Origin of the sequence: Snuella sedimenti, assembly GCF_016428595.1 — a bacterium.
GTDB lineage: Bacteria > Bacteroidota > Bacteroidia > Flavobacteriales > Flavobacteriaceae > Snuella > Snuella sedimenti.
Genome location: NZ_JAELVQ010000013.1, coordinates 57,672 through 115,342 on the forward strand (window position 1 = coordinate 57,672; position 57,671 = coordinate 115,342).

32 protein-coding genes and 2 pseudogenes (1 of these 34 only partly in view) are annotated in these 57,671 nt (G+C 35.6%); 4 read left to right on the forward strand and 30 right to left on the reverse strand.

From position 1 onward, the window contains the following. The 6 genes from JF259_RS10955 to JF259_RS10980 all read right to left on the reverse strand — a co-directional run. A protein-coding gene (locus tag JF259_RS10955) for a sugar porter family MFS transporter (RefSeq protein ID WP_199115371.1) crosses the window boundary here: on the reverse strand, positions 1 to 148 show its start. Its footprint begins 1,184 nt before the window's first position; 148 of the gene's 1,332 nt are visible here — the first part of the coding sequence; its start codon is at positions 146 to 148; its stop codon lies off the left edge, out of view. A 96-nt stretch (positions 149 to 244) separates the two neighbouring features. Further along, entirely contained in the window at positions 245 to 1,003 is a 759-nt protein-coding gene (locus JF259_RS10960) for a creatininase family protein (protein WP_199115372.1), read from the reverse strand. A 14-nt stretch (positions 1,004 to 1,017) separates the two neighbouring features. After that, positions 1,018 to 1,893: a Rid family hydrolase gene (locus JF259_RS10965; RefSeq protein ID WP_199115373.1), complete on the reverse strand. Its 876-nt coding sequence runs from the start codon at positions 1,891 to 1,893 to the stop codon at positions 1,018 to 1,020. Then, positions 1,890 to 3,023 carry a mandelate racemase/muconate lactonizing enzyme family protein gene (locus JF259_RS10970; protein WP_199115374.1) on the reverse strand — a complete coding sequence of 378 codons (1,134 nt, stop codon included), beginning with the start codon at positions 3,021 to 3,023 and terminating at the stop codon, positions 1,890 to 1,892. The genes JF259_RS10965 and JF259_RS10970 overlap by 4 nt, the downstream gene beginning before the upstream one ends. 3 nt (positions 3,024 to 3,026) lie before the next feature. After that, positions 3,027 to 3,818 carry an SDR family NAD(P)-dependent oxidoreductase gene (locus JF259_RS10975; protein ID WP_199115375.1) on the reverse strand — a complete coding sequence of 264 codons (792 nt, stop codon included), beginning with the start codon at positions 3,816 to 3,818 and terminating at the stop codon, positions 3,027 to 3,029. Positions 3,819 to 3,828: 10 nt separating this feature from the next. Further along, the gene (locus JF259_RS10980) at positions 3,829 to 4,530 is read right to left on the reverse strand and encodes an RraA family protein (RefSeq protein WP_199115376.1); all 702 of its coding nucleotides are present in this window, start codon (positions 4,528 to 4,530) and stop codon (positions 3,829 to 3,831) included. Between the two features lie 133 nt (positions 4,531 to 4,663). Here JF259_RS10980 and JF259_RS10985 point away from each other — a divergent pair, with 133 nt between their 5' ends. Next, complete coding sequence (locus JF259_RS10985) at positions 4,664 to 5,536, forward strand: AraC family transcriptional regulator (protein WP_199115377.1); 873 nt, start codon at positions 4,664 to 4,666, stop codon at positions 5,534 to 5,536. A 122-nt stretch (positions 5,537 to 5,658) separates the two neighbouring features. Here the strand turns inward: JF259_RS10985 and JF259_RS10990 are convergent, their stop codons facing one another. From JF259_RS10990 to JF259_RS11050, 13 genes are all read right to left on the reverse strand, one after another. Then, positions 5,659 to 7,749: an alpha-L-fucosidase gene (locus JF259_RS10990; protein WP_199115378.1), complete on the reverse strand. Its 2,091-nt coding sequence runs from the start codon at positions 7,747 to 7,749 to the stop codon at positions 5,659 to 5,661. Positions 7,750 to 7,762: 13 nt separating this feature from the next. Then, on the reverse strand, positions 7,763 to 9,016 hold the full coding sequence (gene fucP, locus JF259_RS10995; protein ID WP_199115379.1) for an L-fucose:H+ symporter permease: 1,254 nt from the start codon (positions 9,014 to 9,016) through the stop codon (positions 7,763 to 7,765). Between the two features lie 18 nt (positions 9,017 to 9,034). Further along, positions 9,035 to 10,273: a UxaA family hydrolase gene (locus tag JF259_RS11000; RefSeq protein ID WP_199115380.1), complete on the reverse strand. Its 1,239-nt coding sequence runs from the start codon at positions 10,271 to 10,273 to the stop codon at positions 9,035 to 9,037. Beyond that, complete coding sequence (locus JF259_RS11005; protein ID WP_199115381.1) at positions 10,248 to 10,538, reverse strand: UxaA family hydrolase; 291 nt, start codon at positions 10,536 to 10,538, stop codon at positions 10,248 to 10,250. Before JF259_RS11005 ends, JF259_RS11000 begins: the two co-directional genes overlap by 26 nt. After that, positions 10,525 to 11,181, reverse strand: coding sequence for an RraA family protein (locus JF259_RS11010; protein WP_199115382.1), 657 nt, complete (start codon positions 11,179 to 11,181; stop codon positions 10,525 to 10,527). Before JF259_RS11010 ends, JF259_RS11005 begins: the two co-directional genes overlap by 14 nt. 14 nt (positions 11,182 to 11,195) lie before the next feature. Then, the gene (locus JF259_RS11015) at positions 11,196 to 12,848 is read right to left on the reverse strand and encodes a beta-N-acetylhexosaminidase (protein WP_199115383.1); all 1,653 of its coding nucleotides are present in this window, start codon (positions 12,846 to 12,848) and stop codon (positions 11,196 to 11,198) included. 40 nt (positions 12,849 to 12,888) lie between these two features. After that, positions 12,889 to 15,354 (reverse strand): hypothetical protein, encoded by a 2,466-nt coding sequence (locus JF259_RS11020; protein WP_199115384.1) that lies wholly within the window; start codon positions 15,352 to 15,354, stop codon positions 12,889 to 12,891. Between the two features lie 10 nt (positions 15,355 to 15,364). Then, a complete protein-coding gene (locus JF259_RS11025) occupies positions 15,365 to 17,665 on the reverse strand; it encodes a glycosyl hydrolase family 95 catalytic domain-containing protein (RefSeq protein ID WP_199115385.1) in 2,301 nt (766 codons plus the stop codon). Between the two features lie 201 nt (positions 17,666 to 17,866). Next, on the reverse strand, positions 17,867 to 21,187 hold the full coding sequence (locus JF259_RS11030) for a VCBS repeat-containing protein (RefSeq protein WP_233164226.1): 3,321 nt from the start codon (positions 21,185 to 21,187) through the stop codon (positions 17,867 to 17,869). A 12-nt stretch (positions 21,188 to 21,199) separates the two neighbouring features. Then, positions 21,200 to 24,607, reverse strand: a complete 3,408-nt coding sequence (locus tag JF259_RS11035) for a VCBS repeat-containing protein (protein WP_199115386.1) — start codon at positions 24,605 to 24,607, stop codon at positions 21,200 to 21,202. Positions 24,608 to 24,688: 81 nt separating this feature from the next. Beyond that, positions 24,689 to 26,407 carry a RagB/SusD family nutrient uptake outer membrane protein gene (locus tag JF259_RS11040; RefSeq protein WP_199115387.1) on the reverse strand — a complete coding sequence of 573 codons (1,719 nt, stop codon included), beginning with the start codon at positions 26,405 to 26,407 and terminating at the stop codon, positions 24,689 to 24,691. A 12-nt stretch (positions 26,408 to 26,419) separates the two neighbouring features. Next, a complete protein-coding gene (locus JF259_RS11045; RefSeq protein ID WP_199115388.1) occupies positions 26,420 to 29,770 on the reverse strand; it encodes a TonB-dependent receptor in 3,351 nt (1,116 codons plus the stop codon). A gap of 126 nt (positions 29,771 to 29,896) precedes the next feature. Beyond that, positions 29,897 to 31,063 carry a FecR family protein gene (locus tag JF259_RS11050; RefSeq protein ID WP_199115389.1) on the reverse strand — a complete coding sequence of 389 codons (1,167 nt, stop codon included), beginning with the start codon at positions 31,061 to 31,063 and terminating at the stop codon, positions 29,897 to 29,899. A gap of 314 nt (positions 31,064 to 31,377) precedes the next feature. On the opposite strand from JF259_RS11050, the gene JF259_RS11055 reads away from it, so the two are divergent. Beyond that, positions 31,378 to 31,908 carry a sigma-70 family RNA polymerase sigma factor gene (locus tag JF259_RS11055; RefSeq protein WP_199115390.1) on the forward strand — a complete coding sequence of 177 codons (531 nt, stop codon included), beginning with the start codon at positions 31,378 to 31,380 and terminating at the stop codon, positions 31,906 to 31,908. 52 nt (positions 31,909 to 31,960) lie between these two features. Here the strand turns inward: JF259_RS11055 and JF259_RS11060 are convergent, their stop codons facing one another. The 9 genes from JF259_RS11060 to JF259_RS11100 all read right to left on the reverse strand — a co-directional run bounded on the left by JF259_RS11060 (position 31,961) and on the right by JF259_RS11100 (position 48,530). Further along, complete coding sequence (locus JF259_RS11060; RefSeq protein ID WP_199115391.1) at positions 31,961 to 32,734, reverse strand: IclR family transcriptional regulator; 774 nt, start codon at positions 32,732 to 32,734, stop codon at positions 31,961 to 31,963. A 652-nt stretch (positions 32,735 to 33,386) separates the two neighbouring features. Further along, positions 33,387 to 34,454, reverse strand: coding sequence for a mannonate dehydratase (locus tag JF259_RS11065; RefSeq protein ID WP_199115392.1), 1,068 nt, complete (start codon positions 34,452 to 34,454; stop codon positions 33,387 to 33,389). Between the two features lie 13 nt (positions 34,455 to 34,467). Next, the gene (locus JF259_RS11070) at positions 34,468 to 35,715 is read right to left on the reverse strand and encodes an Nramp family divalent metal transporter (protein ID WP_199115393.1); all 1,248 of its coding nucleotides are present in this window, start codon (positions 35,713 to 35,715) and stop codon (positions 34,468 to 34,470) included. A 23-nt stretch (positions 35,716 to 35,738) separates the two neighbouring features. Next, a complete protein-coding gene (locus JF259_RS11075; protein WP_199115394.1) occupies positions 35,739 to 36,506 on the reverse strand; it encodes an SDR family NAD(P)-dependent oxidoreductase in 768 nt (255 codons plus the stop codon). Between the two features lie 19 nt (positions 36,507 to 36,525). Continuing rightward, a complete protein-coding gene (gene uxaC, locus JF259_RS11080; RefSeq protein WP_199115395.1) occupies positions 36,526 to 37,932 on the reverse strand; it encodes a glucuronate isomerase in 1,407 nt (468 codons plus the stop codon). A gap of 88 nt (positions 37,933 to 38,020) precedes the next feature. Further along, positions 38,021 to 40,375: an alpha-amylase family protein gene (locus JF259_RS11085; RefSeq protein ID WP_199115396.1), complete on the reverse strand. Its 2,355-nt coding sequence runs from the start codon at positions 40,373 to 40,375 to the stop codon at positions 38,021 to 38,023. 1 nt (position 40,376) lies between these two features. Further along, the gene (locus tag JF259_RS11090) at positions 40,377 to 43,520 is read right to left on the reverse strand and encodes a glycoside hydrolase family 2 TIM barrel-domain containing protein (RefSeq protein WP_199115397.1); all 3,144 of its coding nucleotides are present in this window, start codon (positions 43,518 to 43,520) and stop codon (positions 40,377 to 40,379) included. A 212-nt stretch (positions 43,521 to 43,732) separates the two neighbouring features. Next, the gene (locus JF259_RS11095; protein WP_199115398.1) at positions 43,733 to 45,361 is read right to left on the reverse strand and encodes a RagB/SusD family nutrient uptake outer membrane protein; all 1,629 of its coding nucleotides are present in this window, start codon (positions 45,359 to 45,361) and stop codon (positions 43,733 to 43,735) included. Between the two features lie 79 nt (positions 45,362 to 45,440). After that, positions 45,441 to 48,530, reverse strand: a complete 3,090-nt coding sequence (locus JF259_RS11100) for a SusC/RagA family TonB-linked outer membrane protein (RefSeq protein ID WP_199115399.1) — start codon at positions 48,528 to 48,530, stop codon at positions 45,441 to 45,443. 201 nt (positions 48,531 to 48,731) lie between these two features. Between JF259_RS11100 and JF259_RS11105 the strand changes: the two genes are divergently transcribed. Next, the gene (locus tag JF259_RS11105; protein ID WP_199115400.1) at positions 48,732 to 52,730 is read left to right on the forward strand and encodes a hybrid sensor histidine kinase/response regulator transcription factor; all 3,999 of its coding nucleotides are present in this window, start codon (positions 48,732 to 48,734) and stop codon (positions 52,728 to 52,730) included. A gap of 10 nt (positions 52,731 to 52,740) precedes the next feature. Next, entirely contained in the window at positions 52,741 to 56,295 is a 3,555-nt protein-coding gene (locus JF259_RS11110) for an alpha-L-fucosidase (RefSeq protein ID WP_199115401.1), read from the forward strand. An 82-nt stretch (positions 56,296 to 56,377) separates the two neighbouring features. Here the strand turns inward: JF259_RS11110 and JF259_RS17620 are convergent. After that, positions 56,378 to 56,518, reverse strand: a pseudogene (locus JF259_RS17620) (IS3-like element ISLbl1 family transposase); the annotation flags it as partial. A gap of 744 nt (positions 56,519 to 57,262) precedes the next feature. Next, a pseudogene (locus tag JF259_RS11115) lies at positions 57,263 to 57,658 on the reverse strand (DUF4138 domain-containing protein); the annotation flags it as partial. Positions 57,659 to 57,671: the final 13 nt, after the last annotated feature.

Sequence of the window (57,671 nt, forward strand, 5' to 3'; positions counted from 1 at the left end):
AACTTACTGCCCAACCCGTCATGACGTCGCTTAATTGGAAAAACGATTTAAAAAAAGGCAGAGCTCCGTTAATAACGGCGGTATCAAACCCGTATAAAAGGCCTCCAATTGCTGCGACCAAGGTGTATAAAATAAGTTTTCCTTTCATCTGATTGTATTTATTGTTTTTTAGTTGCCATATCTAACGTTCTCTTATGGTATATTTAAGTTTTAGTTATACCTATTTATGTATTAATATTTATACTTATTCCGTTGTTAACAGGTCATTAATGATATTTTTTAAATCATCTATAACCAATTTGGAGATTTGTTTTCCTTTTTCTAAAGTTCCATATTCCGGATCTCCAAAAACACCATTAGTGGTCATTTCTTTAGTTGACCTGTAATAGGATGCCTTGGGGCCGCGTAACATATCTCCTTCGGACCAAGAAAACGTTTTTGTGTGCATTCCTTTTTCAATCTTATCAAGATGTACTAAATGAGGCGCTATTAATAACATGAGAGACGTTTCAAATTCACAAGCATGTCCAACCCCTCCTTTACCACTTTCATTTAAGGAGAATAAAGCCTCTGATGCTAGTTTCCACCATGTCACCATAACGATATTTATTGTAGGGTTTTCATAGCCTAACTTTTCTACCAATAATTGACCAACGGCTTGATTGCCACCATGACTATTTAAAAGAATAATATTGGTAAATCCATGCTGTATGACCGATTTTACAATATCTTCCACTTGCCTAACAAATGTATCATGACTAATGGTAAGTGTTCCCGAAAAATCCATATGGTGTGAAGAGCAACCTATACTAACGGTTGGCAGGACCAACACCTTATCGGGGATGGCTATATGCAGCTCATTAACAAAATGTTCTCCAATTAGCCTATCGGTTGCCAGCGGCAAATGCTTTCCATGTTGTTCTGTAGCTGCCATGGTAAGAATAACCGGAATGTTTTTCGGTATCCTGCCTATTTGCTCAGTTGTTAATTGATCCCAAATCATAACTGTATGTTTTCTTATTTTTTAGCAGCCCACATTTCAATTTCGACAACCAAATTCATTAACAATCCTGTTTGCACTGCCGTACGAACGGGCTTAGGGTCTTTAAAGTAATTTTTATAAACAGCATTGAATCTTGGCCAATCGGCCAGGTCTTTTATAAATACATTTACTTTGAATACATCGTTTAGAGTACATCCTGCTGACGCTAATTGTATACTGCAATTATCCATCATGTAAACCGTTTGTTCCTCTATAGTATCTCCAATAACGTTTCCTTGTTTATCTATGGCCGCTTGCCCGGAAATAACAACCAGTTTAGTAGGGTTCACTTCTAAAACCGGTGAATAAGGCCCCGCTGTAATATGTTGACTTGCATTTGCAGGCATCTGTTTTGCCGCTTGTAGATTTGAATTGGAATTGATATTAAAAAATGGTAAATACCCTGTAAACCCAACCATTTTCCAGTGACCGTTTATTTTTCTACATCTATAAAGTGTTTGCCAATTTGTTTCTACATGACTTCCATCTGCTTTTTTTATATCCCCAACAAACTTTTTATGTAGTAATGCTGCGTCTCCTATAATTTCTATGTCCTGCAATATGGTTACTCGATGTAATGCTTCGGTTACATCTTCTCCCCATGCGGTTTCATGAAACTCTTTAGCTTGCTGAAGCCATGAGGTTTTATAACTTTCTAAATTTGGAAAGCTTAATTTCCATTGATCAATATTTTGGGATTTTCCTCCATCAATTCCCATGAAGCCATCTTCATGAAAATCATTTTCAACCATTTTCCAGTCTTGGTTTACAAAAGCCTCAATATCTCTTTTGACCACCATGTCCCAAATGTCTTCTTTGTTTTTATCTATACCAGTAAATGGGTTGTTCATAATGTATATGCTTTTTGTTTTGTTTGGTAATGTTTAACAGCGTCCATATCTACCTCAATACCTAAGCCCAATCCTTCTGGTAAATGGGCATAGGGCGCCTCTATTTTTAGCGGTGATTTTAATAGGTCGTGCTCACGGATTAATCGTCCAAAAATATCGCTTGGCCAATTGCAGGAAGCCGCAGCTGCCGCTGAATGCATGTACATGGCTTCTAAAATACCAAGGTCTATTTCGGAGCCGTGCCAACAGTTTAATTCTGCAGCCGACGCTATATGGTCCAGTCTCTGAAAATCTGCTAATCCGCAATTAAAATTAAAGCCATCCACTGCACTTAGCTGAATAGCCTGAATACTATCTTTTATCCTTTGTCCATGAATGATATAAGGCAACGATACATGAAGTACTATGGGTACGGATGCGTAGTTTCTTAATTGGTGGTACTCGTTTAATTGCCAACGTGGAAGCGGGTCTTCGAGACATAAAATATTGCCTATTTCCTGTAAACCATCAATGCGCTTTTTTGCCTCAAAAGCATGTAACCAACGCTCATTGGGGTCTAAGATAACCTGCATTTCCGGTGCGGTTTCAGCAATTGTTCTACACCATCCTACAACATCGTCTTCTAAATCGCTTTTGAATTTCATACAGGTATAGCCCATATTTTGAAATTTTAAAGCCAAATCTGCGATATCTTCTTGACTGCGATGACTGGACCATGCGCCTACTTTCACCTTGTCTTTTACAGACCCACCTAATAAGTCTACTACGCGCATGCCTTTTAGTTTTGCATAAGCATCCCAAATGGCGCACTCAAAACCATCGTACTCCCTTGAAAAGGCAAAAGGTAATTTTTGTAAAGTTAACGATTCAATATCTTGCCCAATCAATAATTCGCATATCGCGTCTACTGTTGACCAATTGTGGCTTCTATATAGTTCTCCCCATCCAATGATACCATTCTTCAATTCTAATTGGACTAGTAGTTTTGGCACTTCATCAAATTGCACACTCCAACCTGCTTTAGCTCCTAAAGGCAATTTATGCAGCCCTTTATTGAACCCTTTACTTTCAATAGCTCCGGGGTGTGCCGGAACTATAACTTCAAAACAAGTAATCCTACTAATTTTCATGTGCTATTTTTCTATAAATGAATTGTTATACAGCATAGAGGTGGTTCCGTTATCTACATAAATCACCTGACCGGTAATGGCCCTACTAAATTCGGAAGCTAAAAAGCCAACGACATTTCCACAATCTTCGGCTTGTATTTCAAATGGTAAACTTTGATAGTCTTTGGTATGATGTTCTACCCAAAGTTCGGGGTCATCGGCAAATGTTTTAATCAGCTCAAAATTCTGTTCTGCATGTACATAACCAGGCGCTACTGCATTTACCCTTATATGGTGTTTTCCCAATTCTACCGCCATCCCCCTGGTTAAACCTTCCACTGCACTTTTTGCACTGGCATAAACGGCGTACTTAGCAATGGTTGCTGAAGCATGTACGGAAGAAATGTTGATGATACTGCCTACTGTATTACTTTTGATAAGCTGATTAGCAAATAATTTAGATAGTTTCCATACTGCTCTTACATCTATATTGTATAGATTGTCAAACTCCTGATCGGTTACTTTATGTGCTTCTTTACTTAATCCGATGCCCGCATTATTTACTAAACCATGTATGACGCCTACTTGTTTAGCCAAGGTTTCAAACATGGCATCTACCTCAGTTTCATTTGTTATATCAGCAGCTACGGCGATAGCATTATTAGAAAGTTTACTGGCTGCTTGCTGAGCTTCATCTAATTTTCTTGCATTCACTATAACTCGAGCTCCCATTTTTGATAACGCAGTAGCAACACCATGACCAACACCAAAACCTGCGGCTCCAGTAACTAAAATATTTTTATTTGATAAATCCATCCTTAAATAATTACATGATTCCAAATTTTTCAAAAGCATCCACGGTACTCATCCCTTCCTCCAAGGCCTTTTGTACCAGTTTTTCACCTCTAGCTTTTTCAATAGCGCCCGTAAAGGCTTCTTTTTCTATTTCTTGGGGAATTATCAGTACGCCATCTCTATCGCCATAAACTATATCTCCCGGATTTATACGAACGCCATTAAATTCAATAGGCACACGGTAATCGATAACTTTTCCTCTAGGCCCCTGGTCTTGGGCATAGGTTCCCAATGAAAATGTTGGAAAATTTAACTTCTCAATTTCATTGGTATCTCTTGAATACCCATCAACAATGGCTCCTGCAGCTTTTAATTTTAAAGCCCTTGTACTCATTAAACCGCCCCATAAAGCGTATCTGGGTGATGCCCCCGAACATATATAAACTTCATTCTCCTTTAAACTATCCAACGCTTCAAACATAATTCCGAAAGGCTTCTTCATTAGGGGATTGTTTGTTTGCTTCGGAGATTCTTCAAAAGTATCGGCTTCCAGCACAGGCATAGCCCTTCCTATGGTAACCATATCTTTTCTTAGTGGTTTTATATTTGGTGAAAGAAATTGATGCAAGTACCCCATTTTATCCAATACGTCTCCAACTAAGGCAACAAACAATTCCTCTTTAGCTATTTTGAAAAGTTCTTGGTCATTTTCCCACGTTATCCCTTTGTTCATAGTAGTGTCTTCTTTTAAAATTTAATGATCTCTATTATCGACCGCATTTCTTTGTCTTTGTCTCTAAATAACCAAAGGAAACTAAAAGTTTAAAAAATATTATTAATTTTAGTACGATAATACTATTTCAAAGATGCAAGAACTTGATAAAGTCTCTACGGAAGAGCGCCAAATAATTGATTTGGAAGGTTTAGGATTTGACTGCATAAAGGTTTTGGGTTCCTACAACTACCGGCAAATGAACAAAAGTCTGGAAATGCATGTGCATGAGAACATGATAGAAATATGCTTTCTTGAAAAGGGTACACAGTATTATCATATCCAGGGAGAGGATTACAGAATCAATGGAGGCGACCTTTTGTTGACTTTTCCAGGGGAGGAGCATGGTACCAAAAGTTTTCCTGAGGAGCGCGGGCGTTTATTTTGGCTTATTATGGAAGTGCCCGATAAAAATAGACGTCTTTTAAATTTAACAAAAAAAGAGACAAAATTATTTATAGAGAGTTTTATGAGCCTAAAATCAAATAGGAAATTTAAAGGTTCTGATAGATTAAAACATGATCTTAATGCCATTTACCAAATTTGCAAGCATCCTATAAAAGGATTGGATAAGATTAAAATAACCAATCTATTACTGCACTTCCTATTAAACGTTCTAGAATTTGGCAATAAACATTCTAATCAAACCATAAGTAAGGACATATCCGAAACATGTGCTTTTATTAATGATAACCTTAACGAGTCACTTCCTTTAGAACATTTAGCACAATTAAGCAACTTATCACTATCCCATTTTAAGTACAAGTTTAAAAAGGAAATGGGATACTCTCCAACAGATTATATTTTGAGGCAAAAAATTGAAAAATCCAAGGAACAATTACTCATTAAAACGAATAGTATACAGGATGTGGCCTATAATTTAGCTTTTAGTTCGTCATCATACTTTGCAACTGTCTTTAAACGCTATACAGGCATAACTCCTACACAACATATTCTTCTATCTTAAAATTATTTACAATACCGATACTTTTTGCTGAATGGATTTACTTAATAAATCTTTAATTTATTTCATATCTAAATTTACTATGAAGCCCACATAATACATAATCTTTTTATTAAAGTGTTAAATTAATCAACTATAACCCCTAACTCAGCTAATCTTGCATAATTAGCTTCATAGACCTTAACGGCTTTAAACTTTATAAACTTCGCCTTTTCAATTGCATCTAAACTCACAAATTGTTCTATCGGGTTATTTACAATATTTGAGAATTCCCCAGCTTTTGCCAATTTCCATTTTTCACTATCTAAACTCGTATAAAACTCATAATGTGTTATGATACCATTCTTTATTTCGCTTTGCCGTGGTAAAACACTAAAGCCTTTTATATTTAAAATCTCTCCAAAATCAATTACTATGTCCCTTTTTTTATCCCTGTCATCAGATTGCCAAAAAGTTCGTTCATTATCATCGATAAGCTTAGTAGCCTCTCTGTTTTTTACTGAAGAACTAGCCTCAATAATATTCCATAGGTGTTTACTATGAGTAAATGTAGAAGTTGCTATTTCGCTGCTTTTATCTTTATAAAAAACCTTAGATTTTATAGTTCCTCCTTTTTCAAAAGGTATTTCATTCTCATAAATAGCTGATTGTTCGGTTGGATCGCTACCGTCTAATGTGTATCTAATAAATCCGTTACTTGTAATTTTAATGTTTCCCGTTTCTGTTCTCTGTATTATAGGAGGAGCTAATTGTACGGGTTCTAAATGCACCGATATTTCTGTTAATGCTGGACAAACAGGAGCTTCAGTAATTCTAATTCTTATTTTATTGGTGATTTGCAAGGCTCCTTTCCATAGCCTTCTATTCCCAATTGATTCTCCTTTAGCAAATTCTTTCCAAGAATTATCTTCCCATTTATCTATAGCCCAACCCCATATACGCTGACCCAATGGAATGTATTCACGCAAATTAATCACGTTAAATTCTGTTTCCTTGGGAAATTCCACAACTAGATTTGATTCCGTAATATCATTATCTGTAGTCCAATATGTTTGTTGGCTATCATCTAGCAGATTATCCGCACTGTATTGAGGTGAATTTCCACGAACATTACTTGCACTAATAACAGCTCCTTCTGCCAAATTTGTTGAAAAAGTAGCATCAATTATTTCTTTAAACTTGGTCAAAGAAGCAATATCATTTTCATGTATTAAGCCTCTTCTGTCTGGAGGTAAATTCAATATTAAATTGGTACCATGTCCTAAACTTTCATAATATAATTTTACCAATCGTTCTGGCGATTTTACCTTATCATCTTCATGTTCATGGTAAAACCACCCAGGACGAATCGACGTATTTGTCTCAGCAGGTATCCAAAAATCACCTTCCCTATGTCCATTTAATGCTTCTAAATACATGGTTTCACCTATTCCAGGTTTATTACCATTTCTTCCATGGGGTGTATAACGATGCCAGCATGGGTCTCCTGAATATCCCGCTTCGGTACCAACCCATCTTGCTCCTGGTCCTAAATCAGAAAAAATCACCGCATTAGGTTGTAATTCATAAATAAGGTTAAAGGTGTTCTCCCAATCGTAATACGATAACCTGTCTATTTTACGTTCCTCGTTAGCTCCTCCGTAATATCCAGAACCTCCATTAGCCCCATCAAACCACACTTCAAAAACATCACCATAGTTTGTTAATAATTCCGTTAATTGCGCTCTAAACATTGTTATATACTCCTGAGTTCCATAGGTTGCTGTATTTCTATCCCAAGGTGATAAATACATGCCTACTTGTAACCCATGTTTTCTACATGCATCAACAATTTCCTTAACAATATCCCCTTTTCCATCCTTATAAGGTGACTTTGATATATTATGCTCCGTAGTTTTGGTAGGCCACAGGCAAAATCCATCATGATGCTTTGCGGTTAAAACCAAACCTTTCATACCTGCATTTTTACATGAAAGCACTATTTGCTCTGCATCGAACGCCGTAGGATTAAATAATTGTGGAGACTCATCCCCAAAGCCCCATTCCTTATCTGTAAAAGTATTAATGGTTAAATGTATAAAAGCATAAAACTCTATATCGTGCCATGCTAATTGACTCTTGGTGGGTAGTGGTCCAAAAGGAACTGGAGGTTCAACTACTTCTGTTTTGCAACTAAGTAGCATAACTACTATTATAAAAAATCCTTTAATTTTCATGACTTTAAATATTTTAATTTTCGACTTTTTTGGAAACAATTAATCCATAAAATAGAATTACCCCAAACGAGAATAATGGAATAAAATAAGAATAGCTGATACTTTGCAATCCATCTGAAACCAGACCCTGAAGCGGTGTTAAAACAGCCCCTCCCACTATGGCCATAACCAAACCAGAACTTGCTATTTTGGTATCGTCCTTTAAGCCTTTAATCGCTAAACCAAAAATGGTTGGATACATTAACGACATACATGCCGAAATTAAAACCAATGAATATACGCCTATGGCTCCCTTAATAAAAATAACACTTGTTGTAGCAAGCATAGCTATAAATGCCAAAACAACCAATAGCTTTTTTGGCTGAATAAATTGCATTAACCAGGTACAAATAAACCGTGAAAACATAAATAAAACTATAGATGCCAAGTAGTAATTAGAAGCTTCTTGCTCGTTTAAATTAAACTCTTGCATAACATACCTAATGGTAAAAGACCAAACTCCAATTTGTGCTCCACAATAAAAAAACTGTGCGACGATTCCCATTAAGTAATTATTATTTTTTAGTAATCTTTTTACTTTAGGAAATACATTAAAATCCTGAGCGTCATCTGATGCTACTGGCATCTTTACAAAGTAAATAATACCCCATAGGGTAACTAAAAGCAAAGCCACTATTACGTAAGGTCCCATGACCGCATTTAACTCTTCAAATTGTATAGCATCCAAACTAGCCTTGTCCATTTGTCCTCGTTCTTCTGCAGTAGCCATATTTAAATGGGACAGAATAAATAGTTTCCCTATGATTATACCTAGTATTGACCCAATGGGATTAAAGGATTGGGCCAAATTCAAACGCCTTGTAGCTGTTTCTTCTGGTCCCATGGCAATAATATACGGATTGGCCGTAGTTTCTAAAATGGCCAATCCACCAGCTAGAACAAATAATGCGATTAAAAAATGTGCGTACTTCATGCTTATACTTGCTGGGTAAAACAGCATGGCTCCTCCTATAAACAAGCCTAAACCCAACAAAACGCCAGACTTATAGGTAAATCTTTTTATATATAATGCCGCTGGAATTGCCAAACAAAAATACGAGCCATAGAAAGCTGTTTGTATCCATGAGGTTTGAAAATCCGTCATGCTCATAATGCGCTTAAAAGCCGCCAAAAGCGTATCGGTCATGTTATTGAACAAACCCCATACTAGGAATAAACTCGTTATTAAAACAAAGGGCAATCTGGAAAATTTTCTGGATTTACTCATACACTTAATACATCTATTTTAACCGACCAAACAGTTAGGCCCGATGGGTTCGAACGTTTTATAGGTGATTACAGATTCTTGATGCCCCAAACGTTCTGAAGCTGTTGGTATTCCTGAAGCTGTTTCTATTACTTTAACATAAATTTCCTCTGCTACTTCTTCCAATGTGGCAGTGGAAGAAATAATCTTTCCTGCATTAACATCCATGTCATCAGACATGCGTTCATAGGTGTCCGGGTTACCACATATTTTTACTACTGGTGAAATAGCAGACCCCACAACAGAGCCTCTCCCAGTTGTAAATAGAATGATATGACACCCCGAAGCAATGAGTTCGGTAATTTCTGAATTATCATTTATATTCGGAAAACCAAATCTAGGTTCACCATCAGGAACAATATCCATCAAAAAAAGCCCAGGCTTATTTGGCAAGTCACCAGGTTTTATCAATCCAGAAATTAGAGCACTTCCACATTTGGCATAGGCTCCCAATGACTTCTCTTCTATGGTAGTCAAACCTCCATCGGCATTCCCCGGTGCAAAACTGCCATAACCCATTATAGTATAATACCTAGCTGCTTTGTCTAACGCTTTTTGAAGTTCTTTTGCCAATAATGGAGTTTCTGCACGTTTTATAATATCCTCAAAACAGCCTATCATTTCACCTGTCTCTTCAAAAATAACTGTGCTATTGTTTTTTACCAGTTTATCAAAAGTCAAACCTACCGATGGATTTGCAGTAATACCACTTGTTGCATCCGATCCACCACATATTGTTCCTATCATTAGATCTTTGACCGATATATTTACCGATATTGTTTTCTTAAATGCTTCAAGTGTATTCTTAATCCATTCCCTGCCTTTTTCAATGGTTTTGGATGTCCCTCCACAATTTTGAATAACCAGTGTTTCAACAGGTCTTCCTGATTCCTTTATCGCATCGGAAAGCTTGTTTCTGTTAAAACTTTCGCAACCCAAAGACACCAACAGCACCCCACCAACATTAGGGTGCGCACACAACTGTTTCATTATTTTAGCAGCATATTCGTTTGGATAACACCCTCCAAAACCTATTACTTGCACGTTATCATCTCTAAAAGGCCTTGCTATTTCAGAAGCTACATGATGGGCACATTCTACCAGATACGCTACCAATATAACGTTTCGTATGCCCTTTCTCCCATCCTTTCGTTGGTATCCTTTCAATTCCATTTCTTTACTGTTATTATCATCAACTTTCCCTAGTATGCGTATCAATAAAATCACTTTTCATATTATGAAGATGAATATGCTCTCCTATTTTAATATCTCTGGTAGCACTCCCAATAGACATATTGAATTTTATTATTTTTTCACCTTCATTAATACTTTTCGCAGCTATTTTATGTCCTAAAGCAATTGCTTCTGCTACTTTATAATCCGTTCCGGCATAAGTAAAAACATCGCCTACGTTTAAATCTACTGTAAGCACCAATACATTGTCGTTATTGGAAAGCTTAATTAACTGCTTAGAATTTTCCATATTTTAAATAGGCTTCTTGTGGATCTACGCCTTCCATAATTGCTTTCCTCACTAAACTTTCTGTCTTAAGGACTTCCTCTGTTTTAAGAACAACCTCTTCTACCATATCTCGGGGTATAACTACTACGCCATCCCTATCGGCCATAACATAATCACCTGAATGAATTTGTACACCTCCAATACTGATAGGTTCACCATAACCATATGCCATCCATCTACCCACAACATCTACAGGTGTATAATATTTACAGAATACCTTAAATCCAATATCTTTAATAAACGCTGAATCCCTACATCCTCCATCAACAATATAACCTCTTATCCCTCTAAGCTGTAATGTTTCTGATGATAATTCTCCCATGTGTGAAAGCGTATCATCATTGGGTTGGCATATCACCACACTGCCCTTAGGTGCTTTGGAAAGCAATCCAGTCCAATTTAATAAGGTTTCATGTGGATCGAAACTAGCATCATATTTACCACTAACTGTATAAACGGGGCCTGCCAATTTTTTATCTACATCCAAGGGGCGGATATTATTTGGTAATGTTTGGTTGGGGCAACCCATCGCTCTCAAAACATCGTAAACTGCACCGGAATAGCATTTTTCCAGCCTGTTCGATAAATCATCATTTATGCTCATAAGTTGTTTTAATATTAATTGTTTAAATAAAATTCGTCGTTTGCCAACTCTTTTGGCTCTCTATAATTAATGCCTTTTCTTTCCAATATTTGTAGATTGTTCTTAAGCCTGGATTTAAAATCATCCCAGCCTCTATTATCCATTTGGGTCCAACCTGCTTCAACTAAGGCCATCGCCCTTGGGAAGGTCATATAGAATGCTCTGTCAATGTCTTTAACATATTCTCCCCAAATAGTAGCCTCTACACCAATAATGTGAGCTTGCTGATCTTCTGGTAATCCATATCCGGGATCGAGTTTGTATACTTGCTCTAAAGGTAAGTAAGCCATCCAATCGCATGTTTCTTCCCCTTTGGCTTGCGGATAATCGAAATAGGCATGTTCTCCCGGTGAGCAAATAAGCTTATACCCCATCTCCCTGGATTTCTCTATAGTTTTTGGGGTTAAACCACCACGCCATGTATACATGGTACTGGTTTCTGGATAAAATGGTACATCTAACTCATACCATATTTGAGGAGTCTTGCCATGTTTTGCCAAGGTATCACTTATCCGTTCAAAAAAATAGCTCATAAGATGCTGAGGACTTTCTAAATTATTATCCTTAATCCTCTTTTGGCATTTAGGACATTCTTTCCAGTGATCCAAAGGCGCTTCATCTCCACCTATATGAAACTTTTCTGCTGTAAAAATGGGAGCTAATTCTTTATATACATTACCATAAAACTCAAATACTTTTTCATTACCAGCACATAGCAAATTTTTAGAAACCCCTGGTGTAGTTCTAACTTCAAAATCATCAGGAAAACAAGTTAACTCGGGATAGGCTACAAGCATTGCCTGACTATGTCCAGGAACATCCAATTCAGGAATAACTTCAATAAATCGTTCTTTGGCATAAGCTACTATATCTTTTAGTTCCTCTTGTGTATAATACCCTCCATGTGGAATACCATCGGCATCAGTCTCTTTTCTTACAGTAGCCAATTCCATAAGTTTAGGATATTTTTTAATCTCTATACGCCAGCCTTGATCATCGGAAAGATGCAAGTGTAGGGTGTTAAATTTATACATAGCAATGGCGTCAATATATTTTTTTATATCCTGAGCTGGAAGAAAATGTCTTGCAGGATCAAGCATCATCCCTCTATAAGGTAATCGAGGCGTATCTTTAATGTCTAAACACGTAACTTCTACAGTTTTATTATTATTTTCAAGTGGTAAAAGCTGCCTAAATGTTTGTATCCCATAAAATAGACCTTTAATTGTTGTAGCAGAAAGTAAAACATTTTGACTTGTTATTTCTAATTGGTAGGACTCATCGGTCGGAAAAGATTCATTTCCTTTGGACTTAGTAAGAATAATTCCTCCTTCTGGAATTTTAAAATATCCCTCTAATGACAGTTTCAAGCCTGTGTGTTCAAAAACAATTTCTTTTACTATATCTGCTTGTTTTTTTAATTCTTGATTCGATTCAGGATAATAAACAACCGTATTCTCATTTATAACAAATTTTTCGATGTATGTCTTTACGAAATTTGGTTGAGGTATTAAATTGAGCTTTACTTCAGCACTAGTAAGGTTTGGCTGTTTATCTTTACAGGCAAACAAAACACAGACAGCAATTAACAAAATGCTTCTCTTAAAAAATCTTTTTAGGGTATTCATTCTTTTAAATTATCTTTTTTTATTAAAAATTTCATCCTTGTTATTTTACAACTTCAAACCATCTTTTTACTTTCATACACTCACCAGAAACACTATAGTGATAATTTCCATTTGAAGCTGTATCATCTTTATGAATCATAAATGTTTTAACCTTTCCAGTTACTTTATTAGTGACCTCAAACCCCGGTACTTCTAAAAGAATGTTTTCGAAATCGTTACTTGTTTTTTCATGATTCCATGGTGCAAAAAGTGAAACTTCAATTTCCATTGTATCATTTCCACCACCAAACTCATTTTTCTGACGAATAATGGGCAAGGGTTTACAATTAGGAAAAGGAAAAAGCACAGCTGAAACCGCCGATTTTAAATTAATATAAACCTCTCCATTAACTCTTTCAATTATTACTTCACGCATCTCTAAAGTTTCTACATTAAATTCGTATGCGCTACTAATTGCCTTGGGTAATTCTGGTAATTTTATCCTTACTTCAGAGGTAGGTAAGGGCGTAGCATCAATATGTCCTCCTGTTAACACCCAATAATCTTTAGATTTCCATACATGACCCATCCATCTGGGGTCATTTTCGGCAATGGGATCCCATTCAGTCACATCACCATAAGTTACTGCTTCAGAAAATGTTGGATGCAATTCGTGCCATTTTAAATCTACTACAAAATTTTCGTCATAATCGTCTGGTTTTTCAACCCCTACATTTCCCCATGCCCAATTGTTTCTTCTACTTTCAGTTTTACTCATTATTGCCCCTGTAATAGCTGCTTCAGACGAACTTGCATGATAGGATAACGGCACATAGTTAGGCATGGCCACTTTCATAGCATCAATTTCATTTCCGGGACAATCCATGATTAGTGCACCATTAGCACTTTCATTGAAATAATCCATGTAAAATTCTGTTGAAAGAAAAAGTTCGGGGTTAATCTTGTCCGTAGCTTCGCGAATACGCTTTAAACAATCACGCATCCATTTATTAGCATTAAAAGGACTTTTGTGATTATGTGCTTCATTATAACATGGGCGAAACGGAAATCCAAATTCATCTAACCTAATTTCATCAACTCCAGCATCTGCCAACATAGAACAAACTCTAATTAAATTATCCTGCCATGGTTTATATCCAGGACAATTAAATGCACCATATACCTCTTTACCTTTTCTATAATCCATCACTGGCTTACCATTTCTGTTCTTAATGGCATACTTTTCCCAATCTCCTTCAAAAATAGGACTTGCTGTTCTTGCCCCATAGGCTGCAACATACATTCCTACTCGTCTTCCATACGTATGGCATATTTCAACACCTTTTTTAAAAGCTTCTTTACCACCTAAATCTTCCCTATAGTCAATAAATCCTGAAGACATCCATGGACCATAAGTTTCTGGCCATTTATTAACCCCTTCATTCCACATGGCTATTTCCATACAGTCGTTTATATTGTTTCCAAAAATCGGACTACTAAACAAACTATGTAGTTGTTGAAACGATGTAAACGCATTTGATACTGAATCTTGTTTATTTTCTTCAATAGCTTCTTTAGTTGGAAACCATGTGCTAGAACGCGTTGAAACCTCCTCTTTATACCATTCTGGAATTTTTCGGGTCTGCACATTGTTTTCAAACCAATTGTTATAAGCTTTTGCTTCGGTTCTCCAATTTCCATTATAAACCAAAAACCTTGCAGATGGCCACTCCCTTGTTTTGCTTGGCTCAATCACCTTTTTATCAAAATACAAAGATGACATTCCACCTTCTGGAAATGTAGATAAGACCTTATTGCTAAAATCTTTATCCATAGTTATAAAAGCAAGACCTTGCTTTCCTTCAGTTTCATAAACCGTTTGCCATTGCATCGATACATTTTTCCCGTAGACGCCTCCTAAAGGTCTTTCCCATGCTTTAGCCCCTGGATATCCCCTATCCCACATATTAACTACCAAATTAGTACTCTTGTCTTCACCTAAACATACTCCAGTTAGATAAGGAAACGCAAGGTAGCCTGTGAATGCTTCTTTACCTGTATTTGTTATTGCTATACTAGCATCAAAATTATCTTTATGATTATGAAGCTCTATGTGTAGTTTAATTTGAATATTTAGTTTTTCATATACATAATTTAAAACGAGTTCATTAGATTCATCCTTTTTAATTACCTTAAAAGTATCAAGTTTACAACTACTAGGGTCTAATATGAGCCCTCCATAATCACTATTTTGCGCACCTGATCTCAGCCTAGGCATTGATGCCGTATTGACAAAAAACCTGAAAATATTACCTCCATTTGGTGTTTTGATATAGTTATCGTTTGTGTTTTTATTAATCATGGATACCAACTGTCCACTTTGTTTATTAAAAACTACAGACAATGATTTATTCTGTAAGCCTATTAAATTATCATCATCAATAACTTCTTCATTTGCGTACAAATTAGAACAAGCCATTAAAGAAAAAACTATTAACTGTAAGGTGAAGATTTTTGCTTTGTCCATTGTCAAACTACTATTTATCAAGCACTAAACTTATTTTTTGGTTCTCTGACGTGTTTATTTTAATAATGTCATCTTCAAGTACATATTCTGCGTCAATAATAATCTTTGAATCTCCAAATGGATTTTTTAATTTTAAAACTCCGCCTTTTTCAGAAACTATGTGTACCTGTGAAACTTGGCCATTTTCTTTTTTGGCAGAAACTAAAAATGCACCTTCTGTTCGTAATGTATCAAAACTAAGGTTCTTCCAATCATTAGGAATGGCAGGAAACAGTTGTACAACGCCTGTATGACTTTGAATTAACATCTCTTGAACTGCTGAGGCAAAGGCAAAATTTCCTTCTAAAGTAAATGGACGGTACTTGAATTTAGAATAGCCTCTATTGTGCTGTTCTCCATTTACATGAAAGGAGTTTGGGAGGCAAAAATTTTCGGCAAAAACCCTTAGGGTATTGGCTGCTGCTTCTCCATCAAAAGCACGAGCCTGCAAATTTGCCAACCAACTAAAGGAATATCCTGTAAAATAATCTGAGCCCGTTTCGGTTAGATGGTTAATAGTATTGTCTACTATGGTTTTATGATCTTCGCCTTTAGAATAATCAATAAGTCCGTAGGGATGGAATGCCATTAAATGCGAAAAATGACGATGGGATTCTTCATAGCGATGGCCTGGTGCCAACATTAAGCCCTCGGTTTCATGAATCGCGAAGGAAGGCCATTCTTGCAATAAATCGTTCCACCTTTTGGCATCTTCTTTTTTTCCCAGTTCCAAAGCCAATTCCGCTGCCTTTTCATAAGTCCAACGTATGGCTGCCAGATCAAAATTAGTCGTTTCTCCAAACCAAGCTTCTTTAGAATTATTATGTATCTCTGGACTGGCACTAATGGGCAGTTTTCGCAAACCATTCTCGCCTTCAACAGAAATATCTTCAAAGAATAGTGCCACTTCCCTTATCCATGGATAGGCCTTGTTCTTCAAAAAATCCCTGTCCATACTGTAACGCCAATGTAAGTAAAAGTGTTGGCCTAACCATCCTGAAACTGTAGGTCCGAAAGCATATTGAATCCAGCCTCCCATGGGTTCTCCCGTTAAGGTTGTTACACCTGGAACAGCCAAACCTTCAGCCTCATAATAATCTTTTGTATATGTTTTAAAGTTGTCTAGGTATTTAAGTAACCATTCTAAATACCCTATCTCTAAATCGAGATGGTTTCCAGAGTACGCAGGCCAATAACTTAGTTGGGTGTTTAAATCATGGTGATAGTCCCCTTTCCATGGTGGTAGTTTACCATTATCGGCTGTCCAAACCGCTTGCAATGAAATTGGAGGCGCCCCATTACGTGCTGCCGACCCAAATTTATATTGTTCTAAATACCATTGTTTTGCTATGATTGGATCTGGAATATCGATACTTGATTTCTTCCAAAAATCGGTCCACCATTTTTTATGGGTACTTAAGTCTCCTTGGTAGCCTCTTTGCCATGCCTTTTGGACAATTTCTTGAGATGTTTCTCCTTGTTCTGTTTCAGGAAAATGGGCCGATATGCTCCAACAGCCTTCTAGGCCAACTCCTTGACGTTGCCATTTTACACTAACGTTATAGCTAAAGCCTCCCCAGCCTTCTTGGGTATAATTTATTTCGTTCTCCGTTTCAACTATTTTACCTTCAGGATATTCCAATCTGCGTAAGTCTTGTCCTGTAACAGGAGAATCTTCTTTACTTTCTCCTTCAATATTATAAGCAGGTGGTATAAGTATTGGTTTAAATCCTTCCGGAACATTCTTAAATTTAAACCAACCAATTTTTTCGGAAGCATGTACAAATGTCTGAAATTCTGTTCCATTACTCCAATTAACTTTGCAAACAGCATCTTTTACAGACAGACGAGTTGAATCTACTTTTCCTAGTCCATCAATATTAAATTCAAGTCCCGCACCAGGAATTTTAGAAGGTGCTGGAGATCTATCGTAAGGTGCATCAAATTTATCCTGTACGGCCTTGTAATTATCATTTTTCCACTGTTCATAAACCCATGAAAATTTATACTCTGGGGTGTTTAAGTTTTCCATTGGGCGTAAATCCCATAGGTTTACATTGTCTAAGGACATTCTTAAACGTCCTTCTTTTTCCCATACTAAGCTTCCTATAACAGCATTACCTAATGGCATACCCTCGTCCCAACTCTTTGCTAAGGTTTTGTAAACCAAATCATGGTCTCCATAGGTAATGGTTAAATCTTTTTTAGTTTGAGCGCATGATGTAAATAAAAAAAGTGACAATACTATTTTTACAACTTGATTTAATTTCATAGGGTTTATATTAATTGTATAATAAGTGAGATTAAAGACAACTTAACCTCTTATTTTAAAACGTTTTTTCAAGTATTAACTCTGTTAATGTTCGGAGGGCAATTTACAAAATATTCATATATAAATCATTTATTTAAAAATAAAACACTCGATAGGTTATATATTTCATTTTAATTCATAAACTTTAAAAATCTTGTACATTTACGGTATCATTTTTAATTCAACCAATTGGATATGATCATTATTTTTGGCGATTAACATTGCTTTTTTTCCTCCTTTGAGCCTAATTTCTTTCATCTTTTTCACCTCTCCTTTTATCATTAATCCACTTTCATAGGGCATAAAAGATTTAAATTTTCCTTTTCCATCACCTTGCATATAGAGTCCGTATGAGGCATCGTTTCTCGGTGTTTCAACTTCCGATCCATACAGATTGCCAGCAAATACTAAATCTAAATGTCCATCTTGATTTATGTCATCTTTAAAAATGGCGTTTACGGAACTTATTTGCAACCGTTTTTCAAACGGTTTGAACATAAAACTTCCACCTGTATTTTCAAGGTAACTGGTAGAAAAATTTATTGCTTTTAGCTTAAGGGATTCTTCAAGGGCTTTGGTAGAATACACATCTGCCAAAGAAGCCTTACCAAAAGAGTTGTAATCTTTAAACTTAATCGCAATTGCAGGAATTTGTTGAGAAGAGCACGATCTTCCCCTTAAAGGGTATTCTGTACCTTGCTGTATGTAACTTAATACAATATCGCTTTTATTATTTCCATCATAATCATTCATGTAAATGTTAAACGGTTCCTTTTTAGATGCTTTGTATTTATAATTATTTCCAAGATTACCAGCTACTAAATCTATATCTCCATCATTATCAAAATCAGCTGCTTGTATTGTGTTCCACCAGCCTGTATTTTCGCTTAACCCAAATTCATTGGTTTTGTTTGTGAGAAATGCACCTTTATTGTTAACTAAAATTGTTATGGGCATCCATTCCCCCGTAACAACCAAATCGGCATAATCATCTTTGTTTATATCAGTCCAGACCGCATCAGTAACCATTCCTATGTTTCCTTCTTCTTGACCCAACTTATTGGTTATATCAATAAACCTAATGGAATTACTATCACTAACATTTTCCAACAACACCGATTTACCTGATAAGGGATAATTTCTTGGTGAGAGTCTTGTGCCTATGAACAGATCTTGATCACCATCTCCATCTATGTCGGCATTTCTTACTACAGATCCGCTTTCAAATATTAGGGGAAGAGCTCCTTCTGATTTAATAAAATTTCCATCTCCAGAATTTATGTACAATCTATCTTGATACAATGGGTCTTGTGCTTTAAATTCATTTCCCCCGCTAACTACATATAAATCTATATAATAGTCATTATTGGCATGAAAAAATATAGCATCTACATCTTCATAGCCTTTTTCCTTATTAAATAACTCCAAATTCGACTTGTTAAAAGTTCCTCTTTCGGTTTGCAAAAACAACGCTGCACTATATCCTTTTGCTCCTCCTATATAAAAATCTTCCATTCCATCATTATTAACATCCCCAACGGCCAATGCGGGTCCAAACTGGGACATTTTATGAGGAAGGAGTACTTGATGCCTAAAGTCATCAAAAACATTTTCGGTGTGCTTGACATTTAATGAAACTTGAGAAGTGATGTCTTTAAAAATTTTATCGCTTTCTACTTGGTTATATTCTGGTTGTTCAACTGCATCAGAATAATTGGCCACCAACGTTTGATTGGGTTCTATATTGTGAAAAGTTTGTGTCCTGCCATCTGGCCAAGCAACTTCTACTTTATCTATATTTATATTGCTCTTACCTAAACCAAAATGTAACAAAGGCTCTACGGAAGATTGAAATCCTCTTGTTAAGGTAAATTCTTGATATTGTATGTTTTTATCTTGGGTTATTGTAATTTTTGAACCCAGACCAAATAAATTTCCGTTTTTGCCATTTAACTTTACTTTTAAATAATTTGTTTTTTCCTGTTCTCTGGAGTTATTTCTGTATATAGAGCATAAATCGTCAATATTACTGACCACTAAATCTAAGTCCCCGTCATTATCCAAATCACCATAGGAGGCGCCGTTAGACCAACCTAAAAAGTTAATTCCCCATTCTTTAGCAATAGCTTTAAAATTCAAATTCCCTTCATTTTTTAAAGCATAGTTTTCTATTTTTTCCTCTGGCATTTTTTTTACCCAATCGTAATAATGCTTTACCTGATCCTTATCTTTATTCATTTCCTTAAAAAAATCTTTATTATTAATTTCTCTTCGGGAACCATTTGTAATAAAGAAATCTTTTAGTCCATCATTATCAAAATCAGCTATCAATGGAGCCCAACTCCAATCGGTTAATGCCGCATCTGCCAAATAGGAAACATCTCCGAATTGGGGTAGGCCTTTTTCATCTTGTCCCTGATTCAATTGCAGCACGTTTTTCATATACTGATAGTACATACCATTATTCACCATAGCCCAAAAAGCATCAACTTCCATACTTCCCATATTGGCCTTGGATCTAAAGTTGTCTTCTGGGGTCATATCTACTTGGAAAATATCGAGCAAACCATCATTGTTTATATCTGCTGCATCTACCCCCATACCATAAAACGCTGTATGGTTAGTAACTTTTTCTATTTTATTACTGAATGTACCATCTCCATTGTTAAAGAAGAAATAATCTGGTGTTGCAAAATCGTTAGAGACATATAAATCCGGATAACCATCTTTATTAAAATCGCTTACAACTACACCAAGTGATAAACCAAAGCGCATAATTCCGGATTCTACCGTCTTATCCACAAATTTACCATCAATATTTTCATAAAAATGATCACTACGCTCTGGTGTAATAAACCGCATTAATTCTCTATAGTTTAAAATACCATTTCTAGTATCGGTAATTGGATAATTAAGAACGTATAAGTCTAAATCACCATCTAAATCGTAGTCAAAAAAAACAGATTGGGTACTGTTCCCTTCATCTGCTATTCCATACTCTTCGGCAGATTCTGTAAATGAAACCTTCCCTCCTTGGGCACCATTATTAATATAAAGTAAATTTTTTGTTATAGTCCAATAACCTGCTACTGACACATATATATCCAACCATCCATCATTATTAACATCGGCCATGGTTACACCTGTAACCCATCGGTCGTCACCTGTAACATTAGCAGATTCGGATATATCCTCAAATTTAAAATCGCCTTTATTCAAATACAACTTATTATCTACCATATTACCTGTAAAATAAATATCCTGTAAACCATCATTATTAACATCTCCTATGGCAACCCCACCCCCCATATAAAGATATTTATATAAAAAGTAGTTGATGGAATCTGACTCTGTTAAATTATTGGAAAAATGGACACCCGAATGCTCAGGCTTTATTAGGGTAAATAACTTTTCTTTGCCTTTCGGTCCACAGGAAACCATTAAAAACAAGCTTATTATACCTAAAAGGACTATTTTCTTCATCACTTACTTATATTAATTTTTAGTTACAAATTTTAACGCATCATCATTCAGTGCAAAAAGTAACATGGGTTTTGACTTCCCATTAATGTTTATCTTAGTTATTTTTCTAATTTCTCCTGAAATATTTAAGCCAGATTTATACATAGGCACAGGCAAAAAACCACCATGACCGTCACCTTTCATAAACAGTCCATAACTGGCATCGTTCCTAGGTGTTTCTACTTCAGCATTATATAAGTTACCACCTATAATAACATCAAGGTTATCATCTTTATCAAAATCATCTATTAAAATATCGTTAATAGATGATATTTGAGCATGCTTGGGTAATGGATGAAATTTAAAATGACCTTTTCCAGTATTTTCAAAATAAGCAGATTCGAATGTGTTGGCTTCGTAACTTACAGCTTTATTTAAATTTTCAGCACCATACACATCAATCAGAGAAGCTTTACCAAAGGCATCGTAAGTTTCAAATTTCTTTTTAATAAATGGCATTTGTTGAGAAGAACATGAACGTCCTCTTAGAGGAAACAAATTGTTGCCTTCGTAGTAACTTAAAACTATATCTAAGGTTCCTGTTTTATCAAAATCACTAGCATATATCTTAAATGGTTTTTCAGGAATTGCTTTGTATTTATAATTAGAACCTAAATTACCTACTATTAAATCTAAGTCCCCGTCGTTATCAAAATCAGCTGCCTTAATTGTATTCCACCATCCGTTGCTCAAATTTAATCCAGCTCGATTTGTAATATCTTTAAACCCTTGGTCTGTATTTAGAAAAGCTTTTACAGGCATCCATTCTCCGACTATGAGCAAATCCTGCTTACCATCTTCATTCAAATCGATTGGTAATGCATCTGTAACCATACCAATACTTTCTAGATCCTGAAATAGCTCTTTGGATACATCCTTAAAGGCAATGGTTTTTCCATCACTTTCATTTTTTAACAGGTAGCTATTTGTTGGTAAAGGGTATTTTCCGGGGGTTTGTCTGCCTCCCAAGAACAAATCCAAATCACCATCATTATCAAAATCAAAAGCCCTAACACAAGAGCCACTTGAATTTATTGCTGGTATACTTTTATTACTTTGAACAAGAACTCCATTATTGTTTAAATAGAAATTATCTTGGTAGTAGCTAGAGGACATGTCTTTTTCATTTCCTCCACTAACTACATATAAATCTAGGTCTCCATCATTATCGGCATCGAAAAAAACAGCATCGGTATCTTCTCTATTTTTTTGGTTGTTAAATACAAGATCTTGTTCTATTTTAAAAGAACCATCTGGGTTTTGAAGATAAAGATGAGAGGTTTGCCCAAGAGCACCTCCTAAATAAATATCGTCCAATCCATCTCCATTAATATCTCCTATAGCAATTGCTGGACCTTGTTGGGACATTTTATGGGGCAATAGGATTTCTCTCTTAAAATCGTTATACTCATTTTGCTGATGTTTCCAATAAATTGGCGATTCTTCCTTACTTAGTGTTTTAAACTGCAAACTAGTATTTAATTTATTAGGTGTATTATTTTTAGCTTCGCTATAATTTAAAACTATATCCTGATTTGCCTTTATATTGATTAATTGTTGGTGTTTTCCATCTGGCCAATTAACAATTAGTGTATCGATGCTGTCTATATCTCCTATACCAAAATGTAAAACATTCCCTATTGCTGATTGAAATCCTCTGGTAGTATAGTTTTCCTTTGTTTGATTGCTTTCTTTAGTTTTTACTGTTACTCGGGCACCTACGCCTTTAGTGTTTTTATTATTCCCTTTAAAATGCAGCTTCAAAAAATTTCCTCTGTCTTGTTCTCGAGCATTGTTTTTGTAAATTAATGATACATCATCGGCATTATTAACTACAATATCCAAATCGCCATCATTATCCAAATCTGCATATGCTGCCCCATTGGAACTAGTGGGTAAACTAGAAACCCAAGATGTGCTCATATCAGAAAAAGTAAGGTCACCATTATTCTTAAAAAAATAGTTTTGTTTTTTCCGAGTGGGCATTTCATCTAAAATATTATTTATATAGGTATCTCTGTTTTGGTTATTTATTTTTTCTTTTCGGTTTCTTTGTTTAATAATAAAGTCATTATTTCTAAAGTCTTTTTTTATACCATTTGAAACAAAAATATCCTGTTGCCCGTCGTTATCCATATCAAAAATTAATGGTCCCCAGCTCCAATCTGTACTTGCCACTCCAGCTAATTGTGCCACATCTGAAAAGACAGGTGTACTATTTTCTCCAATAGTTCCATTATTAATTTGTAATGCATTATACATATATTGGTAGTGAAGCCCTTTTTTTACAACATCTCCAAACTTATCGGGTTCCATTGCACTCATACTTGTTTTTATTGTATAATTATCGGCTGCCATCATATCTAAAGAGATAAAGTCCATCCATCCGTCGTTATTTATATCTCCGATATCTGTTCCCATGGAATAGAAAGACACATGTTTAATAGATTGATTGGCTACATCTGTAAACTTGCCATTTTTATTGTTTAAATAAAGAAAATCTTTTCCTTCATAATCATTGGCTACATATATATCTGGCCAGCCATCATTGTTTAAATCACCTATTGAAACTCCCAGTCCATAACTTAATCTGTTAATGTTTGTTATTCCAGCCTTTTTGGTTACATCATAAAACTTTCCATTATTATTCTGGTAAAGTCTATCTCCTGTAACAACGCCTTCTTTTTTAATAAGTTTATTAACATCTTTGTAATCAAAAGGAGATGTGTAATGATTTATAAGGAACATATCTAAATCTCCATCTAGATCATAGTCAAAAAAAGCGGCCTGAGTAGAACACATATCAATATCTAAGTTATATAGTTCGGCCTGCTCTTTAAATGTTGGTATACCATGTTGGTTTGGGCCATGGTTCACCCATAATTCATTTTTCCGTTTTGTAGGATCATCATATTTTCCTGATTTAGAAATATAAAAATCCATAAGTCCATCATTGTTGATGTCTACGTTAGTTACTCCTGTCCTATAACCTGAGGAATACACCAAGCCCGATTCTTGCGTTATGTCTTTAAATTTCAAATTTCCATTATTCAGGTACAATTGGTTTTTTCTTAAACTTGAAATAAAAAGAATATCTTGAAGTCCATCATTGTTAACATCTGTTACAGATACCCCTGCTCCGTTATAGTAGTACTCATAGAAAAAGCCATTCATGTCTGGTGTTTCTGTTAAGGCATTAATAAACCTTATACCCGACTCCAAAGGATTTAGCATTGTATACAGAACTTGTTCATCCTCATTGACAGATTTCTTGTCAAACTTATTAGGGTATTGTTTACCATTATTATGTTCTTCATTCTTTTTACATGTACAAACCAATGTTAAACATAATGTTAAACCTAAGATCTCCTTAATTCTCATAAAATAATATTGAATTAAATAAGGTAGGGCATAAAAGCCCTACCATTAAATAAAATAACTCAAAAAACTAACTCAAAAGTTTTAATATCCAGGGTTTTGCTCCATAGCGTTGTTAGTTGCTTTTATCTCACTATCTGGTATAGGCAATAGTAACAGCTTATCGTCCCAAGCTCTTATGGCTGATTCTGGGACAAGTTTTGTACCATAACTATATACCAATGTTCCATCACTATGTTTCTCTATATCTACACCATATTGTGGTTTACCCATTACTTCTGAACCAATTTTCCAACGACGAATGTCATTAAAACGGTGACCTTCCATAAACAGTTCTACCGCACGCTCTCTCTGATACGCTTTAAGTAAATCACTACCCGTTACCGTATTTGGGATAGGAGGCATATTAACTCCGTTTCTAGCCCGAACCGTATTAATAGCCGCCCGTGCTTCATCTTCATTCCCCAAGAAAATTTGAGTTTCAGCATAATTTAAATAAAACTCCGTTTTTCTAAATTTAATATCAGGCGTATATTCCGTAGGTATCTCAACAGTGGCTCCTTGAGATGGGTCGGTGTTTTTAGATATTGCATAATTTGTCTTAGAAGGCTCATGGGCGTTTACTACACCATGATGCGTATCTAAACCTCCTCCGGTTTGCTCTCGAGAACCTGGCACACCATTACCATCATCAGTATACTCGATAAAATACTCAACCTCTCTTCCTTTCCATACTTTTCCATTATATATGATAGACGCATGAAAACGTGGATCTCTATTCTCATAAGGGTTTTGTGGATCGAAAATTGAATTTGGATTAGGTGTTACACCATCTGCTAGCATAGGCAATTCACCATCTGTTGTTTCATACATGTTAATAAACTCTTGCGTAGGTGCTATTAAAGCCCATCCTGCATATCCATTTGGCCACAACATGGTATTGATCCCAGACCAACCACCTTGGTTCACTTCTTGATTATACTCCCTTGTAAAAATAATTTCATCATCTAATGGTGAATTTTTTTCAAAAATAGCAGCATAATCATCACCCATAGGGTAAGAACTTAAATCCATCACAGCTTTATTAGCAGTAGCAGCAGCATTCCATTTTGACTGATCGTTAGAAGGGTTAAACAACGGACTTGCCGCATATAATAATGTTCTACCCTTTAAGGCCATCGCTGCAGCTTTGCTTGCCCTAGCTTTTGGTGCATCATCTTTTAAATTAGGTATAGCGGTGTCCAATTCAGAAACGATAAAAGCCACAACTTCGTCTACTGAATTCCTCGGAATATCAAAATTCTCTTCAGATATTTCCATCCTCCTATCCATGATAGGAACACCTCCATACCAGGATAACAATTCAAAATGATAATAGGCTCTTAAAAAATGCATTTGAGCAGTGAACTCTTCTGTCTCTGAGACTGGCAAACTAGAATTTTCAATTTTAGCAAAATAGGTATTTGCATGCCTTAAACCATCATAATATCTATTCCAAGTTCCTCGAGTTGTACCTTCTCCATTGGTTGCCTCAATTCTATTTTCTACATATTCGGCAACACCATGTCCATTTGGTAATTTCCAACTAACCAAATCTGTCAATACTTCAGTTCCTATTCTGTTTTCTCTATTTATGTTAGGTAACCATGCATATCCTGCATTAACATAGGCTGTTAACAGGTTAACATCATTAAAAACATTTGTTTCTGAAATGGCATCAAGTGGTTGGAGATCTAAAGCATCTTCATTACAGCTTGTAACAAAGAAACCAATTGTTAATAATATTAAATAAACTTTTTTCATATTACACTTTTTTTAGAATGTTACATTTAAGCCAAGATTAAACGTCTGGGTATTTGGAAAATCCCATGTAAGATCATTTGTCGACTCCGGATCTGAAAACCCAAGGTTCGCATTTTTGTCAATTGTAATCAAGTTGTAACCACTTATATATATTCTTGCATTATTAATCCCGATGGATTTAATGGCCGATTCTGGTAAGGTATAGCCCAATTCTAAGGTTTTTAAACGCAGGTAATTGGTTCTAAAAAGAAAAAAGTCTGTATCTCCATTTATTCCTTCAGTAGGCGCCGGCCAAGGTGCATCTATATTATTAGGATCCCATGTATTATTTGCATAAGAAGCGAAACCATTATTTCCTCTACTAAAAATAGTTCTATAAGGCTTATAACCTCCTGTTGCTCCCTGCCACAACATGTTCATGTCGAAATTCTTATAATTTAGTTGTCCCGTAATACCATAAAAGAAATTAGGGTTTTGCACCGACCTAATGCGTTGTCTGTCTGCTCCAGTAATTTCACCATCACCATTCGTATCTTCCACCATAATACTACCCAAGCGGTCCCCTGGACGTGTAGGGTTATTATCTAAATCGGCTTGGGTTCTAAATATTCCTATAGCATGATAGCGAAGGGTAGACCCAAAAGGTTTTCCTGTTAAATTTTGGTACTCTTCATCAAAAGGCGGTTCATCGAAATTAGTGATCTTATTTTCAGAGTATGCCACATTTCCTCCAATTGAAAACTCTAACTCCCCAATATTACTTCTGTAATTAAGCTCCAACTCATACCCCTTATTTTCCATAGTTCCAATATTTAGATTTGGAGGGTCGATTCCAGTAAAATTAGGCAATGTAAGGTTAGGTTGTGCCAAAATATCCCTAGTATTCATTTTAAACACAGCTGCTTCCAAAAAAAGCTTGTTATTAAATAAAGAGGCTTCGACTCCAAAATTAGTTGTAGCGGTTACTTCCCAAGTAACATCTGGATTAACAGATCCACTCTCTCTTATACCTGGCACCGTTACTCCATTAACGACAGTACTGTTACCGCTTCCGAATGTGGCTAGATAATTAAAAGCGGATATCCTATCATTTCCTAATTCTGCCCAAGATGCTTTTAATTTCAAACTACTTATAGTTTTACTGTTCTTTAAAAAAGCCTCTTCAGAAACCATCCATGCCCCAGAAACTCCTGGGAAAAATCCAAAACGTTGACCATCTGCAAAATTTTGAGACCCCTCATATCTAAACACAAATTCTGCAAAATATTTATCCTTAAAACCATACTTTGCTCTACCTGAATATCCAATTCGCGCAGATTCCGAAGCTTGTCCAGCAGCATAGGAAGCTGTTCTTGAAGGCCCTCCAGAACTTAAATACGGTGACGCTGCCGATAAATAATCGTCATTCCCTGCAGAAAACCAATCGGTTCTACCTGTTATATGCTCAACCTGTGCCAAAAGATCAATATTATGATGCTCTGCAATGGTTCTGGCATAATTTGTACTAAAATTAACTGTATACAACTTATTTCTATTGTATCTTTGATCTAATCTCAAAAAACCTTGAGTCACTTTAATTGGCTCACCAGTAGAATCCGGGTTTTCTTGATACCATTCCCATGGTTGCACCCAACTTTTTGCTAAATCTGTAGCAACAACTGCCGATCCAAAACCAGCTATGGATAAACCTTCCACTCCGGGTATTTTATAATTAAATTTAATTCTAGCACTTAAATTTCTACGCTCATTATCATTGAATGACCCACCTTTTAATGTGGCAATGGTACTCTGCCCCAATCTACCTCCTGCTGGATACCTCGGGTCATCATTTATATAAAAAGGGAAAAATGGCTCCGTTAATCCAGCGGTTTGAATGGCTCCAGAAAAACCATACCAGTTTTGACGCACATCTTGCTGCCTCATAGATAAGTCTACACCAAAATCCAATCTATCACTTGCTTTAATATCTAGGTTAGATCTCAAATTATACTGCTTATTTTCTCCAATATCGTCATTTCTGTAAGCGGAACCCTGTTGGAAATACCTTGCAGAAACAAAATATTTTACATTTTCGGTACCTCCTCTTACAGATAAGTTATTATCAGTTTGACTGGCAAAATCCTTATAAGCCACATCTGCCCAATCGTATTGTTTCATTGCACCACTTGTAATATCCGCGATTTCGGCATCCGAGAATTCCCTAGTATAGTTTGGATCCCATCCAGAATTACGCCAGTTTAATCTATTTAAATAGGTCGCATACTGTAAGCCGTCTGCAAAATTAGGCACACCTATTGGTCTTGCGAACCCTAGATTAGTAGAAAAATTAAATTGAGGTTTACCTGTAGTTCCCCGTTTAGTTGTTACTAAGATTACACCATTTGCAGACCGAGCTCCATAAATTGCCGCCGATGCATCTTTAAGTATAGATACACTCTCAATTTCATTAGGATTCAATCTATCTAACCCATCGGCATCTGCCACACCGTCAATTACAATTAACGCTGCATTACTACCAAAAGTTGCATTACCTCGAATAAGAATTTCAGAACTTTCTCGGCCTGGTTCTGCCGAACGTTGGTTGATTACCAGACCTGGCACTCGTCCAGTAAGGGTATTTGTTAACGTTGAAATAGGGGCTTGAGTTAGGTCTTCTCCATCTACTTGGGAAACCGAAGTTGATAATTCCCTTTTTCGTTGTGTACCGTAACCTACAACTACAACTTCGTCAAGTCCAGTTGTATCTTCCTGAAGAACAACAGATATGTTTGTTTCTCCACTAACTGAAACCTCTTGGGTTGCAAAACCAATATAGGATATTACCAAAGTTGCATCACTGTTTGAAACTTCAATAGCAAACTTACCGTCAAAATCTGATTGGGTTCCATTATTGGTTCCTTTCTCAAGTATGGTCGCTCCTGGTAAAGGAACACCTCCTACATCTGTAACAGTTCCAGTTATCTGATATTGAATTACATTTTCCTTAGACTCGACATTATTAACTACTTTTTTTGTTAATAAAATCAATCTATCATATAGCTCATAATTAATATCTGTATCCTTAAATAAGGAACCTAAAATATGAGCTATTTTTTTATTTTTAAAGTTTAATGTGACCAAGCGATCCAAGTCTACCGAATTCGACTCATACACAAAACGAAATTCAGAAACAGATTCTATTTCTTTAAAGACGTTTTCTAAACTTACATTTTCAAGTTCTACTGATATCTTAGTAACTTGAGAGTAGGTATTTGCTTCAACTTTAAATAGTGAAATTATCAAAAGTAAAGTCGTTAATTTCATTTTTAAATCAATTTTGGGGAGCAAACGCATACATCCCCTAGTTATGAGTTTTTTTTTCATAATTTTGTTTTGGATTGAATAATTAGTCAGTTGTTTAATTCACTTTATAAAAACGGAAAGTGCTGAATCCACTTTTCGTTTTTTCTTGCTTTTAATGTACTTTTTTTTAATTCATAGGCGTATATTTTAATTAATTACAATTTTGTTATCTACTTTTTCCAGCGAAAAAGGGTATATCTTACTTATTGCAGATAGTATTACCTCAATACTTTCTAACTCTACATTGAAAGATGCATTAAAGCGTTTATCTTTTAGCAGCTCATTATTTACCTCTATTGAAACATTATATCGTCTTTCTAATTTTTTCACCATATTTATAAATGGTGTATCCCTAAAAATCAGGTCGCCCTTAATCCATGATGTATATATATCTACATCTACGGAACTTTTAGTAGCCAGACCTTCCTGTTTATTCCATGAACCTTTGTAACCTGGGGTCAAGGTAAAGCTTTTGCTTTCAGTATTTTTATAAGATAATTGAACTTTACCTTCAACCAGAACAGTATGTTCTTCATCATCTTCAGGGTAAGAAGACATATTAAATTCGGTTCCCAAGACCTGAACTTCCATATTATTGGAAGAAACCACAAAGGGATGCTCTTTATCTTTAGCTACTTTAAAAAAAGCCTCTCCTTCCAAAATTTGAACTTCCCGCTTATGGCCTGATAAAAACCTTACGGGGTATTTCAACCTTGTCCCTGCATTCAAATAAATTAGTGTGCCATCAGACAATTCCAAATTAAAAATCTTGTTACCAAAAGGAACATACAATTCATTATAAACCAATCCATTGATTTCAGAATTGACGTTATAACTTAACTTATTTTTCTCTTGTACACTCAAAACGCTTCCCTGAGAAGAAATGAACTCCTTATTTTCTTCTTGATCAATAACACTTACACCTTGAGATGAAATCAGTTTAACCGAATTATTGTCAACCGGCTCAAAAACTATTTCTTGAATATGGGGTTCTTCTTGTATTTCATTTGAAAAATTATCGGAAAGGAAATAAACAGACAAAAACAATCCAACAAAAACGACCGCATACTTCAACGATACCTTAATGATATCTCTATTCTTCTTCTTTAAGATAATTTTGCTTCTAAATTTATCCCATTCTTCTTCCTTATCTATCGAGTTCAAACAATCTAGAGCATCTTTTACCAAATGTTCCTGAACAAGGGCATTTATTAAGCTTTGCTCTTCGACAGACAAACTTTGGAATAACTCGCGATTAATTTTCTTCGTATTATTATACGACTCCAACAAGACTTTAATTACATCAATATGCATTGGTTCAACTTTCTGTAATCCTAAATCTTTTACTTTGCCATTAAGTATTTAGATCTTCAGATCGATTTAACGTTTATACATATATAGTTGTAATTTTTTAAAAAAAGGGTGACAGGTTTAATGTTTTTTTTTACAATAATGTTAAAGAACATTCTAGACATTTTATTTATATGAAAGCATCAACCTGCTATTATATTTAAATTTTTATTTTATATTTGAAAATTCCTAAAGGGATTTTCTTTACCTACTTATTTGAAAAAAATTAATAATTATGTTATTACAAAATGACGCTTAAATAATTTCTATAAAATAAGATGTCCGATTCCAATAAATATTTGATGATAGAACGCTACTTTAAGGAGAACCACACTTACCTTACAGTTCTGTCCTTTAAAATTGTTAAGGACAAGGATATCGCAAAAGATATAGTGCAAGAGTTCTTTTTACATCTATGGAACCGAAAAGACTTGTTTGTTTTAAACACCTCTTTTAAAGCTTATTCTACAAAAGCCATAAAAAACCTAAGCGTAACTCATCTTGAGAAATCTAAAAAAGAAAAACTTATAATAGAACAACTGAAGGTAGCCAAAGTAAAAAGGCATGAAGATTTTCAGATTCCAAGTTTTAATTCCAAAATTCTTGACCTTCTTGATAAACTCCCTGAAAAGAGACGGAAAATTCTTATTTCATCTATTATCCATGGACAAAAATATTCTGATATAGCTGAAGACAACTCAATATCAATAAACACAGTGAAGACCCAAATAAAAAGGGCATATACATTTTTTAAAGAAAATTATAATTACTCCAAAGCTCTTTTTATATTAGCGCTTTACAACTTATAACTCCTCGATGGCAAGTAATAATTAATTGTTGTTCCGTTATTAATCTTAAAACTTACTCTTTTTGTAGATTGTTAATCCCTAAATTTTTATAAATATTTGCTACAGCTTCAAATAATTTATTAATGATTTTATCTGAATCAAGAAGTTCTAGTAATTGCCCTGAAAGTATTGTTACAGCTAACACAGCATTAACATTTATTTCGGGAATATAGATTGGCACTCCAATATCGATAACCCCTTTAGCATTTTGACTTTCATTTATAAGATAGCCTTTTTCTTTAATTAAATCTATTTCTTCAAAGTAAAGGGATTTCTCTTTTTCTGTTAAATCAACAAATCTTGAATCCCTTTTTAAATATTGCAATTGTTCTTCCTTACTTAATTGAGATAATATAATATATCCTGAAGTCGATCCATATAAAGGAAATTTACTACCTACTTCAACAGAAAGTGAAACTGGACCAGGGCCAGAACATTGTGAAATGATCAAAAATTCACCGTGGTTTAGAATAGATATATGGCATGATTGCCTTGTAAAAGCCGCCAATTTCTGCATTGGATATAATGCCGCAATTCTTAACGAATATAAAGGAGGGTGTCTATGTGCCAAATAATACAATTTTAACGACAGTTTGTATTTCCCGGAAACTTGATTTTTTACTATATATCCTCTTTCCTCCAAACACACCAACATTCGATAAATTTCGTTCTGTTTCTTATTAACTCCTAAAGCTATTTCGGTTTGCGATTGGTCTATAGCCTGTTCAGAAAGATATTCGATGATATCTAACCCCTTGTCTAAAGCTGGAGAATTATATTTGGTCATTATGAATAATTAAAAATTAAGGGACAATTAGAAAACAATATTTTTAATAAAAACTTTAAAATTAAGAAGATTTTATTCAGAATATATCAAAAATATAAAAATGTAATAAATTAAAGTTTTTAACAAATTCTAGCTATGAAATTAACGATCAATTGTCAATGTAATTAAAACACTTTTATTAACCAAGAATAAACAAATTTAATTTTAAAACATCGCTATTTGGATAAGGTTACAAAACCACAGACAATATTTTCCAATCATTTAAAAATTGCCTATAAAGAGGATAAACAAATAACTTTGTCTGCGGAGAAAATAAGCTTTCTGATAATGAAAAAGAGAAACTGTTTTCATTAAATGACAATATACTTTATCATCCCAGTGCTCTATATGTTTATTTAAATGTGTAATGTACTGTTTTTATTGGTGCTTAGCATTATTATTTTAGAGGACGCATTGAATTTGAAGCATTAATGCTGATTAAAAATGAACTAAATTTTTCTGAATAATACTGAAGATTTATTGAGCAAACAACCAACAAAATCATCCTTAAAATAAATGTATAGGACATAGTAATCAAGTAGAAAAAAAGTAGCTACACCACTAAAACTGCGATTAAATAAATTTAGTACTCAGTTGAAATAGTAGTCAAATATTAATTTACGATGACCAGGGCTGCTTTCATATATCCCATTGCATAAGCCATACCAGCATACCAAGAACCGTCACAAGACATCTGTGGCGTATGATCGGGAATCAGTACACCTTTAAAATTGTTCTTTTTAAGAATTCTTATAATTTGCACCATATCAATATCACCTTCATCTACAAATACTTCTTTATAGTTAGGCACCTTACCTACAACGTTTCTAAAGTGGATATAGGCTATTTTATTTTGACTGCTATACTTTTCGGTAGCTTCGTATACATCGCCATCAGTCATTTCTGCAATGGAACCTAAACAAAACTCAAGTTGGTTGCTTTTGCTTGATTCCATATCAATAAGCTTCTGATATAGTTGGGGCTGATAAACCAATCTAGGTGTATTTCTAACATATGGCATTGGAGGATCGTCTGGATGGGCTGCCATTTTAACCCCAGCTTCTTCTGCTACTGGAATAATATTTTTTAAAAAGTATTGTAAACGACTCCATAACTCTTCATGAGTAATTTTTGGAACTATGCCTTCTATGGCATTTTCATCATATACCATGTTCCAAACCATTCCTTTTGGTATTGGGGTTTCATCAACTTTTCCTTCCATTCCAACAGAAATAGCGCCGCCTCTTGCATAAGCCCCTACAGTTCTACTTGAAACTCCTGCTAACGAAAAATTATATCCAAAAACTGGAATCCCAGCTTGTCCAACAATTCTAATTTGTTCTTTTATAAGCTCTATTTGAGCTTCTTTTTTAGGACCATCTAATAAAACATCATACCACATGGCAGGATCAAAATTTTCAATCCCTTCCAATTCTAAACCATAACTATTAATTTCTCTTTTTATTTTCAATAAATACTCTAAACTCCATAGTTTTCCATCACCTGCCTTACCCCATCCTTCTTTTTCACCAATGGGTTGATTTGCATTTTCTTTATTGTTTTTTTCATGACCAAAATAATCTACAAGATGTATAATTATATGTGTTGCCCCACATTGTCTAGCAAAACGGTAATGGGTATCATTAAGCATGTGCTTATATAATCCAAATCCTAATTTCATTTATTACTAACTTTTATATTGTTGACAAATCTGTAATTAATCCTTTAATTCCCAATGTACTTACATAAACTGAGAACAATAAAATTATGCTCAATAAAACATAGTCATAAATGCGATTTACATGGTTACCCATCAATACTTTTTTAGAGGTGAGATAAAATATACAGGCTATGGTAATTGGAAGTATTATTACAATACATGCCTGAGACAATATTAGCACAAACACAGGCTTAAAGCCAAAAACAACACCAAAAACACTTATAACGGATAAGAAAAACAAAATAATTCTGTATTTTTTTGTTTGTGTCTTTCTTTCTTCATTTTTATAATCTATAATTAACCACGGAATTACCAATAAATTTGGCAAATGAGATGATAAACCTGCAGCAACAATACCTATAACAAACACACTCAATGCTTCTTTCCCTGCAATGGGTTCCAGTAAAGGTACCATTTCTGCTACATTGTTCATAGTTAATCCTTGTACGTGTAATGTTGTAGCTGCCGTTATCATGACTGCTGCACTTATAAAAAACATCATGGAGGCGCTCACCAAGGCATCCCGCTTCTGTATTTTGTCATCTTCTATTTTCCAACCTACTTCTTTTACTATTTGTGAACGGATAATAAATGCAAATACCGAAACTGTCGTTCCTACCATTCCCGATATAATAATTAAAGGACTGTTTTCGCTTCCTTCAGCGGTTTCTGGGAGTGAGGGCATTAAACCTTTAGCCAATTCTTCCACAGACGGGAAATTGATGAACATTGTAGCTATGAATGCCGTACCCATAATGGCTACGAATACCGCCAGTACTTTTTCAAAAAAAACATAGTCCCCTATCCACAGTAGTATATAAATGCTTATAGCTATAATTATTGCCCACACTAAAGGTGTTATACCAATATCCAATATACCAGTAGACCAAACCGTCAACACATCTGCCAAAACACCAACCAAACCCATTAAAGCACTAAATATAATTATGGATAGTGCTGCTATTAAAATGATGGTTATGCCAGGGTGAATGTGTGTTTTTATTCCTTGAATAATGGTTTCTCCCGTAACCATAGTATATTTACTAAACAACACAATAAGGTAATAGGTTATTAAACAACTAATAAGCACGGTCCATAAGAGGTCTAAGCCAAAATTAGCTCCTGCCTTGGACATAGAGGTAACACTTCCTGTACCTACATTGTATCCAATCAGGAAAATCCCAGGTAATATACTGGCTATCAGTTTTTTTAATTTTGACATTGCTTACCTTTTAAAATAATTTATTAAAACCCAATCGAGTTTCCACCATCTACTGGCAAGCATATACCAGTTATAAATTCTGAAGCATCGGAAGCGAGAAACGCTGCAGCTTTTGCAATATCTGAAGGCGAACCAAAACGTTGGGCGGGAGTTCTGGAAAGGATTTTCCTTTCACGCTCTGGATCTTGTGCCATGGCATTACGAAACATTTTTGATTCTATAAAACCGGGTGCTATGGCATTGAACCGCACCCCTGTATGCGAATACTCTGAAGCCAATGTTCTAGTCATTCCAAGAAGGGCCGTTTTAGAACTACTGTAAGCAACAACTAATGGAATCCCATAAAGTGCGGTCATGGAACTTATGTTGATTACAGAACCTTTTTTTCTGGTAATCATATACTTAAGCACCGTTCTTGTAAGGACAAAAACACTATTTACATTGGTATCCATTATTTCTTGAAATTCCCCATCGGTAGCTTCCAAAGATGGTTTTTTGGAGTGGCGCCCCGCATTGTTTACCAGAATTTGGATAGCGCCAATTTTTTCCTCTATGGACTGTACCAGATTTTCATGTTCTTCCTTTTTGGTAACGTCGTTAGTAAAGTAAAAACAATTTGCCCCCAATATTGTCTTTGCCTCCTCTAATTTCTTTTGGTCACGTCCGGTGATAACGACCTTAGCTCCTAGGGCTATAAACTGTTTTGCAATTCCAAGACCTATGCCTGAACCACCTCCGGTTATCAAGGCAACCCTATCAGTTAAATCGACTATGTTTTCTATTTTATTCATTATAGTTTAAATTGTATTGCTAAAAATCGAAATATTCATTGGCATTATTATAAGAAATATCCTGAACCATACGCCCCAGAAATTCAATATCGTTTGGAAGTTCACCGTTTTTAACATCATTGCCTATTATATTACATAATATTCTTCTAAAATAGTCGTGTCTTGAGTAAGACAAAAAACTGCGGGAATCTGTAAGCATACCAACAAACCGACTTAATAGCCCCTGATTGGATAGGGTATTTATATGCTTCTCAATTCCATCTTTTTGGTCCAAGAACCACCATCCAGCTCCATACTGCATCTTACCTGGCACCGATCCGTCCTGAAAATTACCCATCATAGTAGCCACCATTTCGTTATCCTTAGGATTGAGATTATAAACAATTGTTTTGGTCAACTTTTCTTTTTCTTCCAATCGGTTGAAAAACTCTCCCATAGAAACGGCATAAGGAAAATCTGAAATGGAGTCGTAACCACATCCTTGTCCTACATTGCTTACCCCTCTTTTGTTTACATCTCGAAAGGCTCCTATATGGTATTGTTGTACCCATCCTTTTTCATAATTCCAAATGGCAAATTCATACAAGAGGGCACTCATAAATTTTTTCTGATCTTCGGATGTCAATTCTTTCCCCAATCGGATTTTTAAAAATATTGTTGAAAGCTCTTTTTCGGTATAGGCTTCAATTGGAAAGGGAAATTCCAATCCATGATCTGCAAGCCTGCAACCTCTTTCATGAAAATAATTATGTCGAGACTTAAGTGCCTCTAAATAATCGGGATACGAACTAATAGAATTTGAACTAATTTCTTCTAAACGTTCTATATAGCTGTTAAACTCTTTTGGTTCTCTTACATCCATTGCTTTGTCTGGACGCCACGCCATAGATACTTGCAATTCCATTTTGCTCTGTACAATGTGCTGATGCCACTTTAATGAATCTATTGGATCATTTGTTGTGCAAACCTTTTGAACATTAAAACTTTTCAAAATATTTTCAACAGACAGCTCTCCGCTACTTAGTTTTTGAGATGCAGTATTATAAATACCCTCAGCCGTATTTTTATTTAGAATGTCGTCAATTCCAAATGGCTTTTTCAGTTCTAAATGTGTCCAATGGTACAAAGGATTTCGCATAGTATAGGGAACAGTTTCTGCCCATTTTTGGAATTTTTCCCAGTCTGTTGCCTTTCCAGTAATGTATTCTTCTGAAATGCCATTTGCACGCATGGCTCGCCATTTGTAGTGATCGCCTTCTAACCATATTTGAGTGAGATTTTCAAAAATTCTGTTTTCAGCAATTTCTTGAGCTTCTATGTGGCAGTGATAATCAATAACAGGCATTTTGGATGCATACTCATGGTATAGATTTTGTGCCGTTTTGGTTTGCAACAGGAAATTCTCATGTACAATTGGATTTTTCATTTATCTATACTTTATTCCAAATTTCTTGAAAGGATCTGGTCCTTACCAACACCTTGTGCTTAAATTCTTTATAAATAATTACTTTTCATTATTCCATTAAATAGCCCTCCAAAATGCGTACTTCAAAGGGCTCTAATTCAATTTCTTTGGTTTCATTGGTATTTATAATGATACTTTCTTTTTCCTTGTCTTCATTCCAAAGGCTTTTAAACTCAAAATTGGAATGTGCTTCTTTTGGAAGTTCAAAGACTTCTGCTAGGTTTAATGTGAATTTTACTTTTTTATCACTGGGGTTTCTAAGGGAAATAATCCCTTTTTCCTGAGTCCATGAAGCAAAGCCATATGTTTCTAAATTAATGGGACTTCCACCAATCCAATGCGTGTCTTCCAAAATGGTTTCGTTGGCTTTTGCCCATTTAGCCCCCTCTGCGACTACGGCCCAAAACTCAGGTTTCATTTTATTGTAACTTATATATAATTCCTGCAAGCTAGATCCGGCTGCAAAGGAGGAATATACCATATCCTTAAAATCGTCCAGGTTATCATTAACATATCTTGAGGGGTGTCCTAAATTGGCGTAGGCTATACCAACTGTCATTATTGAATTGAGAGGATAAAGAGGCGCCCTGTTTACAATATTATTATGTAGTGTCCCATCTCTATAGGTCATCATTTTTTGCGTGGTACTGCCCACGCCGGCTTGATGTAAGTCACCCGCTCCCCGCCATATACAATCGGCATATTTGAGCCAAAAGGGCGAAGGCCATGTGCCTACGGTAATATTGACATAGACATCTGGATTTGTTTTTCTTAAATTGGAAATGAGTTTTACCCCAGCTTCCATATCTGGAAGGTATTTTGGTTCTGAACCTCCAAAGCCATCAAATTTAAAGTAGTTGACTTTGTAATTGGCCAACATATCGGTTGCCCGTTCCAAAAAACGATTGTAATAATTTTTACCGGCAAGGCTTAAACCTTTATCATTTGTTTCCAGGCCTTCCCTTTTTGCAGATGCCACCCTTCTGTCCTTGTTTTCTAAATAGCCTCCAAATGGCGACATCCAAACCCCAATTCCCGAATTGTATTCTTTGCAAAGCTTGGCCTGACTCTCAAATCCGTTTGGAAACTTTATAGGGTCGAAATACCATACGTTGTCCAAATCGTCCCAACCATCATCAAAAACAAATGCATCCAGTTTTATGTTAAAGGGTTTTATAAATTTTTCGTTCCAGGCATGCATGCGTTCCGTAAGCTGCTCCGAAGTAAAACTGGACGCGCCATCATCGGTAATGTCCCACCAACAGTTATAATGCAAGAACTGTTTGTAGGGTCTGGCCCTTTCCTTTTTTATATAGTCACTAAAAAATCTCCTTTTTTGATTTTCAGGAAATATGCCAATTACAGCCCATTCAGAAATATTTTCAGAAGGCTTTAACTCGTCTTCCCGATTTACATAAAAGTTTAAAATATTTGGGATCTTCTTATAGATATGAAAGGTGCCTGAAGCATTTTCTGGTTGATCTATACTGGCCTTCATCTCATATTTGGCATCTTTTGTATAGGATTGCAACTCCAATTTATAAAGGCTGCTTCCTCCAATGCCATTTAATATATGCTTGTCCTCGGTTACTATTTCACCGTTTTCAAGAAGGGCTATAGAATTGATATTGAACTGGTCTGGACCACCTGCATGTTCATAGGAAACCACATAGGCTCCAGCACCATCTATTATATTAGATATATCGACTTGAGGCACACCAACATCGCCTATGGTTCTAACCAACAAGGCTTTGCTTTGGGCTATGGGGTGTTCCATTCCAAAATAGAAGTTCTTATATATTATGGGCGATCCCAAAACCGACCCATCATACCATGCGCCCTGGAGTGTGCCGTCAAAGAAAGTTATTTTCTTAATCTTTACCGCCGTATGGATTGCTTCTATCTTTATATTTTGCTTGATGTAATTGGCTCCTTCCCTTAATTGGGCAGCCCATTGGATTGCAATATTGTCGTCCCTCGAAATGAGATTTCCCGAAATTTCCTTTCCTGAAAAAGACAAGGCCTTGTTTGGTAAACTATCTGTAGGTTTCAAGGTTATTAAACTCAAAGGTTCTTGAAGTTTAAAATCTTTATTACTGAAATTTTCACCATTTTCCAATTCAATATTAAAAAGGGTAATATTTTTTAAATTGACTTCGGTACCATCATAGTTATTGGCTACTTTTTCAAGTTCTATAGTACTGTTTGCCTTGCTCCAAACAGCTTCGATAGCTTTATTCTTTAGAATGATTTTGTCCCCATCAATTTCAGAATGGACAATTCCAGGGGAATTAGTTTCTAAAACCGCAGATGCTGGGTTGGTTTCCTTTTTGCAAGTGAATAGAAGCAACACAGATACCATACCTATTATCCTTATAATGGAATATTTTTTTTTAGCACCCATACTATTGTTTTAATAATCTTTCCACAAAAGTTTTAGCCACAGGGTTAGTACTTAGCCTATGGTTTAACTGTAATTGGCAAACTGTAAATGTCCCTTTACCGTAATTCATTTCGGCAACGGCAAATGCTCCTCCTTTATCTCCTATCCAATTCGTATTACCACTTAAAAGAATGGGGTTCCAATCTTTATTTAAAAGCATTATGGTACTTAGAAATGGCGATACTAAATCTTTGGATTCGTCATACCAAAATTTAAAATCATTGGGTTTATTGTCCTTAACCATAGGATGGTCTGTTTGGGGCGACACGAAATAATAGCTTCCCATTGCCGTGTTTTCTATTTTTATATGGCTTTTTGCTATGGAATAATCGCCTTGTTCCAGCTCCATAAAAACGACTTTCTTACCATTATGCACCAAATCATCGATTTCGTCCTTATGCTGTAGGTACCAACCAAAATGATCTATAATAATCGTATTGGCACTGGTGTAATCTTTTTTAGGATTTACTTTTAATTCGTCCAATAATGGCAATGCTATGTTTTGTTCTGCTTTGGTGGCATAAACGCTTGCAGGCCATGTTACCTGATTTGGAAATACTTCTAAATCTACCGTAGATTCACTAATTCCTTTACCGTTTTCATCAAACAATGCTAGTCTTAACAAAAAGGAAGTCCTCTTGTTTACTTCTGGTAGTTTCCTATTTATATATCCTTGAAACTGTGAGGCATTTTCAGCAAATTTTGCATTTATTTTATTTGAAAATACAATGCGCTTTCCTTTTTCCAGTTGGTACTTTAAGGTATAATTTTCTGGAATTTTATTTAAATCATTACACAACCAAGCCTCAACTTTTAATGCTTCACCTGAATAAAAATGATACCTGTCCGTTCTTAAGCTTGCCATTAAAGGTTTTAGAGCATCTCTATAGGTGAAAAATGCCTTTTTGGGCTGTCTGTCTACATCCATTATAGTTTTCATCCAGCCTGCCGGCCAAGCGTCTATAAATAAATGAATGGCAAATGAAACCATATCTGAATTACGCCTAAACGATTCGGTGGTTAGTTTTGTTGCCCATGCTTGGTGTGTTTGGCTGGCTTCTATCCAATCCTTTACATTGTCCTGCGTATTGAACCACATGTAGTGAAAACGATGGGTCTGTGCTTTTGAAATCCAATTGGCGTTCCACGTTTTTTCTTCGGCTTTGCTTTGTGGAAGCCATGATGCTGGATAGTATTTTTCCATGACACTGTAATTATCCAGTCCCTCTGCGCCAAACTCGCCACAACCATAAAACCAACCGGTTTTTATGTATTGCCAATAGCCTTTGTGCAGTTCGCCCAGACCCAATCCGTGTCCATTGTACCAACCATTGTAACAATGGCTATCGGGCAGTCCTGGCGACGGTGGATCGTAATCGCCATCACTTGATTTAATTACCCTATCGGGGTTTGCCATTAGTACGGCCTGATCGCAGGCTTTGTATAGTTTCATATAGCCTTCGGCATCTCCTATTTGGCGTTGGGGAAATCCTTCTCCGTTTGGAAAACGCTCGTTCATATAGGTTATCATAATATTGCTTGGGTGATTGCGTACCAACCGTTCCATTTCTCCTGCCTGCTTCACTATCTCTGCCCATTTGTTGGGACGTACACCTCCAAATAGAGGAAGGTCTGTTTGGGTCATCAAGCCCAGTTTATCGCAATACTCATAAATTTCGGGTTGTACCGGGCGCTGTGTTAAACGTAAAAAATTCATGTTACAAATCTTTGCCAGTAAAATATCGTCTATTAACTGGTTCCAATCTTTATTTTTTACATCGACTTGCAAAAACCCCATGGTATTTGCCCCCCGTAAACGGATTTTATTTCCATTTAAGTACATGGTACCTTTTGGGACACTTATGGTATCCATAGTAAATGAACGCATACCAAATTGTTGCTTTTTGGTATCTGTTAATTGCTTATCTCCATCGAATAGTTTTACCTGTAATTGATACAGCCAAGGGGTTTGGTTGTTCCAAATTTTAGGATCTTTGATATCTACCGTTAATTTTAAATAATTTTTTCCATAGCCCATTTTTAGAAACTTTTGCTTACCATCGTTAGGTTTATCTAAGTCTCCAATGCCTTGAATGAATTTTGTGCTAGGTTTGTATTCGAACTCGGGTACAACGGTTGCTTTAAAATTTTGTCCAAAAACGGCTATTTTGGCTGTTATTTCTTTGTAAACTTCATAAAAATTATTGACCTCCAACCAAATTTCGGCCTGTTGCTTTTCCAATAGGGGACGAACAAATGTATCGTTTATGTGTAGGTTTTCCCGAGCTTCAATGTAACAGTCTTGATATATGCCCATACCATCGGCAATGTGCCATCCCGTTTCAGGGTCGTCATAACCTACACCTGTTCCTGTAAAGATTTTATCACCATATACCCTAACGCCATTTAGGTCATTACTCCCTGTCATATTATAATCGCTTTCTACCTTAACGAGTATGGTATTTTCTCCAAGTTTAGCATGTTTCGTAAAATTGAACTCGAACGGGGCAAACATGCCTTCGTGCGTTCCTTGTAAAGCTCCATTTATAAACACAGAAGCTTTATAGTCTACGGCTCTGAAACATGAAAACAAGCTGCCTTTGTCCAACATTTCCTGGGTCAGAACAAAAGTTTTAAAATAATAAGTTACTGCACGACCACGTGGTGGGCCAAAATGGGGCATCTGTACTTTTTCCCATTGTCCTTTACCTTTTAGGGTTTCCGTGAAATTGGAGACATCTTCACTGGTTTCTTCTCTCCAACTAAATTCGGTTAAAGGAATCTTTATTCTGGTCGTCTTTAATTCCGGTGCTTTGTTATCCATAAAAGGAACAAACTGCTTCCTGAACTTTAAAAGCTCTTCCTTAAGCTCATCTGCCGTATCCATACTATGGATAGGCTTGAATGCCGCAGATGGGGTATTTGCTACAGGTAAATATTCTTCGGGCAAAGCTTTTGGCACCTTTTGCTCTAATAAATGTAATCGTGTGCCCGAAACCATATTACCAATTTTGGCAAAATGATCCATTTTCTCCTGCGTATAGGAGTCGACTGTAATAACCAAGCAAACTATTACAGAAAGGAATGTGATCTTGTATTTTTTCATGTTATCTATAACCTAACCTATGTGGTATTAGTTTAATTCTATTATTTGAGTTTTTATATTAAAAACCCTTAGATTCATGGGCATTAAACCATAAACAACAATTCTGGTCTTTTAAAGCTAAACAAGTTCTGTTTTATTTTGATTTTAAAAAAGATGCCATTTACTACTTAAATAGCATCTTTTTCTAAATGTACAAACTAAATCAAACAAAACTAATATCCGGGATTTTGCCCTAGAACTGCTCCTCCATTTCTATCTATAGCAGACTGAGGTATTGGAAAGAGATTATTAAATTCTTGAATAGAGTTTCGTGCAGGTTCATGCCCAAAACGTTTAGTACGATCATATATTAATCCTAATCTACCCAAAGTAAGCATTCTATATTCTTCACCATACAATTCACGGATTCTTTCATCTAGTATATAATCAATATCTACATCACCTGCATCAACTAAAGGAGCTTGTGCTCTTGTACGAATAGCATTAATATCGTCTGCTGCCATATCGCTTTGTCCTTTACCTAAATAAGCCTCTGCCCTTAACAAATAAGTTTCGGATAAACGCATCACATAAAAGTCGCGCACATAGCCATTATCTGGTCTTCCATCTAAGTGTTTATCTGTTCCAAACTTTTGCCAGTTAGGAAAAATATGGAGCATTGAGTCTTCGGCAACTGTTAAGAAAGATTTAGGTATTAAATCTCCTTTACTATATGGAGCTACATCGTCGGCAAAGTAAAATTTACGTTTAATCGCTGCCTCTGTATTTCTTAAATCGTTTCCGGCACCTCGCCAAATTGTATAATTTGCATGATTACCTCCTCTTACAAATGCTACCCCTCGACCTGTTGAATCTTGTGCTGGTCCCGTATAACCTGCTTTTTGGAACCCCCAGTGAAAATTTTGGAACATACGCTCTGTTGTAGGACGTCCAAATCTTATTGTACCACCAGGAACATTATACTCCATTTGTGCAACCCAGATACCTTCTTTATTGCCACTTTCTTCTCTATTTTGGTTTCCCATTCTAAAGAGATCCCAATACACATTTTTATTTGGTTCATCTGCTCGAGCTCCAAAACGTCCATCCATAAGTTGGTAATCTCCATCGGTACCATCAATAACTCGTGTGGCAGCAGCTATGGCTTCGTCATAGTTTTTTAATGATATGTTCACTTCTGCCAACAGGTGATCGGCTGCTGCTCTTACTACTTTACCAGGAAACTCGGCTTCCAAAGGCAAATATGTACGGGCAAAATCCAAATCAGCTTTTATAAACTGCCATGTTTCTTCTCGAGTGGCCCTAACAAAATCTACCTTAGGTTCTGTTACTGGACCATCAATAATTGGCACCCCTCCATACAAATTTGCTAAATTTCTATATGCAAAAGCCCTAAGAAAGCGACCTTCTGCTATAATGGCATCACGTTCTGCATCACTATTCCAAATTACATCTTCTTTTTGAGCAGCATCAATAGCTGTATTGGCATCCCTAATAATTATATATTGCCAATTAAACCATCTACTGGAATATCCTTCAAAAGGATTAAGCTTAGCCCAATCGTTATATACCCTGTCATCTCCCCTGGGCCAAAAAAACACATCTGTACCCAATCCTTTTATCCAAGCATCACTATCTCCATCTCCAGAGTTATAAAACTCCCGTACCTGTCTATAAACATTCCCTAATAATGTTTCAAATTGTGCTTTATTTCTAAACGCATTTTCTGTATTAAGCCCATCACGGCGCTCTTCTTTCAAAAAGTCTTCATCGGAACACGATAGTGTTAATATAAATCCGATAAGCACTATCCAGATTTTGTTATATGTTAAGTTTTTCATTTATCAAATTTTATAATTTAATATTATTTTTTATTCTTTATCAAGAAAAACAATCGTTAATCTTCTTTATTAAATTCTTTTAAAAGCTTAGATTAATTCCTGCTGTAAAGGTTTTAAGAACAGGACTGGAACCTCCAACTTGTCCTGCATTTTCAGGATCCAAACCGACCCAATCCGTCTTTGTAAATAAATTTTTTCCTGTAGCGAAAATTTTAAGGTCTTTAACGCCTAAATAATCCTTTAACTTAGAATTAAATTTATAGGACAATGTTATATTCTGTAATCTTGCAAATGCCCTATCTTGCCAAAAACCATAACCAAATGGGTTTCCATAATTGGGTCTTGGCACCACATTACTTTGACGATCTGGTCTCCAGTATTCGCGCCCAGCTATCCATCTGCCAACCGTTGGTACGATAGGAAGAAATGCTGTTCTATTGCCTGCTAGATAATAATTATCCTTGCCTCCACCTGCTATGATATTAATATCAAAATATAGTTGAAAGTTTTTATAGGTAAGGGTGTTTGATATATTGGCCCTATAGTTTGGTACGCTATAGCCAATTACAGACCTATCGGCACCATTTATTTGTCCATCTGGTTGACCTGTTAAGTTTCCATCATCATCAAAACCATCTATGTCCCTAATTTTTAAGTCTCCAGGAGACACGCCAAACGTATTGATATAATCTGTGTCTTCGGTTTGTACGATGCCATCAACGGTATAATCGTAAATTGCCCCTAACGATTTACCTATAAACCATCTGTTACCAATATCGTCATCTTCAACACCATCTCCATCGGCATCTAATCCTGTTAGACTAACCAATTTGTTTCTGTTTAATGAGAATACGATACCTGTTTCCCATTTAAAATCACTATTCTGAATGTTAATCGTATTTAAAGATACTTCAACTCCTTTGTTATCTACCTGGCCAATATTTGTTATTACGCTGCCAAAGCCTGTAAAAATAGGAAGCTGAAGGTTTTGTAGCTGATCTGTTGTTTCACTTTTATAAATATCTATATCTCCAGACAATCTATTATTGAACAACGAAAAGTTTACACCAAAATTGAAGGATTTGGTGGTCTCCCATGTTAACGATTTATTGGCCAAACTTGAAGGGAATGAAGTGTTGAACGTTTGTGCACCAAAAACAGTTGATCCACTCCCTACATTTGCTAAAGTTGAATAGGGTGAAATAGCTTGGTTTCCATTCTCTCCATAGGACATCCTAAACTTTAAAAAGTCAATTGCTGCTATGTTATCCTTTATAAAAGATTCTTCACTTGCAGTCCAAGCAATGGAAGCCCCGGAAAAGTTTCCAAACTTAAATCCAGGAGCAAAGGCAGAATATCCATCCCTTCTATAACTACCTGTTATGTGATAACGCCCTTTATAGGAATAATTTAACCTTGCCAAATAGCCTACGTTTGAGAAATCGGTGTAGTTAGATACTCCACTTTTTTTCTCTGGATTTGCTAATTCAAGTCCGTAAAAACCTAAAACCGTACTTCCTGCACTCTCAAAATCTGAGCCACTAAACTGAACCGTTTCTTGTCTTGTGTAGTCTCTTGTATAACCCAAAACCGCATCAACCCTATGGTCTCCAAATGTTTTCTTATAAGTCAATAAATTGTTCATTACCCATCCTTGAGAGGTATTGGTTCGAAGAAAACCTCCAGCATTACCTAAAAATCTCGAAGGATCATTCAATTGATCAGAAACATCAGGGTCAACAAATTTGAACTCATGTGCAAATCGGGCCAAACGCGATACATTTCTTCGCCCTGTGTAGTCGAAACGGAAGGTCAAACCTTCAATCTTTGGAATATCCACCTCCACATATCCAGTACCTCTAATACCCCATTGCTTATCCATATCATCATCATACATACCGGAACCTCCTGAATTGGGATTACCCCAAAATGGATTGTAAAGAAAATTATTTGTAGGAAAACGATCCAAGACTTCTCCTTCGCGGCCATCTAGCCATTTATTACTATAAGGCGTATAATAGGTCGCTATATATATGTCTGGTGAAATACCTGTAAAATCCATAGAGTTATAGTAAATATTTGCCCCCACTTTAAGCCAATCGTCAATTTTTGTTTCTAACTTAGCTGTAACACTGGGTTTCTTAAAACTATCGTTAGCCAATACCCCTTTTTGATCTAAAAAACTACCAGACAGGTAATAATTAGTTTTATCGTTACTCCCTGATACACTTAACTGATAATTTTGAATTGGCGCATACTGGGAAATCTCATCAAACCATTCTAACTGTTGGCCATTTTGATAAGCTTGATATTCTTTAGGGTCCAAAATATTTTGAATACTTAAATCTTCTTGTCCTGTAAGACTTAAATTGTATTCCCTCCAGTCCAAAAACTCTTCTCCCAACATCATATCAGGTATGCGGCTCCATTCTTGTACCCCAACATAGTGATTTAAATTAATTGTAGGTTTACCTGTCTTACCCCTTTTAGTAGTGATAAGGATTACTCCATTTGCTGCCCGTGATCCATAAATAGCTGCCGAACTGGCATCTTTTAAAACATCTATTGAAGCAATATCGTCACTAGGAACTTCATTTAAACCTCCATCAAAAATAACACCATCCAATACAATTAAAGGTCCGTTACCTCCGCTAATGGAATTTTGTCCCCGTATAAGTAAGCCTGGAGTTCCTCCTGCACTAGCTATCGCACCAATACTTACACCAGGAACTGTACCTTGTAGCGTTTGCAACACATTTGTAGTTGGTTGTAATGCTATTGGCGAGTCTTCAATCTTGATACTGGCAATAGAACCCGTTATGTCTTTTCGAGTAGCAGTTCCATATCCTATAACCACGACTTCATCCAATTTAGCCGTATCCTCTTGCATAATTGTGTCTACCGTTGTTTGGTCATCTACTACCTGTTCTATAGTTTTCATGCCAACATAAGAAAATACTAAAATGCTTCCTTGGTTAACCGTAATTGTATAGTTTCCGTCAAAATCTGTAAGAGTACCATTAGAGGTACCTTTTTCCAAAATGTTTACCCCAGCAAGAGGTAAACCCGATTCATCAGCTACTGTACCAGATACATCTACGGACATGGTTTGTGCAAAGGTCCAGTAACATGACAAAATCAAGAATAAAAAAGTAAAGGTTTTTTTCATAATTCCATAAATTTGATTATTAATTGTTTTTTAGTTGTTCAAGACAATGTTAAGGTTTTCTTAGCCCTAACATTAAAACAAATTCTGGATTATCTAGCACAGTTTAATAGCACTATAACAAATTCTGGATTTAATAGCATATTTTCAGATTTCATCTGATAATAGCTTATAATAATGTAATTTAGACCAAAAAAACATTGTATGTCACGCTATCCCATCCGTGTTTTATTAATATTGGTTTTTACAATTAACGTAACGTTAACAAATGCCCAATTCATAAATTATGGTATTAAGGAGGGCTTATCATTTAAAAGCGTTGACCACTTAATAACGGATGATGAAGATCTTATTTATGCCGGTACAAATGAAAGCTTAGATGTTTTATATGGAAATAGTTTTAAACCCATAAAACCTTTTGAATCTAAAGACGTTAGGAATCACATTACTTCTTTACTCTTTTTAAAAAAAGGATACATACTAATTGGTATTGCTCAAAAAGGCCTGTTCTTATATAATAAATATAACGAAACCTTAAACAGATTAAACTTAAGCTATGATATTCTCGAACCTTTTACTGCAACTGCCCTTACTTTAGACAATAAAGGCGTTGTTTGGGTCGGATGTAGTAATGGAAGCGTTTTCACTATAAAAATGGACCAAATAAACCTCAATCAAGATAACAATTCAAAAATAAAAGTAACAGAGGTAGCCAAAATGTCTTCCCAAATAAATGATATTTATTCATTTGATAACGAAATCCTGATAACTTCAAACGCTCCCGAATTAATACATATCAAAAACAGAAATGAAAAAATTATTTTACTTCCCTATATATATTTAGAAAGTGCCACCAAAATATATAGGGTAAATTATGTTGATAACACCTTATTAATTGGAACTGACAATGGGCTTTTTAAAATAGATCGATTTTTAGAATACCAATCAAACAACAGCCATATTAAACCTTGGATATTGCCCCAAATCATTATTCGTTCCCTTACTGTTCACAATGGCATTATATGGGCAGGCACAGAAGGCAACGGCCTTTTTAAACTTAGCCCAAATGGAAATGTCCTCAGTAACTATACGTATTCTGAAAATAAGCGTAGTAGCATCAACTCAAATTATATTTTGGAAACGTTTGTAGATAAGTCCAACCACTTATGGATAGGCACATGGCTAGGTGGATTGAACATGCTGGATCTTAATGAATCTAAATTCAGGTTTGTGTACGATAAAAAAAACGAAAACAACCTGTTTTCAAATGTATTATGGTCTCTGGAGAAAACCCCTAATAATGAAATTTATATAGGAACGCATGGTAACGGTTTGGCAACATATAATAACATAGAGGAAAAATTTGAATCAATTCTGAAAACGGCATCCATAAATTCAATAAGCACGCTTTATTTTGATTCAATTTCGAATTTGTTATTTATTGGAACCTGGGGAAATGGTATTTGGGTTTACAATACCAAAACCCACAAATTTATAACTGATAGATATGATTTCGAATTACTAAAGAGTGATAGGATATATGCCATTTCTAAAGGCCCGTTAGGCAAGCTTTGGATAGGGAGCTACAACAATGGCTTAATGGTACTTTCACAAAAAGAAAAAAAACCGAAACCAATACCCCTATCAAACAGTTCTTTAGATAAAATTGATGTTAGATGTCTATATCCAGACACTGCAAACAATAGGTTATATGTGGGCTCACTAAAAAAAGGGATTTTCGAGATTACGTTTGATGGGAATGGAGAAATAATTAATAGAAAACACTTTGAGCATTTTACCGACAATAATGACAAAATAAGCCCCGAAAGTATTTATATGGCAGAAGACTCAACCCTGTGGCTACTTTGTCGTAATGGACTTGGCATGATAACCAATGACGGAAAAGCGCATAGGTTGCCACAACTGCAAGAAAAAGTGGCAACAGCCTTATGTAAGGACAAACAAGGGAATTTTTGGGTAAGTACCTACGAAGGTTTATTTAAAATAAACAGGGAAAGTTTAGTGGTTGAACCAATTATTAAGGGGTATAGTTTTTATGACCTCCTTTTTCTTGAGAAAGAAAATTTGGTTTTAGCGGCATCAGATGATGGACTATTAATAGCTGATCCACAAATTAACCAAACACAAAAACCTACTCCAAATATTTTCTTTAACAATTTAAAAGTATTGGATCAAGATATACTACCAAATAAACTTGCATGGAAAACAACCATTTTAAACAAACGCCTCAATTACTCAGACACAATAATATTACCCTATTTTGCGCAAACATTCTCCTTCAATATTAGTAATATTTCCTATGATAAAAACCAACAAAGTAAAATTCGATATAGGATTAAGGACTTTGATGCGTTTTGGAACGAAACCAATAATAAATCGGCCAGCGTTTCCTATTCAAACCTTCCATCGGGCAACTACATATTTCAAGCCCAAACTACAATCGAAAACAAAGCATGGAATTCGAAAATTAGGGAACTTGTTATCGTAAAACAAGAACCTTGGTGGTTTAACTTTTGGACAAAACTAATTTATTCCATTTTATTTTTAGGTAGTGGTTATATTATCTTCAAATTTATTAGGGAACGCATTAGAATTAAACAGGAACTTAAAATCGAAAAGATCAAGCACGAACAGGAAAACAATCTATACAATCAAAAAATTTCGTTTTTCACAAATGTTTCCCACGATATTAGAACACCCTTAACCTTAATTATTGGGCCTATTGAAGAAGTTGTGTCCAATCCAAAACTTGACCATGAGGTATACACAAAGCTACAACGTGTTTTAAAAAATTCAAAAATGCTTTTAAATCTGGTAAACCAAATTCTGGATTTTAGAAAAGTAGAAACCAAAAACCTAAACATCAACAAAAAACAAATAAATCTTAATCTTTTTTTACAGAACACCTTCTATCAATTTAATGAACTGGCCCAAAATAAGTCCATTGATTTTGAACTGAACTTACAGGAAGACAAATTGACCTTGGTGGCCGATCCCGTAAAATTGGAATCCATTCTCTTCAACTTAATTTCCAACGCCATCAAGTTCACTCCCAAATACGGACACATTCTTATAGAATCCTTTAAAGAAAAAGAAAAAATCATTATTGGCATTCAAGATTCCGGTATAGGCATCCATCCAGATGAGATCAACCATATTTTCACTAGATTTTACACCTCCAAACTCAATAATTTTTCATCGGGATCCGGAATAGGAATGGCTTTGGTAAAAAGCTATATTGAGGCGCACAATGGCGGTATCCAGGTAACCAGCAACCTCGACTCTGGTACTAAATTCACAGTGTCCTTTCCCGTTTTGGATACTTCATCCTATAAAGAACACGTCAATCCTCCCATAATAGATTTACAAACAACTTCACCCACATTAATAAACAGCACATCAACACTAGATAAAAAGAACTCTATCCTCATAATAGACGACAATCCTGAAATATTAAATTATCTCAAAGACATTTTAAAGAAGAACTACAATGTGTTAACAGCAAATAATGGGGCATCAGGCTTGGATGTAGCAATCAAGAAAATCCCAGACCTTATTATAAGTGATGTGATGATGGACAATATGGATGGCTTTGAACTATGTGGTCAATTAAAAAATCATATTACAACCTCCCATATCCCCATCATTCTTTTAACGGCAAAAAACTCACCAGAATCAAGAATTGAAGGGTTTGAAAAAGGGGCAGATGCCTATATCGAAAAACCCTTTAACAGTAACCTACTATTAATTCGTATTGAAAAGATTATACTATCAAGGGAAAAACTCAAAAAGAAATTTTTGATTTCAGATAGTTTCTCAGGAGATGCTATGCCATCATCTATAGACAAAGAAATTTTAGACAATATTGTGGCACAAATTGAAAAGCATATCTCAGAGTCCGATTTCTCGGTACAAAGTCTAATCGATATTGTTAACATGAGCCAAGACCAACTCTATAGAAAAATTAAGGCACTCTCTGGACTTTCCATTAACCATTTTATAAGAAAAGTGAGGTTAAACAAAGCCGCAAAGCTTATTGCAGAGGGCAGGTACTCCATAAGTGAGGTTGTTTACAAAGTTGGATTTAACAATCCCTCATATTTCACCAAATGCTTTAAGGCTGAATTTGGCATGTCTCCAAGTGATTACATCAACGAAAAGAAAAACATTAACCAAAATTAATTAAGAGTTTATGAAGCGGTTTTTAAAACTATATGTATTAGCAATACTGATTATTTCACTATCTTCCTTTAAAACGGAAGAAGTGCACTATTTTGTTTCCACATCTGGAAACGATTTATACAGTGGCACAAAATCAGCCCCATTTGCCACGTTGGAACGCGCGTTAAAACAAATAAAAGATGACAGGCAAAAAGGTAACTCTTCCATAGCCAAAGTTTATTTAAGGGCTGGTATCTACTATTTTCAAAATACAGTAAAAATCAATGAAACCCTTTCCAATATCCACATTCAGCCCTATCAGTCCGAACAGGTCATATTTTCGGGCGGTATAGCAATTCCGTCAAAATTCATTACAAAAAGTAATAAAAGTACTTTTAAAAATCACTACAGTGTCAATTTAAAACATGTAGGTATTAAAAACTACGGTGCTTTACGCAATGTTGGGTTTGCCCGTCCTTACGGTTCTGCTTGGGGAGAACCCTTTGTTAACAAGAAGCCCCTACACCTTTCCCGTTGGCCGAACCAAGGTATGGTTCCTATGGGCGAGGTATTGGATAAAGGCTCGGTACCAAGGAACGACGACTATTCAAATCGGGGTGGTGTAATTAAGTATAATGACGCTCGAATCGATAAATGGGCTAACGAAGCAGATGCATGGATGTCTGGTTATTTCATGTGGGGGTATGCCGATGATATGGTAAAAATAGCATCTGTAGATACAAAAACACAGACCCTTAAAACAGCATCTGCCACTTTGTATGGCTATGGCGACAGTAAACCGTGGCGACAATGGTATGGTGTTAACATACTGGCGGAACTAGATACTCCCAGAGAGTATTATGTTAACCGTAAAGAAGGGATACTCCAGTTTATTTTAGAAGAAGATGACATTGAATCGCTTGAGTTTTCAATACTCGAAGATCCCTTTTTTATCATTCAGAACACAACCCATATAGTCATAGAAGGCATTCAATTTGAATGCTCAAGAGGATTGGGCATTGCTATGGACAACACCAACAATGCAACCATTAAGGATTGTGCTTTTAGAAACCTTGGCAGCATAGGCATTATGGTTGGCAAGGGCGTAGAACCGTTTGACAAGTACAGACATGAGGGTACGGGAAAAGTAATATCTGGTATTGTTGGCAGTCTGCAACAGCACATTTATGCCAATCCAACCCAGTATCGTGAAGGCGGTAAAAACAATAAGATCATCGGATGTGAGTTTTACGACCTAGGCGCTGGAGGTGTTATACTTGGCGGCGGCAACCTAAAAACACTGGAAAAAGGTAATAATAGTATTGAAAATTGCGTATTCCACGATGTAAACCGCATAGAAAAATCGTATCGTCCAGCTGTCTACTTAACTGGTGTGGGAAATATGGTAAGGCATTGTGAAATATATAATGCCCCAAGTATGGCCATTTACCTTATGTTTGGCAACGACAATATAATTGAGTACAATTATATTCATGATGTTTGCCTTGAAGTTGAGGATCAAGGCGCCATTTATTACGGACGCAACCCTGCCGAACGTGGTAATATAATTCGATACAATTATTTTGAAAACATACCGGACCATTATAACACCTGTGCCGTTTATCACGATGACGGAGCCTGTGGCATGACCGTATTTGGCAATGTTTTTTATAAAGCAGGCAAATGGAATGCACTTTTAGGTGGCGGATCCGATAATGTCTATAGAAATAATATGTTTATTGGCAATAAGATTGGCATACATGTGGACAATCGTCTGCAAAACTGGTCCAAAGCTCTATTGGACAAAGACGGGTTATTTGAACAACGATTAAAGGCTGTTAACTTTAAAGCCCCTCCCTATAGTGTTAGATATCCCGAAATCGTCACATACTTTGAAAACCCTGCTCTCCCTAAACGCAACGTGGTAGAAAATAATGTTTTTGTTGATATTGAACAACTATTGGATGGAAAAAAAGAATGGCTAGACTATAAAGAAACTAACTGGCAGACAGACCACGACATTTCTTTTGCAGATTGGGACATTCAAAATTTCAATCTGAGTTCAAATTCAGAAGTCTACAAAAAACTACCCGGTTTTAAAGAAATACCATTCCATAGAATAGGGCTTTATGAAACCAAAAACATAAAAAGCATAAGAAAGCGAAATGGGTTAAGGGTTAGTATAAATGAAAGCAATAGGCACGAGTGGGAAAAAATGCAAGAAAGGCAATTGGCTTACCAAGTAAAAGACCCCGTAATCAACACCATTGTAAAGGCCATTTCGGAAGACAGCAAAGCCACTGTTTTTCCCAATCCCAATACAGGAGCCCAATGGTTTGGTGAAGGCCATTTTGGGTTGTTTATGCACTGGGGGCCGCATAGCACACAAGGCTCACAACCATCTTGGGCCATGATAAAAAATTATCCGTATGGCTATGAAGAAAAATATGCCAATCCTGAAGAGTACTTTGCCCTGGCCGAAAACTTCCATCCAACCGATTGGGATCCAGACAAGATTTGCAAAGCCGCAAAACAAGCCGGTATGAGCTATGTGGTACTAACGGCAAAACATCATGATGGTTTTGCGTTGTGGCCCTCTAAATATGGAAATTACAACATTAGCACCCATGTACCCGATACCGATTTATTAAAACCTTATGTGGAGGCTTGTCGTAAATACGGCTTAAAAGTGGGCTTTTATTTTTCACAACGAGACTGGTATTTTCCAAACTATCCATTAACAGACCAGAATTTTAATTTTAGAACTCGAAATAAATTTCCTTTAGTGGATCCTGAAATTGACTCGATGAAATATAACAATTGGTGGGCATATACTATTGGACAGTTAAAAGAATTATTGACGAATTATGGCTCCATAGACGTGTTATGGTTTGATGGTTTTTATTGGCCGGGAAAAGAAAAGGAAGCTTATACAGAGGGTCTATTTAATTGGATAAGAACCCAACAACCTGGTATTGTAGTAAATGACCGATGGTATAAAATGCGTAGTCCCGATGCAAAAGAAGAAGGGACAGGTAAAGGCGATTTTGCCACAGTTGAATGGAAAGAGCCTGAGGAAGGCATAAATAAATGGTGGGAATTTACTACCTCTTGGTGCGGTTCTTGGGGCTACTCCCCATTACGTTTCGGTGCAAAAGAAGCTCTTGACAAATTGGTTTTGGCCAGAAGTTTAGGAGGTAATTTCCTTATTAACATAGGTCCCTCCGGTGATGGTGTTCCCCCCGAAGGGTTTTACAAAAATATGGCACAATTGGCCAAATGGATTGTCCCAAATAGAGAGGGCTTATTTGGAAAAGTATTGCTCCCTGCCCCTAAAGAGTGGGCTAATGTTCCCATTACTAAAGATAGCCACGCCCTATATTTACATGTATTACCAAATATGTTGAGTGATGAAATTTTATTGTTTTACAACGAGAGAATAAAGCAAGCAACAAACTTATCCTCAGGCAATAAAATTGACATAAAAAAAGAAAAAAATGGTTATAGCTTTTCTCGAGAAAAGAACAAACTTGATTTTGGCACTTATCAAGTAATTAAAATTGAACTAAAGAAAGGAATTATATAAATTAGCTCCATCGTATAGTATATTTAAAAGGCAAATCTGTAACTGGACTTCCAATAAAAAAGTGGACAATTAATTGCGAGATTTAAGCTGCTACATTTTGGTTATACATTTCTAATTCAAATTTGTTAATAGTTTTATACCCTAAAGTAGAGTGTATTCTTCTTTTATTATACCAAGTTTCAATCCTTTGGAATATAGATAACTCAGCTTCTGACCTAAATTTTAACAAAACACCGCATAGAAAACCTGTAAGAATCTTATTTTTTTCTGAAATACCATTTACTATAGAGCCAAAAGCCTAAAATTATTAACAATATAAACCCAATGATTAAGATAGAATCAGGAAAATCTAAAGGACTGGAATTAGATGGTCTATGTGGAACACGTTGAATTACATAAAACATAAAGAATAAATAAAGAATGTTAGAGCTATTAAAGTAAGTACTATTCCAAGAGTTTTATCGAATAATGTAAAAGGTTCGTTTTTGCGTGAAGGTTTTTTACAAGATTCCCAGTTAAGAAAAGTACCTAAAGTAGCATAACAGCAAACAACCAATAAAATAATTGAAAACATTAACGCATTACTCATATTAAATAAGTCAATAGAAGTTTAAAAAAGTTACAAAATATAATAATGTTCCTAAATAATTTAGGTTACACAAATTTATAACTATCTCGAAACCAACAAACATTTCCCTTTAATTTTGATGAAGCCTAATACATATGTATATCCGAATCAAAGAAAAGGAAATGCCTTGAAAAAGGTTCTATCAAAATGGGATAGTCTACATTTTTTAGGGAAGGCTACAATTCTTACAAAAGAAATCGGGATGTCGTCTGATTTAATAAAAAATAGAATTGAAAACCCAATTATTAATAATATGAACTAAAATAAAAACAACACTCTATGTCCATCCTTAACTACTTTAACACTACTAAAAATGAAAAAAAAAAAATCGAAGAACACTTAGTTCCCCCCATGAAAAGTTTTTTTTATTAATACCAACCTCCTACTCCCTTTCATCTCCCTCAGCTCAAGTTGCAACCTTTCATTAACTCCCAACACAAATTTAGGCAACACATATACAAACCGCTTCGATTGCCCGTCCTTAACTTTAGATGGCCAATCTTGTTTATAGAGAACTTCCATCCAAAGTTTTTGAAATGATGCTTTACGTCCTGAGTTACCGTTAACTTTAAAAACATCCAGATAGTCAATTTCAAAATCAATACCCGAGTTGTTTTGGATAATTAAGACCAGGTATAATTCTGAACGATTGTAAACCATTTTCTCCAATCGTAGTTTTATTCCTTTCTTTCGTTTAGTAACCAGGTTACCTTTATCAGATCTCAAAAGATAGGCACAGAACTTTTGA

Coding starts and splice junctions, on each gene's coding strand:
- JF259_RS10960 (WP_199115372.1), bottom strand. CDS start 1,003: ATGATTTGGGATCAATTAACAACTGAGCAAATAGGCAGGATACCGAAA.
- JF259_RS10965 (WP_199115373.1), bottom strand. CDS start 1,893: ATGAACAACCCATTTACTGGTATAGATAAAAACAAAGAAGACATTTGG.
- JF259_RS10970 (WP_199115374.1), bottom strand. CDS start 3,023: ATGAAAATTAGTAGGATTACTTGTTTTGAAGTTATAGTTCCGGCACAC.
- JF259_RS10975 (WP_199115375.1), bottom strand. CDS start 3,818: ATGGATTTATCAAATAAAAATATTTTAGTTACTGGAGCCGCAGGTTTT.
- JF259_RS10980 (WP_199115376.1), bottom strand. CDS start 4,530: ATGAACAAAGGGATAACGTGGGAAAATGACCAAGAACTTTTCAAAATA.
- JF259_RS10985 (WP_199115377.1), top strand. CDS start 4,664: ATGCAAGAACTTGATAAAGTCTCTACGGAAGAGCGCCAAATAATTGAT.
- JF259_RS10990 (WP_199115378.1), bottom strand. CDS start 7,749: ATGAAAATTAAAGGATTTTTTATAATAGTAGTTATGCTACTTAGTTGC.
- fucP (WP_199115379.1), bottom strand. CDS start 9,016: ATGAGTAAATCCAGAAAATTTTCCAGATTGCCCTTTGTTTTAATAACG.
- JF259_RS11005 (WP_199115381.1), bottom strand. CDS start 10,538: ATGGAAAATTCTAAGCAGTTAATTAAGCTTTCCAATAACGACAATGTA.
- JF259_RS11010 (WP_199115382.1), bottom strand. CDS start 11,181: ATGAGCATAAATGATGATTTATCGAACAGGCTGGAAAAATGCTATTCC.
- JF259_RS11015 (WP_199115383.1), bottom strand. CDS start 12,848: ATGAATACCCTAAAAAGATTTTTTAAGAGAAGCATTTTGTTAATTGCT.
- JF259_RS11020 (WP_199115384.1), bottom strand. CDS start 15,354: ATGGACAAAGCAAAAATCTTCACCTTACAGTTAATAGTTTTTTCTTTA.
- JF259_RS11025 (WP_199115385.1), bottom strand. CDS start 17,665: ATGAAATTAAATCAAGTTGTAAAAATAGTATTGTCACTTTTTTTATTT.
- JF259_RS11030 (WP_233164226.1), bottom strand. CDS start 21,187: ATGAAGAAAATAGTCCTTTTAGGTATAATAAGCTTGTTTTTAATGGTT.
- JF259_RS11035 (WP_199115386.1), bottom strand. CDS start 24,607: ATGAGAATTAAGGAGATCTTAGGTTTAACATTATGTTTAACATTGGTT.
- JF259_RS11040 (WP_199115387.1), bottom strand. CDS start 26,407: ATGAAAAAAGTTTATTTAATATTATTAACAATTGGTTTCTTTGTTACA.
- JF259_RS11045 (WP_199115388.1), bottom strand. CDS start 29,770: ATGAAAAAAAAACTCATAACTAGGGGATGTATGCGTTTGCTCCCCAAA.
- JF259_RS11050 (WP_199115389.1), bottom strand. CDS start 31,063: ATGCATATTGATGTAATTAAAGTCTTGTTGGAGTCGTATAATAATACG.
- JF259_RS11055 (WP_199115390.1), top strand. CDS start 31,378: ATGTCCGATTCCAATAAATATTTGATGATAGAACGCTACTTTAAGGAG.
- JF259_RS11060 (WP_199115391.1), bottom strand. CDS start 32,734: ATGACCAAATATAATTCTCCAGCTTTAGACAAGGGGTTAGATATCATC.
- JF259_RS11065 (WP_199115392.1), bottom strand. CDS start 34,454: ATGAAATTAGGATTTGGATTATATAAGCACATGCTTAATGATACCCAT.
- JF259_RS11070 (WP_199115393.1), bottom strand. CDS start 35,715: ATGTCAAAATTAAAAAAACTGATAGCCAGTATATTACCTGGGATTTTC.
- JF259_RS11075 (WP_199115394.1), bottom strand. CDS start 36,506: ATGAATAAAATAGAAAACATAGTCGATTTAACTGATAGGGTTGCCTTG.
- uxaC (WP_199115395.1), bottom strand. CDS start 37,932: ATGAAAAATCCAATTGTACATGAGAATTTCCTGTTGCAAACCAAAACG.
- JF259_RS11085 (WP_199115396.1), bottom strand. CDS start 40,375: ATGGGTGCTAAAAAAAAATATTCCATTATAAGGATAATAGGTATGGTA.
- JF259_RS11090 (WP_199115397.1), bottom strand. CDS start 43,520: ATGAAAAAATACAAGATCACATTCCTTTCTGTAATAGTTTGCTTGGTT.
- JF259_RS11095 (WP_199115398.1), bottom strand. CDS start 45,361: ATGAAAAACTTAACATATAACAAAATCTGGATAGTGCTTATCGGATTT.
- JF259_RS11100 (WP_199115399.1), bottom strand. CDS start 48,530: ATGAAAAAAACCTTTACTTTTTTATTCTTGATTTTGTCATGTTACTGG.
- JF259_RS11105 (WP_199115400.1), top strand. CDS start 48,732: ATGTCACGCTATCCCATCCGTGTTTTATTAATATTGGTTTTTACAATT.
- JF259_RS11110 (WP_199115401.1), top strand. CDS start 52,741: ATGAAGCGGTTTTTAAAACTATATGTATTAGCAATACTGATTATTTCA.